Origin of the sequence: Egicoccus sp. AB-alg6-2 (assembly GCF_041821025.1) — a bacterium.
Taxonomy (GTDB): Bacteria; Actinomycetota; Nitriliruptoria; order Nitriliruptorales; family Nitriliruptoraceae; genus Egicoccus.
This window is the reverse complement of record NZ_JBGUAY010000006.1, coordinates 230,687-288,173: the sequence shown is the minus strand read 5'-3', so window position 1 is coordinate 288,173 and position 57,487 is coordinate 230,687. Positions and strand designations below refer to the sequence as shown.

The following is a 57,487-nucleotide window of genomic DNA, read 5'->3' as shown; positions in this document are numbered from 1 at the left end:
ACTGCGCGCCGAACTCGCCCGCCTCGGCGTCCGCGAGACGCCCCACGCCTGGCCGGACGCCGCCGCGGCGACGCCGGCCGAGGAGGCGGAGGACGGCGGGCTCCGACTCGTCGTCCGCCCGCTGCTGCTCGACCGCGGCAGCATGCTGACCGGGGCGAGCGAGCTGTTGGCGACGGCCCGTACACCCGTGGTCGACCTCAACACGGCGGACGCCGCGTCGTCGGGCATCACGGACGGCGACGAGGTCGAGCTGTCCGGCGCCGGGAACACCCTGCGCCTGGTGGCACGCGTCGGCCACGACGTGGTTCCCGGCGTCGCGGTCGTGCCGGCCAACTCCACCGACGTGCCGGCCGCCGCACTGCTCGGTGCCGACGGTGCGGGGGTCGTGACCGTGTCCGCGCTCGAACCCGCAGGGGATCCCGCATGACCGAGACCACGCAGGACCTGCCACTGTGGGCCCACCTGATCCGGGTGCTGGCGGTCTTCCTGTTCTTCCTCGTCGGCACGGCGCTGCTGACCTGGGGCGAGCGGCGCCTGCTGGGGCGCATGCAGTCGCGCCAGGGCCCCAACCGGGTCGGCCCGCTCGGCATCGGTCAGTTCCTGGTCGACGCCGTGAAGATGCTGTTCAAGGAAGACGTCACCCCGGGCATGGTCAGCAAGCCGCTGTTCCGCATCGCGCCGCTGATCGGGGTCGTCACCGGCCTGCTGTCGGTCGCCGTCATCCCCATCAGCGGCCCGATCACCATCGCCGGCCACACCTTCCCGTTGCAGGTCGCCGACCTCGGCGTCGGCATCCTGTGGGTGCTCGCGATCGGCTCGATCCACGTCTACGGCCTGTTCCTCGCCGGCTGGGCCTCGACCTCGCCCTACCCGCTGATCGGTGGCGTCCGCGCCAGCGCGCAGATGATCAGCTACGAGATCGCCCAGGGCCTCGCCGTCGCCAGCGTGTTCATCTACGTCGGGTCGCTGCGCGTCAGCGACATCGTGGCAGCGCAGTCCGGTGACGGCCTCGTGGCCGGCATGCCGGGCTGGTTCGTCGTTCCGCTGTTCCCGGCGTTCCTGGTGTTCCTCGTCGGGATGGTGGCCGAAGCCGGCCGCACCCCGTTCGACCTCGCCGAGGCCGAGGGCGAACTCGTCGGCGGGTTCGTGACCGAGTACTCCTCGATGCGCTTCGGCTTGTTCATGATCGCCGAGTTCATGGGCGCGATCGTGCAGTCCGCCATCATGGTCACGCTGTTCTTCGGTGGACCGAGCGGCCCGACGTTCGGTCTCGAGGGCACGGCCGCCGGCCTCCTCGGCTTCGTGTGGTTCCTGCTCAAGACCGGCTTCTTCGTGTTCTTCTTCGTCCTGCTGCGCGGCGCGCTGCCGCGCTACCGCTACGACCGCCTGATGGCGCTCGGGTGGAAGGTGCTGATCCCGATCGCGCTGCTGTGGACGATGGTCACCGCCGCGTTCGTCCTGCTCGCCGAGCAGGGCGGCATCGGCCCGCAGGTCCGCATCGCCCTCGGGGTCGGCGCGGTGCTGATCCTCGCGTTGCTCGTGTTCGTCCGTCCCAAGGACGACGACACGTCCGGCGGGTCCGGTCCCGCAGACCGTGCCCGGCCCGTCGACACGCACGCCTCGCCGGTGAACCCGCCCGCGTCCTCGACCACCGGGAGGAACGGCTGATGCCCGCCCCCCTCGTCACCCTGCTGTTCTTCGTCGCGATCGTCGCGTTGCTGGCGATCTTTTTGACCCGGACCGCCTGGGGCCGCGGCTTCCTGGTGCCGCTGCGGGCGATGGTCCGCACGCCCGAGACGGCGCAGTACCCCGAACAGCCGCGTCCGGTCACGCCGCGCTTCCACGGGCGTCACCAGCTCAACCGCTACGCCGACGGACTCGAGAAGTGCATCGGCTGCGAGCTGTGCGCGTGGGCCTGCCCCGCGGACGCGATCTACGTCCAGGGCGCGGACAACACCCTCGAGGCGCGCTACTCGCCGGGGGAGCGCTTCGCCGAGGACTACCAGATCAACTACAACCGCTGCATCCTGTGCGGGCTGTGCATCGAGGCGTGCCCCACCCGGGCCCTGACGATGACCCACGACTACGAGTTCTCCGCCGACACCCGCAAGGGGCTGATCTGGACCAAGGAGAACCTGCTGGTCCCAACGCCCCCGGGAGCGGAGGACACGCCGCAGACGGACCGTGAGGTGCGCCGTCGCGGCTTCAACTACTACGGTGGCCTCGCGGTCACGCCGCCCAACCTCCACGGCGGTCGCTTCGAGCCCGCAGCGAACGCGCCTTCCGCGCGGGCCGGACAGGTCATCCCCTCGGGTGAGCTGCCCTCCACCAGCGAGGACCCGGTCGACTCGGCCATCGTCAGCCGTGCCAACACCACCAGGACGTCCCGCCGCGACGGCGACAACGCGCCGCAGCAGGGGAACACCGACCGACGAGGGGAACGCTAGATGTCCCTGCTCGCCCAGGCCGCCGCGGACGCGGCCACTGGTGCCGCCACGGCCGAAGTGGTCCTGTTCTGGATCTTCGCCGTGATCGCGCTCGGGGCCGCCATCGGCGTCGTCATGATGCGCAACATCGTGCACGGCGCGCTGATGCTGGTGCTCAACCTGCTCGCCGTCGCCGGTCTGTACCTCGGCCTCGAGTCGCCGTTCCTGTCGATCATCCAGGTGCTGGTCTACGCCGGCGCGATCATGGTGCTGTTCCTGTTCGTGGTCATGCTGCTCGGTGTCGACCGCGACGATTTGCTGCTCGCGACCGACGTCCGGTCGCGCATCGCCGCCGTCGTCGGCGGGGCCCTGCTCGCCGGGGCGTTGCTCTTCGGCTTCGTCGGGCCCTACACCGGTGAGGCATCCGTGTGTCCCGCCGACGGCGCGGCCGCCCAGCCCGCAGCCGGCGCGGACCAGGACGGCGTCCGCTGCGTCGGACTCGCCGAGGCCAAGGACGACGGGGACGAGGCCGGCGTCGCGTTCATCGGACGGTCGCTGTTCACCCGCTACACGCTGCCGTTCGAGCTGTCCGCCCTGCTGCTGACCGTCGCCACCATCGGCGCGGTGCTGCTCGCCCGGCGTCGCGACCTGGCCCCCGACGACGTCGAGGACGTGCCGGTCTCCGACGCCGACGCGTTGGCACGCGGCGACCACATCGCCGAGGAGGGCACCGACGTGACGGCCGACGAACTGCGCGAGGAGCGGGCCGTGTACGGCGAGAACGACGCGTCGCGCGGCTCCAACGTGCGCGACGACCGGGAGGGCTGAGTCGTGGAGATCGGCTACTACTTCGCCCTGTCGGCACTGCTGTTCTGTGTCGGGCTCGTCGGCGTGCTCGTCCGCCGCAACGCCATCGTGCTGTTCATGTGCATCGAGTTGATGCTCAACGCCGTCAACCTGACCCTCGCCGCCGCCGCTCGCATGTGGGGCGGACCCGACGGGCAGGTCTTCGTCTTCTTCGTCATCGTGGTCGCCGCGGCGGAGGTGGTGGTCGGCCTCGCGCTGATCGTCAACCTCTTCTTCCGGCGCGGCACGGTCGACGTCGACGTCCCCCAGCTGTTGAGGTACTGACGTGACGCTCCTGCTCGCAGCTGAGGGCCACGGCGCCGCCAACGAGGTCATCGAGGCCACGTCCGGCTTCGTCGGCCTCGCGTGGCTGATCCCGGCCGTGCCGCTCCTCGGCTTCGTCCTCGTCCTCGCCCTGACCCGGACCCTGCGCGAGACCGCGGCCTTCGTCGCGATCGGTGCGGCCGCCGTCAGCTTCCTGCTCTCGGTCGGTGTGGCGGCCCAGGTCTTCGCCGACCCGGCGACCTACGTGCGGCCGCTGGGCACGTTCATCGAGGCGGGTGCGTTCTCGGTCGCGTGGGACCTCTACATCGACCAGCTGACCACCGTGATGCTGCTGGTGGTGACCGGCGTCGGTCTGCTGGTCCACATCTACTCGCTGGGCTACATGCACGGCGACGCCCGCTACGAGCGGTTCTTCGCCTACCTCAACCTGTTCCTGTTCTCGATGCTGGTGCTGGTGCTCGGTGCCAACCTCGTGACGTTGTTCGTCGGCTGGGAGCTGGTCGGGCTGTCCAGCTACCTGCTCATCGGCTTCTGGTTCGAGAAGGCCGAGTACGCGTCGGCCGCCAAGAAGGCGTTCATCACCAACCGGGTCGGTGACGTCTCGTTCATGGTGGCGATGTTCCTCACCTTCGCGATCTTCGGCACCCTGGACTTCCTCGAGGTGCTGCCCAACGCCGAGACGCTCGCCAGCGGCACGGCCCTCGCCCTGGTCCTGCTCTTCCTCGGTGGCGCGGCGGCGAAGTCGGCCCAGATCCCGCTGTACGTCTGGCTGCCCGACGCCATGGCCGGCCCGACCCCGGTCTCGGCCCTGATCCACGCCGCCACGATGGTCACCGCGGGCGTCTACCTGACGGTCCGCCTGTCGCCGATCCTGGTCCAGTCCGTCACCGGCATGGAGGTCATCGCCTACATCGGTGTGGCCACGGTCCTGCTGGGCGCCCTGATCGCGCTGCGCCAGGACGACATCAAGAAGATCCTGGCGTACTCCACGGTGTCCCAGCTCGGCTACATGTTCGTGGGCGTCGGTGTCGGCGCGTTCCGCGAGGGCATCTTCCACCTCGTCACCCACGCGTTCTTCAAGGGCCTGCTGTTCCTCGCCGCCGGCTCGGTCATGCACGCCATGGCCAACCGCACCGACGCCTGGGGGATGGGTGGCCTGCGCAAGGCGATGCCGATCACGTTCTGGACCTCGGCGGTCGGCTGGCTCGCGATCGCCGGGATCTTCCCGTTCTCGGGCTTCTTCTCGAAGGACCAGATCCTGACCGAGGCCTACATGCACGGCTACTTCGGGATCTGGCTGCTCGGCCTGCTCGGGGCCGTCCTGACCGCCTTCTACATGTCGCGCTGGTTCTTCCTGATCTTCCTCGGCAAGCCCCGCTTCGGCAGCGACGTCCACCCGCACGAGTCCCCGGCCTCGATGACCGCGCCGCTGATCGTGCTCGGCGTGCTCAGCGCAGCCGGCGGCCTGCTCAACGTCCAGCACCACGGCTGGCTCTACAACTTCCTCGAACCGGCCGTCGCCGACGTGTCCGGCGTCGGTTACGAGGCCGCCGGCGGGATCCCCGAACTCGGCCTGATCGGCGCGGCCCTGCTGGCCGGCCTGATCGGCATCGGCCTCGCCTACACCGTCTACGTCCGCGGCGACCTCTCGCGTGGGCGCATGCTCGAGCCGATCCGGGGGACCACCGCCGAGGTGCTCGAGCGCAAGTTCTACGTCGACGAGCTGTACTCGTTGGTGTTCGTCCGCATCGGGGGTCGCCTCGCCGACGCCATGGTGTGGGTCGACACCCGCCTCGTCGACGGGCTCGTCAACGGTGCTGGCGCCACGTCACTCGCCCTCGGGCGGGTCACGCGACGCGCGCAGACGGGACTCGTCCGCGGCTACGTCGCCAGCCTCGTGCTGGGGATGCTGGCCCTGGTCGGGTTCCTCGTGTACTCGGTGAGGTAGACGATGGCATTCGGACCGATCACCCTGACCGTGGCGTTGCCGCTCTTCGGCGCGCTGGTCCTCGCCTTCGTCGCCGACGACCCCCGGGTCGTGCGGATCGTCGGACTCGTCGCGTCGGTGGCGACCTTCGTCGCGTCGCTGCTGATCCTGGTCGACTTCGACCTCGCCAACCCGGCGTTGCAGCTCGAGGAGCGGATGAGCTGGATCCCGTCGCTCGGGGCGGACTTCGCCCTGGCCGTCGACGGGGTCAGTCTCGCGCTGATCCTGCTGACCACGTTTCTCGTGCCGCTGATCCTGCTCGCCTCGTTCGACAGCGTGAAGGACAACCTCAAGGGCTACGTGGTCGCGTTCCTCGCGCTCGAGGCCGCCGTGCTCGGCGTCTTCGCGGCGACCGACCTGCTGCTGTTCGCCGTCTTCTTCGAGCTCACCCTGATCCCGATGTACTTCATCATCGGGATCTGGGGCGGCGCCAAGCGCAAGTACGCGGCCGTGAAGTTCTTCCTCTACACCACGCTGGGCGGCCTGCTCATGCTGGTGGCGATCCTGTACCTGTTCTCGCAGGCCGGGTCGTTCGACTACGAGGCCATCCGCGGGCTGACGCTGAGCACGACCGAGCAGCACTGGCTGTTCGCCGCGTTCCTGCTCGCCTTCGCGATCAAGGTGCCGATCTTCCCGGTCCACACCTGGCTGCCGGACGCCCACACCGAAGCACCGACGGGCGGCTCGGTGTTCCTGGCCGGCGTGCTGTTGAAGATGGGCACGTTCGGGCTCATCCGCTACGCGCTGCCGCTGTTCCCCGAGGCGACCATCTCCTGGGCGCCGGCCCTGCTGGTGATCTCGGTGATCGGCATCCTGTACGGCTCGGTCGTCGCCCTGATGCAGTCCGACATCAAGCGGCTCATCGCCTACTCGTCGGTGGCGCACATGGGCTTCGTGGTCCTGGGCACCTTCGCGCTCAACGCCACGGCCACCACCGCCTCGGTGGTGCAGATGGTCAACCACGGCCTGTCGACCGGCGCGCTGTTCCTGCTGATCGGCTTCCTCTACGAACGGCGGCACACGCGCCAGATCGCCGCGTTCGGTGGGCTCGCCAAGCGCGTGCCGATCATGGCCGGCCTGTGGCTGCTGGTGTCGATGTCCTCGCTCGCCCTGCCCGGGCTCAACGGATTCGTCGGCGAGTTCCCGATCCTGCTCGGCACGTTCCAGACCGCCCGGTGGGCCGGCGTCCTGGCCGCGTTCGGCGCCGTGCTCGCGGCGCTCTACCTGCTCTGGGCCTACCAGCGCATGTTCCACGGCCCGCTCGTCGGCGCCGACAACGAGCACACCACCGACCTCAAGCTGCGCGAGATCGGCGTGCTCGCCCCCATCGTCGTCCTGATCGTCGCCATCGGCCTCTACCCCCGTCCGCTGTTCGAGCTCGTCGAGCCGTCGGTCGAGCGGGTCCTGACCGAGGTCGGCGTCGACGTGCCGGCGGTCGAACCGGCCGCCGCCGACACGACCGATCAGTAGGAGCGTGTCCGTGTTCCTCGCCCAGTCCTCCATCGACGGGATCCAGGTCGCCTGGTCCAGCTTCGCGCCGGAGCTGGCGGTCGTCGCTGCCGCGATGGTCCTGCTCCTGCTGGCGGTCGCCGGCTCCTCCCGTCTGCTGGTCGGCATCCTCACCGGACTGCCGGCCGTCGCCGCCGGCGTCTGGCTCGTCAGCACCGGATTGGTGCTCCCGGGCGCCATCGCCATCGCGCTGGGTGCGGCCGCGCCCGCCCTCGTGATCGCCTTCCCCGGCCGTCCCTCCCTGACCCAGGCGTGGGGCGCGGGGCTGACGCTGTTCGCCGCGCTGCTGCTCACCTTCTGGCAGTACGCCGAGGTGCTCGCCCCGCAGGGCGGTCTCATCGCGCCGCAGGCAGCCCTCGAGGGTGCGCTCGCCAACGACGGCATCGCGTTCTTCACGCGGATCACGGTGTACCTCGCCGCCCTGCTGGTGATCCCGATCGGCTACGGCTACCTGCGCGACCGCCAGATCGGACGTGCCGAGGTCGAGCCGCTGATGCTGCTCTGCGTCGCCGGGATGGCGTTCCTGGGCAGCGCCAACGACCTCATCACGCTGTTCGTCAGCCTCGAGGTGCTGTCGATGGCGCTGTACGTGCTGACCGGGCTGGCCCGCCGTGACCGGCGGTCGCAGGAGAGCTCGCTCAAGTACTTCGTGCTCGGTTCGGTCGCCTCGGCGATCCTGCTCTACGGCATGGCGCTGCTGTACACCGCGACCGGCTCGGTCGAACTCGGGGCCATCGGCGCCGGCCTCGGCCTGGTCACGACGCCGCGCGTCGTCGCCGTGCTCGGCCTCGCGCTGGTCACCGTCGGCGTCGGGTTCAAGGTCGCGCTGGCGCCGTTCCACCTGTGGACGCCCGACGTCTACCAGGGCGCCCCGACCAACGTCACGGCGTTCATGGCGGCGGCGGTGAAGGCGGCCGGGTTCGCGGCGCTGTTGCGCCTGTACATCGTCGCGTTCCCCAACCTCGAGGCGTTGTGGGTGCCGGTGCTGTCGGTCCTGGCGGCCCTGTCGATGCTGTACGGCGCCTGGGTCGCGATCGTGCAGCACGACGTCAAGCGCATGCTCGCCTACTCCTCGGTCACCCACGCCGGCTACGCCACGATCGGCGTGGTCAGCAACTCCGACGCCGGCGTCTCCTCCACGCTGTGGTACCTGCTGACCTACGCGGTCGCGACGCTGGGCGCGTTCGGGTGCGTGGTGGCGATCGAACGCGTCCGTCGCGGCGAGGTGACCCTGGTCGACCTGCGCGGCCTCGGGCGCACCTCACCGATGCTCGCCGGCATCTTCACGCTGTGTCTGCTGTCGCTGGCCGGGGTTCCGGCCACCGCGGGCTTCATCGGCAAGCTGGTCGTGTTCCAGGCCGGCGTGGCCGCCGGGCACACCTGGCTGGTCGTCGTCGGGGTGGTCAGCAGCGTCATCGCGGCGTTCTTCTACCTGCGCCTGGCCGGGATGATGTTCCTCGAGGACGCCGACGAACGCCGTGGCCTGCCGCTGGTCACCACCGGCCTGTCCGCCGGGGTGTCGGTCGCCGCGACCCTCGTGCTGTTCCTCGGCATCCAGCCGCAACTGCTGCTGCAACTGGCCGACCACGCCGCGGCAGTGGTGCGGTGACGGCCGACCTCCACGCCGGCCAGCCGCGTGCCGCGCGGCTGTCGATCCCTGCCCCGGTGCTCGACGAGCTCGAGGCCAACGGCCTGCCCGTCGCGCTGGTGCTCGACGGGGTCGAACAGCGCCTGCACGAGCAGGTGAGCTCCAACCACGCGTTCGTCGACGAGGTCGCGCGCTACCTCATCAGCGCCGGCGGCAAGCGGTTCCGCCCGCTGATGGTGGCGCTCACCGGCTACCTGGGACCGCGCCCCCCCGCGGCCGCCGGGACCGGGAACGCCGGCGACACCCTGTCGGCCCTCGTGGACGCCGGCACGATCGTCGAACTGGTGCACCTCGCCACGCTGTACCACGACGACGTCATCGACGAGGCACCCGCACGGCGCGGCACGCCGTCGGCGAACTCACGGTGGGACAACACCGTCGCCATCCTGACCGGCGACTACCTGTTCGCCTGCGCCTCGGACCTGTCCGCCGACCTCGGTGTCGAGGTGACCCGCATCATGGCGCGGACCCTCGCGCGGCTGTGCGAGGGACAGATCCGCGAGGTGCAGGGATCGATGGGCGCCCTGCCCGACGTGCCGCAGCTCGAGCCGACGCTGGAGCACTACCTCGAGGTGATCTCGGGCAAGACCGCCTCGCTGATCGAGACCTCCTGCCGCTACGGCGCCCTGCTCTCCGGCGCGTCGCCCGCCGAGGTCGACGCCGCCGCGCGCTACGGCTGGCACGTCGGGATGGCCTTCCAGCTCTCCGACGACATCCTCGACGTCGCGTCCGACACCGAGGAATCCGGCAAGACCCCCGGCACCGACCTGCGCGAGGGTGTGCACACCCTGCCGGTGCTCTACGCCCTCGCCGACGACCCCGGCGGCGAGTTCGCCGCCCTGCTCGACGGCGACCTCGGTGACGTCGAGCTCGCCCGGGCCCTGGCGCTGCTGCGCGACAGCGACGCGCTCGGGCGCTCACGTGACCACGCGGCCCGCTACGTCGAGCAGGCGGTCGCCGAACTCGAGGTCTTCGGGGACCGGCCGGTCGTCACGGCGCTGACCCGCCTGGCCGAGTACGCCCTCGACCGGGTCGGGTGAGTCGTGTCGGCAGCTCGGCTTCCGTGCGCTGCCTCGATGCCGGCTGCCACGGGCCGGTGACGGCCGCGTCGGGCGCCGGGCTCGCCGACGTGCTCGGTCCCGGCTGGGCCGAGGCGCTGGCACCGGTGCACGACCGCATCCGCGCCATGGGGGACTTCCTGCGGGCCGAACAGGCGGCCGGCCGACGGTTCCTGCCCCGCGGCGAGCGGGTGTTCGCCGCCTTCCAGCAACCCTTCGATGCGGTGCGCGTCCTGCTCGTGGGCCAGGACCCCTATCCGACCCCGGGACACGCCATCGGCCTGTGCTTCTCGGTCGCCGCCGACGTCCGGCCGCTGCCGGCCTCGCTGCGCAACGTCTTCACCGAGTACCGCGCCGACCTCGGCCTTCCGGAACCGACCACCGGTGACCTCTCGCCGTGGGTCGGGCAGGGGGTGCTGCTGCTCAACCGCTGCCTGACCGTCGCACCCGGTGCCCCGGGATCGCACCGCGGCAAGGGCTGGGAGCACGTGACGGACGCGGCCATCGACGCGCTCGTCGCCCGGGGAGGCCCGCTGGTCGCGATCCTGTGGGGCCGTGACGCGCGGTCGCTGGCGCGGCGCCTCGGGACGGTGCCGCGGATCGAGTCGGCGCACCCGAGCCCGCTGTCCGCCCGGGCCGGGTTCTTCGGCTCGCGCCCCTTCAGCCGGGCCAACGCCCTGCTCGAGGAGCAGGGGGCGCCCCCGGTCGACTGGCGCCTGCCGTGAGCCTGCGACTGCGGGCCGGCCGCCTCGACGACCTCGACGACATCCGGACGGTCTGTGTCCGCACCGGCGACGTCGGCCGGGACGCCACGGGCACGTTGCCCGACGTCGGCGTCCTGCCCGACCTGTACGCCGAGCCCTATCTGCGGCTCGAACCGGACCTGGTCACCGTCGTCGAGGACGAGGCCGCCGGGCGGGTCGTCGGCTACGTGCTCGGCACCGCGGACACCGAGACGTTCGTGGCGGCGTGGCGCGCGCGCTGGCTGCCCGTCGTCGCCGCCCGTCACCCCCCGCCCGTGCCCGACCCGAGCGGCGCCTACGAACAGCACGTGGCGCGGCTGCACCGACCCGAACACCTGCTCTCGGCCTGGGCGGCGACCCACCCCGCCCACCTGCACGTCGACCTGCTGCCGTCCGCGCAGGGGCGCGGGCTCGGGCGTGCGCTGATCGAGCAGTTCTGCGTGGGCGCCGCCAGGGCCGGCGCAACGGGCGTCCACCTCGTCGTCGACGCCCGCAACACCGCGGCGTTGGCCTTCTACGGCCGGGTCGGCTTCGAGGAGCTGGGTCGACCGCGGGGGTCGGTCGTGTTCGGCAGGCGCCTCCAGCACGCCCCGACCCGCCCGTTGGGGCGGTGTCCGGCCGGTTGCTAGCATCCCGGGCCCGCGACCCGTCGCCGGGTCACGGTGCGCGCGCCCCATCCGGTCCGAGCACCACGTGGCGGGATCCGGCCCGCGAGCCGATGGATACCCTCGACAGGAGGACCGGGGTGAGTTTCACCGAGCAGTACGGGGCCTTCGCGATCCTGGTGATCGTGGGCTGCGTCCTGTATGCCGTCATCATGCTGGGCAACCGGCTGATGCGCCCCAGCGTCCCGACCCCGCTCAAGCTCACGACCTACGAATGTGGGATCGAAGCCGTGGGGACGGGATGGTCCCAGATGAACATCCGCTACTACGTGTTCGCGTTCCTGTTCGTCATCTTCGACGTCGAGGCGATCTTCTTGTTCCCCTGGGCCGTGGTCATCGGTGACCTCGATGGCAACACGACCCCCTCGGCGTTGTACGCCCTCGTGGCGATGTTCCTGTTCATCGGGACGCTCCTCGAAGGCCTGATGTACGCCTGGAAGAAGGGGGTGCTCAAGTGGGAGTAGTCGACCAGTTCGAACTGCCCAAGCCGATCAAGTACGTCTTCAACTGGGGCCGCAAGTACTCGCTGTGGTGCTTCAACTTCGGTCTCGCCTGCTGCGCGATCGAGTTCATCGCCGCATCGGGGTCCCGCCACGACTTCATCCGTCTCGGCGTCATCCCGTTCGCCCACGCGCCCCGACAGGCCGACCTGCTGGTCGTGTCGGGCACGCTGACCGACAAGATGGCACCGGCCCTGCGTCGCCTCTACGAGGAGATGCCCGAGCCCAAGTACGTGATCTCGTTCGGCTCCTGCGCCAACTGCGGCGGGCCCTACTGGGACAGTTACTCGGTGACCAAGGGCGTCGACCAGATCCTGCCCGTCGACGTCTACGTGCCCGGCTGCCCGCCGCGGCCCGAGGCCCTGCTCGACGGCATCGTCGCGCTGCAGAACCGGATCCAGGGCGAGAGCCTCAAGGACCGCATGGCGCAGCGCCGTCGTGATCCGATCGTCGTCCCGCACGACGGACCGGACGTCGCCCCCGAACTCCTGACCGCGGAGGGCTAGGAACACCGTGTCGGACGTCCTCGCGCGCAGAGACCAGGCGCTCTCCCCAGAGGAGACCGCCGAGCTCATCCGGGCCAAGGTGGGCGATGCCGCCGTGCTCGGCAGCACCGTCGAGTACGGCACGTTCACCCTCCACGTCGACAACGAGCACTTCGCCGCGGTCGCCCGTGCCTGCCGCGACGAGCGCGTCCTGGCCTACGACTTCTTCGACTGCCTGTTCGGCGTCGACGCCCGCGACGAGGGTTTCGACGTCGTCGCGATCCTGTACTCGACCTCCACCGGGAACCGGGTCGCCCTGCGCACCCGGTGCCCCGGTGGCCGCGAAGCCCCCACCTGTCCCTCGCTGACCGACGTCTACCGCGGTGCCAACTGGCACGAGCGCGAGGCGTGGGACATGTTCGGCATCGAGTTCCCCGACCACCCGGCGCTCGAGCCGCGCATCTTCACCATCGAGACCTTCGAGGGCTGGCCGCTGCGCAAGGACTTCCCGCTGGCCACCCGCGTCGCCAAGCCGTGGCCGGGGGTCAAGGAACCGGCCGAGCTCGACGAGGACGGCAACGTCCTCGAGCGGGTGCCCCAGCTCGGCGACGCCCCCGGTCCCTACGAGCTCGACAAGGCGATGGCCGAACAGGCCAAGCTCGCCAACCCGCAGGCCGCGCTCGACCCCGCCACCCGCGAGGGCGAGGAGATCGAGGACGCGCTCGGCACCGGGGCCGAACAGGCACCCGACAGCGGCGCGGTGCTGGCCGGCGACGTCGAGCACGCCCAGGAACAGCACGAGGACGTCAAGTCCGAGGCCCGCGAGAAGGCCGAGGAGAAGCGCAAGGCGGCCGCCGAGGCCCGCGCCCGCAAGGCGGCCGAGCGTGCCGCCGGCGACGACGCCGAGCTGGCGGCGTCCGCCGGCGGAGCGGTGGAGCCCGGCGAGGACCAGTTCCCCGAGGAAGCGACCGCCGAGGCCACCGGCGAGGGCGGCTGGGGCAACGAGTCCGACGGCCCCGGTGCGCCGCCGGTCGGCGCCGAGGCGCCGGCCGACCGCGACGCCGACGAGCCGACGGCGCCGGGGGACGAGTCGACCCCGGGCGAGCCGGCCGGGGCCGAGGGCGACCCGACCGATCCGACCGAGACCTCGAACGCGCCGGCGACGGCGGCGGGCAGCCCCGGCACCCCCGTGGCACCGGGGGACGAGATGCCCGGCGGCGAGCACGTCGACGAACGCGCGGACGACGACGCGCCCTACCAGGGCACGGCCGGCCAGAGCGACGACCTCGACGAACGCGAGGGCGGCGACACGCCCGACTCGGACGGGGAGGAGCGGTCATGAGCGTCAGCGACCTCAGCGCGCGGCAGATCCACCATCCCGCGACCGCCCCCGGCGAGAACCTCAACCTCGAGATCGTCGGTGACGGTGCGTTCACCACCGCCGACATGACCCTGTCCGTCGGTCCCGCACATCCGGCCACGCACGGGGTGCTGCGCGTCGTGCTCGAGATGGACGGCGAGCGGGTCAAGTCCGCCCACCCCGTCATCGGCTACATGCACCGCGGCTTCGAGAAGCTGGCCGAGCACCGTGACTTCCGCCAGAACATGGCCCTGGTCAACCGCCACGACTGGCTGTCGGGCATGACCAACGAGATCGGCCTGGCGCTGACGGTCGAGCGCATGCTCGAGATGGAGGTGCCCGAACGCGCGCAGTGGATCCGGATGCTCGGCGCCGAGTGGAACCGCATCCTCAACCACCTGCTGTTCGTGGGCTCCTACGGCCTGGAACTCGGCGCCATCACGCCGATGTTCTACGCCACCCGCGAGCGTGAGCGGATCCAGTACCTGCTCGAGTCCGCGACCGGTGGCCGCCTCCACTACACCTACAACCAGCCCGGCGGGGTCAAGATCGACCTGCCGAAGGGCTTCCTGCACCAGTCGGTCGACCTCGTCGCCTCGATGCACCAGCGCGTCCAGGACCTCGAGGACCTGCTGCTCGGCAACGAGATCTTCATCGCGCGCACCAAGGGCGTGGGACCGCTGCCGACCGAGGTCGCGCTGTCGTACGGCGTGTCCGGCCCGACGCTGCAGGCCACCGGCATCCCCGAGGACGTCCGCGTCTCCGAGCCCTACCTCAAGTACGACCAGGTCGAGGTGCCCGTCCCCGTCGGTGAGAACGGCGACAGCTGGGACCGGTTCTACTGCCTGCTCGGGCGCATGAAGGCGTCGCTGTACATCATCGAGCAGATCCACGACCTCATCCCCGGCGGGCCCGTCAACGTCAAGCTGCCGAAGATGGTCAAGGCGCCCGAAGGCGCGACCTACGTGCGCGTCGAGAACCCGCTCGGCTCGCTGGGGTACTGGCTCGAGTCCGACGGCGGCCGCACCCCGTGGCGGCTGAAGATGCGCACGGCGTCGTTCTCCAACGTCCAGGCGCTGCCGTATCTGCTGGAAGGGACGCTGGTGCCCGACGCCATCTCCGTCCTCGGGTCCGTCTTCTTCGTGGTGGGGGACGTCGACCGATGATGGATTCGCTCCTGGTGACGTCGACGGGGCTGGTGGCGCAGACCGCCGGCCTGCTCGACACCGACACGTTCGCGCTGTCGGTCGCGCTCAAGGTCGCGCTCGTCCTCGGCCTGTTCTTCGTCGTGCCGCTCGTCGTCGGCTACATGGAGCACAAGGCCATGGCCCGGCTCCAGCACCGACGCGGCCCGATGTTCGCCGGTCCGGCCGGCTCGTTGCAGCTGGTCGCCGACGGCATCAAGTTCCTCCAGAAGGAGGACCTGATCCCGCGGGCCGCGGACAAGTGGGTCTTCGCCATTGCGCCGGGCATGGCGCTCGTGCCGGCGATGCTCATCTTCTTCGTGCTGCCGCTGGCGCCGGGACTGTGGGCCGCCGACCTCGAGCTCGGGCTCTTCTACGCGCTGGCCATCACCTCCATCTCCGTGCTCGGCGTGATGATGGGTGGCTGGGCGAGCGCGAACAAGTTCTCGCTGATCGGTGGCCTGCGCGCCGCCGCCCAGCTGATCGCCTACGAGCTGCCGCTGATCCTCGCCGCGATCGCCGTCGCCGTGCAGGCCGGGACGCTGTCGCTGGTCGGGATCGTCGAGTCGCAGGCCACGTTCACGCTGGCGGGCACCGACCTCAACCTGTGGTTCGTGTTCCCGCAGATCCTCGGGTTCGGCATCTTCTTCGTCGCGGCGCTCGCGGAACTCTCGCGTCCGCCGTTCGACATGCCCATCGCCGACTCCGAGCTCGTGTTCGGCTACATGACCGAGTACACGGGCATCAAGTTCGCGATGTACCTGCTCACCGAGTACGCGGGCATGGTGTCGATGTCGGCGCTGATGGTGGTGCTCTACCTCGGTGGCTGGCAGATCCTGCCCGGGGTTCCGTTGCCGGGCTGCGAGGGCGCCGGCGGGTTGTTCGACTGCGGCGCGCTCGGGACCGTGATCGGCCTGGGCGTGACCATGGGCAAGATCCTGCTGCTGACCTTCGTGATGGTGTGGCTGCGCGTCGCCTACCCGCGTCTGCGCGAGGACCAGCTGCAGCGGATGTCGTGGCTCGTGCTCGTCCCGCTGTCGCTGCTCAACCTCGCGGTGGTCGCAGTCGCCAAGGTGGTGTTCTAGATGGCAACGACCTCGCTCCCGGGCGTCGGCCTGCTCAAGGGCCTCGGCGTCACGCTGAAGCACCTGTTCAAGACGCCGGCGACACAGCTGTACCCGCACGAGCGGCCGGACCTGCCGCCGCGCACCCGCGGCGTGATCGCCCTCATGGACGAGAACTGCACCGTCTGCATGCTGTGCAGCCGCGAGTGCCCGGACTGGTGCATCTACATCGACTCCCACAAGGAGACGGTGCCGCCGGCCAAGGAGGGCGGACGCGCCCGCACCCGCAACGTGCTGGACCGCTTCGCGATCGACTTCGCGCTCTGCATGTACTGCGGCATCTGTGTCGAGGTGTGCCCGTTCGACGCGCTGTTCTGGTCGCCGGAGTTCGAGTACGCCGAGTATCAGATGGACCGGCTGCTGCACGAGAAGGGCAAGCTGCGCGAGTGGATGGACACGGTCCCGCCGCCGCCCGCCCTCGATGCGGGCGCCGTGATCCCGGCCGAGGTCTCCGACGCGATCGCCAAGGCCGAGAAGGAACTCGAGCAGGCGGCGCAGCAGGCCGAGCAGGCCGCCCAGCAGGCGGAGCAGGCGAAGGCCGCGACGGCTCCGGCGGCGGGCAAGGCGCGCGCGGACGAGCCCAAGGTCGAGGCCGGCGAGATCGACCAGGAGACCTACGACGCGCTGATCGCCGAGGGCAAGTCCGAGCGGATCGCGCGGTCGAAGGCCAAGGCCGCCTACGTCAAGAAGCAGAAGGCGAAGCTTCGCGAGGAGCAGGCCGCGGCGCCGGCCGCCGACGCCGAGGCCGAGACCGCGGCGGCCGGCACCGCCGAGGCCCCGGCCGCCGCGCCCAAGCCCGCCGAGGTCCACGTCGAGGCGGGACAGATCGACCAGGAGACCTACGACGCGCTGATCGCCGAGGGCAAGCCCGAGCGCATGGCCCGGGCGAAGGCCAAGGCGGCCTGGGTCAAGAAGGAGAAGGCACGCCTGCGCGAGGAGGCGGCCTCCGGCGGCGACGCCTCGCAGGTCGACACCCCTCCCGCCGAGCCCGTCGATCGCACCGGCGAACCCGAGGACGCCGCCGGCCCCGCGGCCGAGGCGCCCCAGCCGGCCCCGGTCGAGACGGCCGACCCAGCCGAAGCGGCTGAGCCGGCTGCGCCGCAGAAGAAGCTCGGTGACATCCACGTCGAGGGTGCTGGCGAGATCGACCAGGAGACCTACGACGCGCTGATCGCCGAGGGAAAGTCGGAGCGGATCGCGCGCTCCAAGGCGAAGGCCGCGTGGGTCAAGAAGAAGAAGCAGGAGCAGCTCGATGCAGGAGACGATGCATGACGGGACATGACGTCGTCTTCGTCCTCGTCGGACTGGTGACCGCAGGTGCGTCGATCCTGACCGTCACCTCCAAGAACCTGGTCCACGCCGCCCTGCACCTGGCGGTGACGCTGGCCGGCATCGCCGGGGTCTTCCTGGTGCTGCACGCCGACTTCCTCGCCCTGGTGCAGCTGATCGTCTACGTCGGCGCCGTGACCGTGCTGTTCCTGTTCGGTCTCATGCTCACGCGCGCACCGATCGGTCGCGAGGCACTGGACAGCCAGAACCGTGGCCTCGGCATCGCCGTGGCCGGCGGGTTGTTCGTCACGCTGTCCACGCTGATCGTTCTGGCCTACGGCGGCCAGACCGGCGCGACGCCCGAGCGCGTGCCCACCGAGGCCATCGGCACGGTGATCTTCTCGCACTGGGTCCTGCCCTTCGAGGCGCTGTCGATGCTGCTGCTGGCGGCACTGATCGGTGCGATCCTGCTGGCCCGCCGCGAGGCCGGCGACTCCGGCGAGACCCTCGACCAGGCGATCATCGACTTCGGGGACGCGCCGTCGACCGAGCAGGGCCGCGCGAGCACCCCCCCGGGCGAGCTCGAGGCTGGCACCGCCGAGGCGGGCACCGGCACGCGGGGAGGCGAGCCGCGATGAGTCCTCTCGGCCCACTGCTGCTCGCGACGTTGCTGTTCTGCGTCGGCGTCTACGGCATCATCGCCCGCCGTAACGCCGTGCTGGTGCTGATGAGCGTCGAGTTGATGCTCAACGCGGTCAACATCAACCTGGTCGCGTTCCAGAACCTGCTGTGGCCCCTCAGCGAGGACGCGGCGGTCAGCGGCCAGATGTTCGCCCTGTTCATCATCGCCGTCGCGGCCGCCGAGGTCGGCGTCGGGCTCGCCATCATCTTCAACATGTTCCGCAACCGTGCGTCGGTGAACGTCGACGACGTCGACCTGATGCGCTGGTAGGGAGCGAATCTTCGTGGAAGCACTTCTGGACTACGCGTGGGTGGTCGTCGCCCTGCCGCTGGCGGCTGCCGTGCTCACGGCCGCCTTCGGTCGGCTCATGCCCCTGCGTGGCAGCGAGTTCGGTATCGCCTTCATCGGCATCGCCTGGCTCCTCTCGCTCGCCATCGCCTGGCACACCTTCACCAACGGCACCATCGAGCCGGTCGAACACTTCCTGCTGTGGGCGCCGCTCGGGGACGGCTTCGTGCTGGAGCTGGGCATGCTCGTCGACGGGCTGACGTCGATGATGTTCGTGCTCGTCACGACCGTGTCGCTGCTGGTGCACATCTACTCGCGTGAGTACATGGCCCACGAGCCGCGCTTCACGTACTTCTTCGCGATGCTGGGCCTGTTCACGTTCTCGATGCTGGTCCTGGTGATCGCCAACAACACGGTGCAGGCGCTGGTCGGCTGGGAACTGGTCGGCGTGTGCTCGTTCCTGCTGATCGGCTTCTACTGGGAGGAGAAGTCGAACCAGGACGCGGCCAACAAGGCGTTCCTCGTCACCAAGTTCGGCGACGTGGGGCTCATCGTCGGCGTCATCGTGCTCTCGGTCCCGATGTTCGCACTGGTCGAGGACGGCCGCGCCTTCAACATCCTGCTGCTCAACGAAGCGGCCGCAGCCGGCGAGATCGGTACGGGCCCGATCGTGCTGGGCATGTTGCTGATCTTCCTGGCCTGCATCTCCAAGTCGGGCCAGATGCCGCTGCACGTGTGGCTGCCCGACGCCATGGCGGGTCCGACCCCCGTGTCCGCCCTCATCCACGCGGCCACGATGGTCACCGCCGGCGTGTTCCTGCTGGCCCGCCTGTACCCGGTGCTCGCCCAGTCGATCACCGTGATGACGGTGGTCGCGGTGGTCGGCGTGATCACGCTGTTCTTCGGGGGCCTGGTCGCCCTCGTGCAGGACGACATCAAGAAGGTGCTGGCGTACTCGACCGTGTCCCAGCTCGGCTACATGGTCGCCGCGCTCGGCGTCGGTGGCTACACCGCCGGCATCTTCCACCTGTTCACCCACGGCTTCTTCAAGGCGCTGTTGTTCCTCGGCTCGGGGTCACTCATCCACGCCGTGCACAGCAACAACATGTCCGACATGGGCGGCATGCGGAAGTACATGCCGCACACGTTCTGGACCTTCATCGTGGGCTCGCTGGCGCTTGCCGGGTTCCCGATGACGGCCGGGTTCTTCTCGAAGGACGAGATCCTGGTCTCGGGCCAGATCTGGTCCGGAAACGGCTACGTCACCGGTGACCTCGTGTTCTGGGTCGGTCTCGCCGCCGCCTTCGTGACCACCTTCTACATGGCGCGTGCCTGCTTCCTGATCTTCGGTGGCGAGTTCCGCGGCGGCCACGACACCCACGGCGACCCCGACGTGCGGCACCAGGCAGCGCAGGCCGGCGGGCTCGACCCCGAGTCCGCCGGTCATGAGCAGGCCGAGCGTGCGGCCGAGCTCGCGTCCGTCGGCGCACACGACGGCGGACCGGACGACGCACACGGCGACGGGCACGGTTCCGGCTCGCACGCGGTCGCCCACGGTTCCGGCTCGCACGACGTCGCCCACGGCGCCGGTTCGCACGACGCCCACGACACCGACGACCACGGGCACGGCGCGCACCACGAGCCGCACGAGTCCGGACTGCAGATGGTGGTTCCGCTGGTGATCCTGGCGGTCCTTTCGCTGACGGTCGGGCTGATCGGTTCGCCGCTGTGGACCGCCGAGAACAGCTTCGAGACCTGGACCGCGACGCCCATCCTCGAGCACGCGACCTATCCCTTCGTCGAGGGTGGCGGGTACGGCGCCGAGACCGACGACCACGGCGAGGAGGCGTCGGGCCTGCGCGGTGGCGGCGTGCTCGCGGCCGGGCCGACGGTGCTGGCCGCCGAGGAGGGCGCGCACCCCGAGATCCTGCACGGCCCCCCGAGCTGGCACTTCGACGTCCTGGCACTGGCACTGGTGGCCTTCCTCGCCGCCGTCGCCCTGGCCTGGCGGTTCTACGGCCGCGGGCAGCCCGACGAGGACCCGACCTTCAAGATGGGTGCGCTGTCACGGGTGCTGGTGGCGAAGTACGGCCTCGACACCTTCGGTTACCGCTACGTCGTGGTGCCGGTGCGCGACCGCCTCGCCGGCTGGGCCACCTACACCAGCAACGAGGTCATCGACCGCATCGTCGCCGGGGCCGGGACCGCCACCAAGCGGGTCGCGACCTCGACCTACCAGGTGGTCGACCAGCGCGTCATCGACGGTGGTGTGAACGGCGCCGCCTTCAGTGCCGCCTGGTGGAGCGACCGCCTCAAGCGACTGCAGTCCGGTGACGTGCAGCGCTACGCCGGCGCGATCGTGGCCGGGACCATCGTGCTGGTGCTGGCCTTCGCGGCCGCACGCTGACGGTGACAGACGACCCAGGGCCGCTCGCGGCCGCGACAACCAGAACACGGTGACGGCACCGGCTCGCGCCGGCGCCGCTCTCGCCCCTGAAGGGGCGAGCAGGAGGGAACGAGAAGATGGACCCGCAGACCGCAGGATGGGCCCTGATCATCGCCCTGTTCCTGCCCCTCGTCGGGGCCGGACTGCTGGCGTTGATGCCCGCCCGGCTGGACCGCGAGATCCGATGGGCCGCGGTGGGCATCACCGCTGTCGCCTTCGCCGTGGTGGCCGCGATCACCGCAGCGTTCGACTTCGGCGCGTCCGGGCAGCTGCAGTTCCAGACCGACGTCGCGTGGATCTCGGCGATCAACGCCAACTTCCACATCGCGTTGGACGGCATCAGCCTGCCGCTGTTCTTCCTGACCTACCTGCTGCCGCTGCTGTGCGCGATCTACACCACCAAGATCCTGCCGTCGCCCGGCCGCCCCAAGGCGTTCCTCGCCCTGATGCTGCTGCTGCAGACCGGCATGGCCGGCACGTTCGTCGCCTTCGACCTGATCCTGTTCTTCGTGTTCTGGGAACTGGTCCTGGTCCCGATGTTCTTCATGATCGGCATGTGGGGTGGCCCGCGGCGTGACTACGCCAGCGTCAAGTTCTTCCTCTACACGTTGTTCGGGTCGATCTTCATGCTGGTCGCGTTCCTGGCGATCTACTTCCAGGCCGGCGCGCAGACCTGGGACATCCAGGCCCTGTCGGCCGCCGGTGGCGTCGGCGGTGCCACCTTCCAGACCTGGGCGTTCCTGGGCATCTTCCTCGGCCTGGCCATCAAGGTCCCGATGTGGCCGTTCCACACCTGGCTTCCCGACGCCCACACCGAGGCGCCGACGGTCGGCTCCGTGCTGTTGGCCGGCGTGCTGCTGAAGATGGGTACCTACGGCTTCATCCGGATCGCGCTGCCGATCCTGCCCGACGGTGCCATGCGGTTCGCGCCGATCATCGGGGTGCTCGCGGTCATCGGCATCATCTACGGCTCGCTGTGCTGCCTGGCCCAGACCGACGTCAAGCGCCTCATCGCATTCTCCTCGGTCGGCCACATGGGGTTCGTGATGCTGGGCATCGCGGCCATGAACGAGGCCGGCATCCAGGCGGCGCTGTTCGGCAACATCGCCCACGGCGTGGTCACCGGCATGCTGTTCTTCCTCGCCGGCTCGCTGCACGAGCGCTACCACACCCGCGAGATCGCCGAGATCGGCGGCGGGATGTTCACCAAGATCCCGCGCTACGGCGTGCTGTTCACCTACGTGGCGGTCGCCTCGCTCGGGCTGCCCGGCCTGGCCGGCTTCTGGGGCGAGTTCGCGGCGATGTGGGCCGCGATCAACCCCGGCGGCGGGCTCGCGGACACCTACCAGGGCCTCTACCTCGGCCTGGTGGTGTTCGCCGCCATCGGCACCGTGCTGACCGCCGGCTACTTCCTGTGGCTGCTCCAGCGCGTCAACCTCGGCCGCCCCTCGGCGAAGTGGGCCGACGAGCCCCTGCAGGACGTCATGACGGTCGAGTGGGTCTCCTGGGTGCCGCTGCTCCTGCTCATCCTCGCGCTCGGGATCTTCCCGCGGCTGCTGTTCGGCGTCCAGGACGCCGCCGTCAGCAACCTCATGGGCTGGGTGCTGAGCTAGACCCGCCAGAGCACCGACACGCCGGACCCGGCACCGAACACCGAACCAGACGGGAACGAAGACCATGGCCATCGACTTCTTCGCGATCGCACCAGAGATCGCGCTGACGGTCACGGCACTCATCGTGCTGGCGGCCGACCTCGCCCTCCGCGGCGAGGCCAAGCAGCTGGTCAATCCCGTGGCCGCGCTCGGCACCATCGTCGCGATCGGCTTCACCGTCGCGCTCTGGGGCCAGGACCGCACCACCTTCGGCGAGATGTTCGTCGTCAACGACTTCGCGGTCGTGTTCAAGCTGCTGTTCCTCGGCAGCCTGCTGGCCATCCTCGGCATCAGCTGGCGTTTCTTCGCCGAGGGTCGCTACTTCCAGGGCGAGTACTACTTCCTGCTGCTGACCTCGTTCATCGGCATGCTGCTGATGCCGTCGTCGCGGGACCTGCTGCTGCTGTTCATCGCCCTCGAAACGGTGTCGATCCCCGCCTTCGTGATGGCCGGGCTGCGCAAGCGCGACCTGTACTCCTCCGAGGCGGCGCTGAAGTTCTTCCTCATCGGCGTGCTCTCGGTGGCGCTGATGCTGTTCGGCATGTCGATGGTCTACGGCTTCACCGGGACCACCGCGCTCGAGGGCATCGCGCTCGCGATCGGCGACGACGCGACCACCACACCGCTGCTGCTCGCCTCGGTGATGCTGATCATCGTCGGCTTCGCCTTCAAGATCTCGGCGGTGCCGTTCCACTTCTGGGCCCCTGACACCTACGCCGGCGCGCCGATCCCCGTCGCCGCGATGCTGGCGGTGGCGTCCAAGGCCGCCGGGTTCGCCGGGCTCATGGCGATCACGTTCATCGCCTTCGAGCCCCTGGCCGACGTCTGGGCGCCGGTGCTGGGCGTGCTCGCCATCCTCACCATGACGATCGGCAACCTGGTCGCCATGCAGCAGCGCGACCTGATCCGCCTGCTCGCCTACTCCTCGGTGGCCCAGGCCGGCTACATGCTGATCCCGTTCGGGCTCGCCCGCTCGGGCGCGACCGAGGTGAACGAGGCGGCGGTCCAGGCGGTCGTGTTCTACCTCGTCGCCTACGCCGTGATGAACATCGGCGCCTTCGGGGTCGCGGTGGCCGTCAACCGGCGGACGGGCCTGCGCTCCATCGCCGACTTCGCCGGCCTGGGCCAGAAGAGCCCGCTGATGGCGCTGGCGATGACGGTGTTCCTGCTCAGCCTCGGTGGGGCACCGCCGACCGTCGGGCTGTGGGCGAAGTTCGCGATCATCGAGGCGGCGCTGGTCGAGGTCAGCGTCTTCGGGATCGTGCTGATGGTCTTCCTGGCCATCAACTCGGTCATCGCCTTCTTCTACTACCTGCGCATCGTCAAGACGATGTGGATGGACACCGCCCGCGAGGGCCTGCCCGTGTTGCAGCCCGGCTTCCAGCTGTCGCTCGTCGTGCTGGTGCTCATGGCCGGCACCCTGCTGCTCGGCGTCCTACCGGGCCTGGTGACGGACTACTCCTCGCTCAGCGGGATCCTCGCGGCCAACTGACCCGGCGGGCCGCCGGCGGCGCCGGAGGCGGCCACGGTGGCGGGCCTGCGCCGGCGCGACGCAGATTCCTCGCGGGGCCATTGTCCGACCCGAGGTGGCCCGCTCGTCGGCGTGCGTACCCTCGAGTTCCGGGTTCACGCGACGAGATGGGTGAGATGTTCAAGAGCGCGAAGACGTTCGTCCTGCTGGCGGCGATGTCGGGGCTGCTGCTGCTGATCGGCGCGATGTTCGACGGCGGTGGCGGCGGCTTCCTCACGATCATGATGATCGTCGCCATCGGCATGAACTTCTTCGGCTACTTCTACTCGGACAAGCTCGCCATCAAGATGGCGCGCGCGCAGCCGATGGACGAGGCCCGCTACCCCGACGTCTACGCGATCGTCCGCGACCTCGCCCGGCGCGCCGGCCAGCCGATGCCGCGGCTGTACATCTCGCCTTCGCCGCAGCTCAACGCCTTCGCGACCGGCCGCAACCCCAGTCACGCCGCCGTGTGCATCAACGAGGGGTTGTACCGGGCGCTCGACCGCGACGAGCTCGAGGGCGTCATCGGTCACGAGCTGCAGCACGTCTACAACCGCGACATCCTGATCGGCTCGGTCGCCGCGATGATCGGTACGGCGATCAGCTATCTCGCGCTGATGCTGCGCTGGCTGCCCATCATGGGAAACAGCAACGACCGTGGCGGTATGAATCCCATCGCGGCGATCGCGGCGTCCATCATCGCGCCGATCGTCGCCATGGTCATCCAGGCGTCGATCACCCGCTCGCGCGAGTCGCTGGCCGACCACACCGGCGCGGAGCTGACCGGCAAACCGCTGGCGCTGGCCAGCGCGCTGGCGAAGCTCGAGCGTGGGGCCAACGACCCACGGATGCACCGGGCCGGCGCCACGAAGGCCGAGACCAACCCCGCCATGCAGCACCTGTTCATCGCCGCTCCGTTCGGCGGACGCGCCGCGATGAAGATGTTCTCCACGCACCCGCCGATCCCCGAGCGCATCGCGGCGCTCGAGGAACAGGCCCGTCGCATGGGGCAGCTCGGTCCCGGACCGCGCCGCTGAGCGCTCAGGCCGCGCCAGCGGAGCCGGCGGAGTCGGCGGAGTCGCCGGCTCCCTCGCGCTGGATCCAGTTGGTGAGCAGCATGACCAGCACGACCACCAGCACGATTCCGAATCCGGTCAACCAGCGCCCACCGCGCTCGTACGCGCCGCCGAGCAGATAGCCGGCACCGACCGTGGTGGTGAAGCCGGCCACGGCACCGACGAAGTCGGCCGCCAGGTAGCGGCGGGCGGAGACCTCCGAGGCGCCGGCAGCGGCCGCGAGCACGGTCGGCGGCAACGTGGCGATGCGGCCCAGGATCGCGATGGTCGGGCCGCGCTTGGCGAGGATCCCGTCGGCGAGGGCGAGCTTGTCCGCCGGCACGGCGCGGTGCAGCCACGCCGGTCCCTCGCCGGTGCGCAGCGCGTCGCGGTAGAGCCGGCCGAGCGCGAAGAAGGCCCAGACGGCCACCACGAAGAAGGGCAGCACGACCAACCACATCTGCAGGATCGTCGGGTCGTCGGCCACTCGGGCCCGTCCACCTCCCAGCAGCAGCAGTTCCTTGCCGGGCCGCAGGGCGAGCAGCAGGAGGAACCGCTCGCCGAGCATCACCGGGATCAACGGCAGCATCGCGATGGGAACCACGACCCGCAACGCCGCGATCCCCAGCAGCAGGCGCCGGAGCACGGCCCGGTCGGACGGCGTTTCGGCGATCGGCGTCGAGCTCACGAGGTCGTCCGTTTCGTCGTCGTCGAACCGGTTCGGCGCCGTCGCGGTCGGGGCTGGCAGGTCTCGCACGCGTAGGCCCAGCGGCCGGCGATCTCCCAGCGGCGCACCTCGGTGTCACAGCGTGGACAGCGCTCGGAGCGGTAGACGTGGGTGGCCTGTTCACGGGTGAGCTTCGCGCGGGCGATGCCCACCTCGGCCGGGTCGACCGTCACGATGCGGTTGGAACGCACGCCGTATCGCAACCAGGCCTGCAGGGTGGACCACATCTGCAGCCACTGCTCGCGCGACACCGCGTTCGCCGGGACCTCGGGGTGCAGCCCGTGCACGAACAGCAGTTCGGCGCGGAACACGTTGCCGACCCCGGCCAGGACCGACTGGTCCATCAGCGCCTGGCCGATCCCGACGCGCCGGCGCTGCAGGGCGGCGAAGGCCCGGTCGGGATCGGCGTCGGCGCGGAGCGGGTCCGGTCCGAGGCGCCGGGTGACACGGGCGACCTCGTCGGCGTGGAGCAGCTCGCAGGCGATCGCGCCGATGAGGTCGAGGCACACCTCGCCGCCGACGACGCGGTAGCGCACAGTGTCGCGAGGCGTCGGAGCCGGCAGATCGTGCCGGTGGAACGCGCCGTACAGGCCGAGGTGGACGTGGACGACGCGGTCGCCCTCGTAGCGGTGGAAGAGGTGCTTGCCGTAGGCGTCGGCACCGACGAACCGGCCGCCGTCGAGCAGCGCGGCGCCCGCGGCGAAGCGACCCTGTGGCGAGCTCACCGCCACCCGCTGTCCACCGAGCCAGGCCGCGTGGTCGCGCGCCAGCCGGTGCAGGGTGTGACCTTCGGGCACGTGGAGACCTCGCGGGGCGGCGTGCCCGCGTCGACGGGTTCGGCGCGGGCCGCGGAGGGTACGGCGACCGAGGCGCCTGCCCACGCCCGGCGGGCGCTCCGCGTCGCTCCGCGTCGCTTCGAGGAGTGGCGCGACCGGTGACTAGCGAAGAGCGAGCGCGGCCCGCAGTTGTCCGGCGGCGGCGTCCATGTCCGCGGCATCGCCCGGCGCCGGCACCCACGGCAGCACCAGGCCGTCCTCGGCATACCGGGGGACGACGTGCAGGTGGAGGTGGAACACGGTCTGGAACGCGGCGGCGCCGCTGGACTGAATCAGGTTGACGCCGGCGGCGCCGAGTTCGTCGACGGCCGCCGCGGCCACCTGCTGCGCCGCGGTGGCGACCTCGGCGAGGTCGGCCGGGGCGACGTCGTGGATGTCGCGCGCGTGGGCGCGCGGCACCACGAGCGTGTGACCGCGCGTCGCCGGATTGAGATCGAGGAAGGCGACGGTGCGCTCGGTCTCGTGGACGATCCGCGCCGGCGCGTCGCCGGCCACGATGGCGCAGAAGATGCAGTCGCTCATGCCAACTCCTCGCTGTGAATGGACGGGGACGGGAGGTGGGCGCCGCGCAACAGCCACACCGCCGCGACCACGTACCAGAGGTCGGCGGTGGTGTTGAAGACCCGCTGGGCGGTTCCGGCGCCGAGTCCCAGCAGTCCGACCTGGTTGATCACGAACACCGCGACCGCGGCTCCGCCCAGCGCGAACGACCATGCCGCCAGCGTCGGCAGTGCGTGCCGCACGCGCCAACCGACCAGGAGCGGTGCGACGACCAGCAGCCCGTAGCCGAGGGTGGCGAGGACCCCGTGGCCGGTGTCGGTCCAGGTCGCGCCCGCGCCCGGGCAGCCGGCGGTGCAGGGGAACGCCACGATCGACCCCGTCGCGATCCCGGAGCCGACGATGGCGGCGGGACCCAACGGCGAGGCACCGGGCAGGCGCCGGTGCAACAGCAGCCCGAAGGCGACCAGCGCCACCGCGCTGGCGAGCAGACCGGACACGAGGAGCGTCCGGGGCAGCCACGAGGCGCCGTGGTCGAACAGCTCGCTGATGGCCTGCTCGGCCGGGTCGTAGCCGACCTCGACGAGCCCGGCGACGGCCCACGAGGTGACGTACCAGGCCAGTGCCGCGACGGCGGCGACCGCGACCAGGCGTTCCCGGTGGGTCAGCGGGGACCCGCACCGCACGACGATGGGACTACTTGTAGTTGGTGAAGCGCAGCGGCGCGTCGTAGTCCTTGGACTTGACCATCGCCTGGATCTCCTGCAGGTCGTCGCGCTTCTTGCCGGCCACCCGGATGTGGTCACCCATGTTGGTGGGGGTGACCTTGAGCTTGGTGGCCTTGATGTCCTTGACGATCGTCTTGGCCAGGTCGGCCGGCAACGTGTTGATCAGCGTGACGTCGATACGGCTGCGCCCGCCCGACACGTCACGGGGCTCGCCGATGTCGAGGGCCTTGAGCGACACCTTGCGCTTGACGACCTTGTCGCGCAGCACCTCGAGGGCGGCCCGGACGCGGTCCTCCGACGCCGACTCGACCCGGATGCCCTCCTCGCCGGACCACTCGATGACGGTGTCGGTGTCCTTGAAGTCGAACCGGGTCCCGACCTCGCGGGCGGCCTGGTTGATGGCGTTGTCGACCTCCTGACGGTCGACGCCGGCCTCGATGTCGAAGCTGGACTCGGCCACGGTGGTCTCCTCGTGTCGAACGGGCCTGTGGACAGGCGACGAGCCTACTCCCGTCGCTGTCGCACCATGGGGCCACGGTCTGCCGTACCCGCTCCAGTGGAGGCGCGATGCCCGACCAACCACAGCTGGTGTCCGACGACCATGCCGCAACGGGGCAATCCGACGGCGCCGCCGCGCACCTCGCCAAGCGGGATCGACGACCTGCCGACACGATCTGGCGTGCCAACCCGCGCGAGCAGGGTCTGATCGGAGTCACCGACGCCATCGGCTGGTTCGGCCGCCGGGGCTGGAGCCTCAGCGTGCCCCTGATCGACAGTCAACCCTACGACCTCGTCGTCGACGATGGCGAACGACTCCATCGTGTCCAGGTGAAGACCACGACCTACCGCACCCGGTACGGCGTGTACGTGGTCTCGCTGGCGACACGGGGTGGCAACCAGAGCTTCCACACCTCGAAACCGTTCGACCACGCTGCCGTGGACCTCCTGTACGTCCTGGCCGAGGGCCGCTCGCGGTACCTCATCCCGAGCGGCGCCTTCCGCTCGCGTACGACACTGAATCTCGGGACGAGCATGGCCGCCTACCAGTTGTGAGGTGGGCGCATGCGGTCACGCAGCGGTGCGGTCGTCTTGCTGCCGGCTACGCACCTGCGTACCCTGCGCATCCGCCCGGTCCATCCGGGTGCCACGGTGGGATGTCCGAGTGGCCAAAGGATCGCGGCTGTAAACCGCGCGGCTATGCCTACGCAGGTTCGAATCCTGCTCCCACCACCCAGGTTCGGCTCGGCCAGCGCCTCGGCGCACGGACCGTTCGATCGGTTCGACGCCTCACGGGGCGCTGGCTAGGCTGCGCCCCCGCAAGCCCGCCCTGGTAGCTCAGTCGGCAGAGCGCTTCCATGGTAAGGAAGAGGTCCGCGGTTCGATTCCGCGCCAGGGCTCCGAGTCCATCCGGGCTCGTACGGACAGTGTGGTGCGGCTCCCGGGCCGCGCCCACCGTCGGACGCTTCGTCACGGCGGCGTAGCTCAGAGGTAGAGCAAGCGACTCATAATCGCTGTGTCGGTGGTTCGAGTCCACCCGCCGCTACGAGCCGACCATGGCCCTTCGGCTCGCCCAGGTGGTGACGTAGAAGGGCCAGTGGTCGTGTCCGGGACACGTCCCACCATCAACCGTCCAACAACGACGACACGCGACTGCGGGCCGGATCCGCCGGCCACCACGGTCACCACGAGGAGCGAACTCGATGGCCAAGGAGAAGTTCGAGCGGACCAAGCCGCACATGAATATCGGCACGATTGGTCACGTCGATCATGGGAAGACGACGTTGACGGCGGCGATCACGAATGTGTTGCACAAGCACAATCCGAATGTGCAGTCGATGGCGTTTGATGCGATCGACAAGGCGCCTGAGGAGCGTGAGCGTGGGATCACGATCAATGTGTCGCATGTGGAGTATGAGACCGATGCGCGTCACTATGCGCATGTGGATGCTCCCGGGCACGCCGATTATGTGAAGAACATGATCACGGGTGCGGCGCAGATGGATGGGGCGATCCTGGTGGTGTCGGCGGCGGATGGTCCGATGCCGCAGACGCGTGAGCATGTGTTGTTGGCGCGTCAGGTTGGGGTGCCCAAGTTGATCGTGGCGCTCAACAAGGTCGACATGGTCGATGATGAGGAGTTGCTCGAGCTGGTGGAGATGGAGGTGCGTGAGCTCCTCGATTCCTACGATTTCCCGGGTGATGACACGCCGGTGGTTCGGGTGTCGGCTCTGCGTGCGCTCGAGGGTGATGAGGCGTACGAGTCGGCGATCATGGAGTTGATGGGTGCGGTCGACGAGTTCTTCGTCGAGCCCGAGCGGGCGTTGGACAAGCCGTTCATCATGCCGATCGAGGATGTGTTTTCGATCACGGGTCGTGGCACGGTGGTCACGGGTCGGATCGAGGGTGGCAAGGTCAACGTGGGTGACACGATCGAGATCATCGGTCTCAAGGACACCACGTCGACGACGGTGACCGGTGTGGAGATGTTCCGCAAGTTGCTCGATGAGGGCATGGCGGGCGACAACGTGGGTGTGTTGTTGCGTGGGACCAAGAAGGAGGATGTGGAGCGGGGTCAGGTGCTCGCTGCGCCGGGTTCGATCACGCCGCACACCGATTTCGAGGCGCAGGTGTACATCCTGTCCAAGGAAGAGGGTGGCCGTCACACGCCGTTCTTCAACAACTATCGGCCGCAGTTCTATTTCCGGACCACGGATGTGACCGGTGCGGTCACGTTGCCTGATGGTGTGGAGATGGTGATGCCGGGTGACAACACCGAGATGACGGTGGAGTTGATCCAGCCGATCGCGATGGACGAGGGTCTGAAGTTCGCCATCCGTGAGGGTGGCCGCACCGTTGGTGCTGGCCGCGTCACCAAGATCCTCAAGTAGGTCTGTTCTTCCGCCGGTCTTCGGTGGTTACGCCAGTGGTTGCCTTCGGGAGCCGTACCCGCCCGCCCTCCATCGCTCCCTACGGCAGCCACCGGCTCCACCACCGAAGACCGGCTCCGCAACACCCACGACACGCATCGACGAAGATCAACGCCCTCCCTGAGCGCGGACGCGACCGCGGATGCCGAATGGGGGTGGAGGGCGTACGCTTGGCGGTGAGCGCGTTCGCGCACCGTCCCACTGCAGTAGTCGCCCTGTCCTCCGGCGTCGCTCGCACACGAGCGCCGAGGGGTTCGCCCGAGGCGCGTCCTCCCGACGCGGCCGCGACGGGGGAGGAGATCGAAGACCATGCCCAAGAACGACAACCGCCCCAAGGTGACGCTGGCTTGCACCGAGTGCAAGGAGCGCAACTACATCACCTCCAAGCACCGCGTGAACCAGCGTGAGCGCATCGAGCTGCGCAAGTTCTGCTCGCGCTGCCGCCAGCACCAGGTGCACCGCGAGACCCGTTGAGCCCAGGCGACGCAGGTCCGAACGACCCGCCGCCCCCGACACGGGGCAGCGGGTCGTCGGCGTTTCGGGGTCGTTCCCCCGAGGCCTCTAGGATGCGGCCCCGAGGCGAGCGACGAGGAGCCAATGGCGCTCAACACCGACAAGGTCGGGACCACCTACCCCGCCTACACCTACGAGGTGTCGCGCGAGAAGATCCGCGAGTACGCGTCCGCCCTCGGCGAACACGACCCGCGCTACTTCAGCGACGGCGACGACTGCGTCGCGCCACCCACGTTCGCCGCCGCCTTCACCATCACCAAGGGCGGCCAGGCGGTCTTCGCCGACCCCGAACTCGGTGCCCACTGGACCCTGGTCCACGGCTCGCAGGGCTACACCTACGGCGAGCGCCCGGTCCGGCCGGGCGACGTGCTCCGCTGCACACCACGCATCGCCGACATCACCATCCGCGGACGCAACGAGCTGCTCACCATCGAGGTGGACTGCCGCTTCGCCGACGACGATGCCCTGGCCGTGCGGTCCAAGGCCGTCATCGTCTTCCTCGGTTCTGCGCCGGCGGCTGACGCCGGCGGCGACGGTTCTGCCCCGGCGGCTGATGCCGGCGGCGACGGTTCTGCGCGAGCGGCGGAGCAGGGGGGTGCGGCATGAGTCGCTTCGAGGTCGGCACCGTGCTGCCGGAGGTCACCGAGCGCTCCCAGCTCACCACGTCGGTGGCCTACGCGGCCGCGTCCGGGGACCTCAACCCGCTGCACTACGACCCCGAGTTCGCCGGAAAGGTGAGTCCGACGGGCGGGATCATCGCCCACGGGATGTATGCGATGGGACTCGCGTCGCGTGTGCTGACCGCCTTCGCCGGTGGCCCCGAACACGTCGTCGAGATCAACGTCCGGTTCACCCGTCCGTGGCCGCTGCACACCTCGTCGACGTTCGGCGGGACCGTCACCAACGTCGATGGCGACCTCGCCACCGTGCAGCTGTGGGGCCGCAACGACAACGGTGACCAGATCCTCAAGGGGGTCGGCCGAATCCGCGCCTGAGGGCCGGGCCACGGTCCCGCGTCGTGCGCCGCGCCGCCCGTACCCGCGCGCACGACGGCGGGTCCGGTCGACACCAGTTGTCGCGAACGGGGGATGGGGGATACCCTGTCGACGCTGCCTCCGCGTGAGGCAGCGTTCCCTTGTCAGGGGCTGATGTCGTCCGCGACGCCGTCGAACCCGATGCGGGGACGGACGGGAGTAGCTCAATTTGGTAGAGCACCGGTCTCCAAAACCGGCGGTTGGGGGTTCAAGTCCCTCCTCCCGTGCGACGCGCTGACGCCCCTCGACGCGCCAGCGCACATCCCCCGGCCGACGTGCCGCGCCGCACCAAGGCGCGTCCGACGGCCCACCAAGGACGCGAACGAAGTCCGCTGTCACCCGCCGCGTCCCCCTCGCCCACCGCCACGCGGGCAGGAGTCCCACACATGAGTCGCGAATCGAAGCGCAACGCCGGTCGTGAGCAACGGCGCACCGCCGGTCAGGCCAGCGCCGCCGACGAGGCACCCCGCTCCGAGGGGCGCACACCGCCGGCGCAGTTCCTGCGCGAGGTGCGCAGCGAGCTGCGCAAGGTCGCCTGGCCCAACCGCAAGGAGGTCACCTCGTACACGATCGTCGTGCTCGTGGTGACCCTCGTCCTCGTGCTGCTGGTCTGGGGCATGGACTACATCTTCCGAAACGCCGTCATCAACACCCTGGGCTAAGAGGCAACCGTGTCCGACGACGCCACCATCCCCGACGCCGCCGAGCGCAGCGACGGCGAGCAGGACCTCGACCGCGAGCCGGTCCGTGAGGAACTGCCTCCCGTCGAGGCGCCCGACCGCCCGGCCGACGCCGAGCTGCGCTCGGCGTCCAACGCCGACAACCCGGCCAACGTCCCGGCCGCTGACGAGAGCCTGACCGTGGCCGACGACCTGCCCGGAATCGCCGAGCCCCTGGCTCCGCACGCCGACCTCGACGCGGTCGCCGAGGCGGTCGTGCCCATCGGCGACGAGTCCGTCGAGGACGAGGCCGGTGAGCTCGACGCCGTCGGCGCGACCGAGACCGCGCCCGGCACGACCGACGACGCCGCGGGTGCCGACGCGCCGGACTCGCTCGGCGCCGACGACCTCGACGACCTGCTCGGCATCGCCTCCGGCGGGGCGACAGACGAGGTGGACCCGGGTGGCGTGGCCGTCGACGCGGTCGACGTGCCGGCCGCCGAGCCCGCGGATCCGGCCACCGACGCACCGACCGGCGACGGAGACGCCGAGACGACCGAGGCGCCCGTCCGCCGCGGCCGTCCGCGCTCGCTCGAGGACGTGCGGGACAAGAAGGAACTCAACCGCCTGCTCGGTGACTGGTACGTCGTCCACACCTACGCCGGCTACGAGCAGCGCGTGAAGGACAACCTGCTCAGCCGTGTCGAGGCGCTCGAGGCCGAGGACCGCATCTACGAGGTGCACATCCCGACCGAAGAGGTCACCGAGTACAAGAAGGGCAAGAAGACCACGTCGCAGAAGAAGTTCCTGCCCGGCTACGTGCTGGTGCGTATGGAGATGGACGACGAGGTCTGGGGCATCGTCCGCCACACCCCGGCGGTCACCGGCTTCGTCGGCTCGCCGGGCACGCGCCCCGTGCCGCTGCCGCTGCGCGAGGTCGCCACGACGCTCAAGCTGCCCGACGAGTACGTCGAGGAGGTCGAGCCCGAGGAGGGCGCGGCCCCCGCGCAGCCCGAGAAGGTCGTCGCCGAGATCGACCTCGAGGTCGGCGAGACCGTCCGGGTCACCGGCGGGCCGTTTGCGGACTTCACCGGCACGATCGCCGAGATCAACCTCGACCAGGCCAAGCTCAAGGTGCTCGTGAGCGTCTTCGGTCGCGAGACGCCGCTCGAGCTGCCTTTCGACAACGTCGCCAAGCTGTAGCCGGGGCGACGCACACCAAACCGTCGGCGCGACCCGCGCCGCACGAACGACGTGGGAGGCCGTACGCGGCTGCCTGACCACGCGAGGAGAACAGAGAACATGGCGAAGAAGGTCGCAGGCTTCATCAAGCTGCAGATCCCGGCCGGTGCGGCCAACCCCGCCCCGCCCGTCGGCCCGGCGCTGGGTCAGCACTCCGTGAACATCATGGAGTTCTGCAAGGCGTTCAACGAGCGCACCCAGCAGATGCAGGGTGACATCGTCCCGGTGGAGATCACGGTCTACGAGGACCGCTCGTTCACCTTCATCATGAAGACCCCGCCCGCCGCCCAGCTGCTGATGAAGGCCGCCGGACTGCAGGGCGGGTCGGGCACGCCCAACACGGTCAAGGTCGGCAAGGTCACGCGTGACCAGGTCCGCGAGATCGCCGAGAAGAAGATGCCCGACCTCAACGCGATCGACATCGACGGCGCGATGAAGATCATCGAGGGCACCGCCCGCTCGATGGGTCTCAACGTCGAGGGCTGAACCGCCCACGAACACCACGGCCCTGCGGGGCGACCCTTCTACCGTGGGAGACGGATGCGATCCGTCGCCTGACCACGAGGAGTGCATGACGTCATGGCGAAGCGAGGAAAGAAGTACCGCGCGGCCCTCGACAAGATCGAGGCCGACCGGCTCTACGGCCCCAAGGCGGGCCTGGCGCTGCTCAAGGAGATCGACAGCGCCGCGTACGACAGCACCGTCGACTGCGCCTTCCGGCTCGGCATCGACCCGCGCAAGGCGGACCAGATGGTCCGCGGCGCCGTGTCGCTGCCGCACGGCATCGGCAAGTCGGTCCGCGTCGCGGTCGTCGCCGGCGGTGACAAGGCCGCCGAAGCCCGCGAGGCGGGGGCCGACCACGTCGGTGGCGACGAGCTCGTCGAGGAACTCGGTCAGGGCGACCTGCTCGACCAGATCGACTCGGTGATCGCCACGCCCGACATGATGGGCAAGCTCGGGCGGCTCGGAAAGGTGCTCGGCCCGCGCGGCCTGATGCCCAACCCGAAGTCGGGCACGGTGACGATGAACGTCGGCCAGGCGGTCAAGGAGATCAAGGCCGGCCGCATCGAGTACCGCTCGGACCGCAACGGCAACGTCCACACCATCCTGGGCAAGGCGTCGTTCACCACCGAGCAGCTGGTGGAGAACTACGCCGCGCTGCTCGACGAGATCATCCGTCAGCGTCCGTCGGCCGCCAAGGGCCGCTACCTGCAGACCGTCGCGGTCTCGACCTCGATGAGCCCGAGCGTCCCGCTCGACCCGGCCAAGTCGCGCGACCTGCTCGAGGACGACGACGCGTAGCCGACGCACCCCACCGGTCCGCTCGCATTCGCCAGGAGGCGAGCGGACCGGTACGCTGCCCACACTTCAAGCCGAAGACCGCCGGATGCCCGCGATGGGCCGAAGGTCACGGCGACGCCAGCACGACCGAGCGTCCCGTGCGTCCCGCGCAGGTGAGATATCCGCCAGCCGTCCCTGACGTGCCGGTCCCGATGTCCCCCCGCGCGGTGCGCAGGGGGATTCTTCGTTGTCGCCCGTCGCGCGACCACCTCGGACCCGACCGGACACCAGCGGCCGCTTCCATCCCCCCGACGGAGGAACCCGTGCCCCGTCCCGACAAGGTCGCCGTGGTCGACGAGGTCCGAGAGGGCCTGTCGAACTCCGCCGCGACCCTGCTGACCCACTACCGCGGCCTCAGTGTCACGGAGCTGGCCCAACTGCGCGTGAAGCTGCGCGAGGCCAACGCCGAGATGCGGGTCGCCAAGAACACCCTCGCCCGTCGCGCTGCGGCCGACGCCGGCATCGAGGGTCTCGAAGAGCTGCTCTCCGGTCCCACCGGCCTGGTGTTCTGCCAGGAGGACCCGGTCGGTCCGGCCAAGGCGCTGCGCGACTTCGCCAAGGACCACCCGGACCTGATCGTCCGCGGCGGCTACCTCGACGGCGCGGTGCTCTCCGACGTCGAGGCCGCGAAACTCGCCGAGCTCGACAGCCGCGAGGACCTGCTCGCCAAGTTCGTCGGCCTGATGTACGGCGCGCTCGCCAACACCGCGCGTCTGCTGCAGGCCCCGATCGAGAAGCAGGCCCGTCTCGTGCAGGCCCTGGTCGACGCCGGCGGTTACGCCGACGCCCCGGCCGATGCCGAGCCGGCGCCGGAAGCCGACGCTCCCGCCGAGGAGCCGGCCGCCGACGCCGCCACCAGCGAGGACGCGGTCGCCGACGACACGCCGGTGACCGAGGCGACCGAGGACGCTCCCGCGACCGAGGACGCCGCTGCCGAGGCCGACGGCGACGCCGAACAGGCCTGAGTTCGAACCGCCGGCCCCGCGCCGGGTGCACGCCCCCACACCAGACCACAGCAAGAGGAACCACCACCATGGCCAAGCTGACCACCGACGAGCTCATCGACGCCTTCAAGGAGCTCACGCTCATGGAGCTGAGCGAGCTCGTCAAGAAGTTCGAGGACACCTTCGAGGTCACCGCTGCTGCTCCGGTCGCCGTCGCGGCCGCGGGCGCGGGCGGTGGCGAGGTCGCCGCGGAGGAGGAGAAGGACTCCTTCGACGTCGTGCTGACCTCGGCCGGCGAGAAGAAGATCCAGGTCATCAAGGAGGTCCGCGGCCTCACCAACCTCGGCCTCAAGGAGGCCAAGGAGCTGGTCGAGAGCGCGCCCAAGCCGATCCTCGAAGGGGTCGACAAGGACGCCGCCAACGCCGCCAAGGAGAAGCTCGAGGCCGCCGGCGCCACCGTCGAACTGGCCTGAGTCGTTCCCTCGCCGGGCTCGCGCACCGCGCGGGCCCGCCGGGTCCACCGCCGCTGGGGAGCCCCGGCGGCGGTGGCGTTCCCGTCGCGTGCGTATCGCGCACGCGGTCCGGTGTTGACGGGACACGGCTGCCGGGCCTACACTGCCCGGCTGCCGTGTGCCATGCGTATTGCCCCGTTCACGTCCTGCGTTCGAGGCGTCGCCTGCTGACCGAGGTCCTCGCCATTTCCCACGTCGTCGCGCCGCGCATGCTGGCGTGGCCGACGTGTGCCCATGGTGGATCCCGTGTCCGTGGCGTCCCGTCCGACGACATGCGGTGCAACGTAGGTCCTACACCCGGGAAGGGGGCCGCCCGGCGCATCGCCGCCCGGTGCGCCCCGATGTAGCCCCACCACTCCGCTCGGACGGGCCGGCGCTCCGTCCGCCTCGCGGTCATGTTCGTGCCGTTACGCGCACTCGCGCCGTTCACCGGCGTCCCGTCCCGCCGGGACGCACCGACCACCACGCCAGGGAGGTCCCTGTTGGCTGGCACCGCCGTCAACTCGCGTCTCAGTTTCGCAAAGATCCGTGAGGCGCTGCCCATCGAGGAACTCGACCTCGTCGCCATTCAGCGACTGTCGTTCGAGTGGCTCATCGACCAGGGCCTGGGGGAGATCTTCGACGAGATCTCGCCCATCGAAGACAGCCAGGGCAAGATGGCGCTGTCCTTCCTCAACCACCGGTTCGAGGACCCCAAGTACTCCGTCGAGGAGTGCAAGGAGAAGGACTACACCTACGCCGCTCCGCTGTTCGTCACCGCCGAGTTCCTGAACAAGGAAGACGGCACGATCAAGTCCCAGACGGTCTTCATGGGGGACTTCCCCGTGATGAGCGACAAGGGCACGTTCATCATCAACGGCACCGAGCGTGTCGTCGTCTCCCAGCTGGTCCGCTCGCCGGGCGTGTACTTCGACGCCTCGGTCGACAAGACCACCGGTCGCGACGTGTTCGGCTGCAAGGTCATCCCGGCCCGCGGCGCGTGGCTGGAGTTCGAGGTCGACAAGCGCGACCTCGTCGCCGTGCGCGTGGACCGCAAGCGCAAGCAGCCCATCAGCGTCTTCTACCGCGCGCTGAAGGCTTTCGCCTGGAACGCCGAGGAGAGCCGCTACGAGCTCGCGCCGTCCGAGGTGCTGACCGCCGAGGTCCCCGACGACGAGATCCTCGAGTTCTTCGGCGGCGCGGAGTCGATCGCGCTCACGCTGGAGAAGGACAACACCGGCCGCACGCCGGCGCAGGCGCTCGAGGAGATCTACCGCAAGCTGCGTCCGGGCGAGCCGCCGAACGCCGAGCAGGCCGGCCAGCTGCTGCTGGGCATGTTCTTCCAGAACAAGAAGTACGACCTCGCCCGCGTCGGTCGCTACAAGATCTCCGGGCTCGAGGACGACGGCTTCGGCCACGTCAAGCACGGCAAGCTCACCGACGAGTTCGACGCCCTCGGCTTCGACCGTCGTGACGACCACGTCCTCACCCGCGAGGACTGCCTGGCCACGATGTCCTACCTCGTCAAGCTCCACGCCGGCGAGGACGGCTACGACACCGACGACATCGACCACTTCGGCAACCGCCGCCTGCGCAGCGTGGGCGAGCTCATCCAGAACCAGGTCCGTATCGGCCTGTCCCGGATGGAGCGCGTGGTCCGCGAGCGGATGACGACCCAGGACCTCGAGGCGATCACGCCCCAGACCCTGATCAACATCCGGCCGGTCGTGTCCGCCATCCGCGAGTTCTTCGGTACCTCGCAGCTGTCGCAGTTCATGGACCAGACCAACCCCCTGGCCGGCCTGACGCACAAGCGGCGTCTGTCCGCGCTCGGGCCGGGTGGTCTGTCGCGTGAGCGTGCCGGCTTCGAGGTCCGCGACGTCCACCCGTCGCACTACGGCCGCATGTGCCCGATCGAGACCCCTGAAGGCCCCAACATCGGCCTGATCGGCTCGCTCGCGTCCTACGCCCGCATCAACGAGTACGGGTTCGTCGAGACGCCCTACCGCAAGGTCGTCAAGGGCAAGGTCACCGACGAGATCGAGTACCTGACCGCCGACGAAGAGGACCGCTACGTCGTCGCGCAGGCCAACGCGCCGGTCGACGAGGGCAAGAAGAGCTTCGTCAACGACCTCGTGCTCGTGCGTGCCAAGGGCGGCGAGGTCCGCGAGGTCCCGCCGGCCAACGTCGACTACATGGACGTCTCGCCGCGTCAGACCGTCTCCATCTCGGCCGCACTGATCCCGTTCCTCGAGCACGACGACGCCAACCGCGCGCTCATGGGCGCCAACATGCAGCGGCAGGCCGTGCCGCTGCTGCGGGCCGAGTCGCCGTTCATCGGGACGGGCATCGAGGGCAAGTCCGCCAAGGACGCCGGCGACGTGGTCGTCGCCCGGCGGAGCGGTCAGGTCGTCGAGGTGGCGGCCGACCACGTGGTCGTGCGCACCGACGACGACGAGATCGACCGCTACTACCTGACCAAGTTCCAGCGCTCCAACCAGGGCTCGTGCATCAACCAGAAGCCGCTGGTCACCGAGGGACAGCGCATCGAGGCCGGCGAGACGCTGGCCGACGGTCCCTCGACCCAGAACGGTGAGCTGGCCCTGGGTCGCAACCTGCTGGTCGGGTTCATGTCCTGGGAGGGCTACAACTTCGAGGACGCGATCATCCTCTCCGAGCGGCTCGTCCGCGAGGACGTGCTGACCTCGATCCACATCGAGAAGCTCGAGGTCGACGCCCGCGAGACCAAGCTCGGTCCCGAGGAGATCACCCGCGACATCCCCAACGTCTCCGAAGAGGTGCTCGCCAACCTCGACGAAGAGGGGATCATCCGCATCGGCGCCGAGGTCCAGCCCGGCGACATCCTCGTCGGCAAGGTCACCCCGAAGGGTGAGACCGAGCTGACCCCCGAGGAGCGGCTGCTGCGGGCGATCTTCGGTGAGAAGGCCCGCGAGGTCCGCGACACCTCCCTGAAGGTGCCCCACGGTGACCGCGGCATCGTCATCGGCGTGCAGCGCTTCTCGCGCGCCGACGGCGACGAGCTGCCCCCCGGCGTCAACGACATGGTGCGGATCTACGTCGCCAAGAAGTCGAAGATCTCCGAGGGCGACAAGCTCGCCGGTCGTCACGGCAACAAGGGTGTCATCTCCAAGATCCTGCCCGTCGAGGACATGCCGTTCCTCGAGGACGGCACCCCGCTCGACATCGTGCTCAACCCGCTCGGCGTCCCGTCGCGCATGAACGTCGGCCAGGTGCTGGAGACCCACCTCGGGTGGGCCGCCGCCAACGGCTGGAAGTTCGAGACCGCGCCCGACTGGTTCGACCGGATCAACTGGGACAAGGAGCTCGCCGACGTCGACGGGCCCGTCCGCCTCGCCACCCCCGTCTTCGACGGCTGCAGCGAGGACGAGCTGATCGACCTGCTCGCCAACACCCGCACGACCGACGACGGGGTCCGCCTCGTCGGCGTCGACGGCAAGGCGACCGTCTTCGACGGCCGCAGCGGTCAGCAGCTCGATGCCCAGGTGACGGTCGGGTACATGTACGTGCTCAAGCTCCACCACCTGGTCGACGACAAGATCCACGCCCGCTCCACCGGCCCGTACTCGATGATCACCCAGCAGCCGCTGGGCGGGAAGGCGCAGTTCGGTGGCCAGCGGTTCGGCGAGATGGAGGTCTGGGCCCTCGAGGCCTATGGCGCCTCCTACGCCCTGCAGGAACTGCTGACCATCAAGTCCGACGACACCCTGGGCCGCGTCAAGGTCTACGAGGCGATCGTCAAGGGCGAGAACATCCCCGAACCGGGCATCCCCGAGTCCTTCAAGGTGCTCATCAAGGAGATGCAGGCGCTCGCGCTCAACGTCGAGGTGCTCAACGCGACCGGGCAGGAGATCGAGCTTCGGGAGTCCGAAGACGACGCCTTCCGGGCGGCCGAAGCGCTCGGCATCGACCTGTCCCGACCCGAGCGTCCGACGGCTGACGGGTAGTTGGTTTTCTCCGCTGGTGGGTGATGCCGAGTTCCGCCCGGGCCTCCGAGTGCTCGGTCCCTTCGGGACCTGCGCAAGTCGGCCCGGTTCGGAACATCGGTCACCACCCACCAGCTACCGCTCCGCTTCGGAGTCGGTTGACATCGATACGTAAGCGGTCCTGCGGGACCGCGCCCTGGTCGCCACTTCAGGCGTCGGGCTCTATGAAGTAGGGAGGACGTCCCACGATGCTGGACGTAAACCACTTCGATTCGCTCCGGATCTCGTTGGCGGAGGCGCCGCAGATCCGGATGTGGTCCAACGGTGAGGTCAAGAAGCCCGAGACCATCAACTACCGCACGCTCAAGCCGGAGAAGGACGGGCTCTTCTGCGAGAAGATCTTCGGTCCCACCCGGGACTGGGAGTGCTACTGCGGCAAGTACAAGCGCGTGCGCTTCAAGGGCATCATCTGCGAGCGCTGCGGCGTCGAGGTGACCCGCGCCAAGGTCCGGCGTGAGCGCATGGGCCACATCGAGCTCGCCGCTCCCGTGACCCACATCTGGTACCTCAAGGGTGTGCCGTCGCGTCTGGGCTACCTGCTCGACATGAGCCCGAAGGACCTCGAGAAGGTCATCTACTTCGCGGCCTACGTCATCACCTCCGTCGACGCCGACAAGCGCCACGACGCGCTGCCCGAGCTCGAGGAAGAGATCAAGGCCGAGAAGCTCGAGATCGAGAAGATGCTCGAGGTCGACCGCCAGGAGCTGCTCGCGCAGCTCGAGGCGACCCTGGCCGAACTCGAGGCCGAGGGCGCCAAGGCCGACGTGGTCAAGAAGGAACGCAAGGAGATCGAGAAGCAGCTCAAGACGGTCTCCGTCCGCGCGACCAACGAGATCGAGCACCTCGACAAGGTGCTGGACACCTTCAAGAAGCTCTCGGTCAAGCAGCTCATCCAGGAGGAGCTGGTCTACCGCGACATGCGCGACCGCTTCGGCGACTACTTCAGCGGCGGCATGGGGGCCGAGGCCGTCCGGGCACTGCTCGACGGACTCGACCTCGAAGCCGAGGCCGTGGAACTGCGCACCACCATCGCCGAGGGCAAGGGCCAGAAGAAGCAGCGCGCCACCAAGCGCCTCAAGGTCGTCGAGGCCCTGCGCAAGACGGCCAACAAGCCGCGCTCGATGGTGCTCGAGGCGATCCCGGTCATCCCGCCGGACCTGCGCCCGATGGTGCAGCTCGACGGTGGCCGGTTCGCGACCTCCGACCTCAACGACCTGTACCGCCGCGTGATCAACCGCAACAACCGGTTGAAGCGTCTGCTCGACCTCGGCGCGCCCGAGATCATCGTCAACAACGAGAAGCGGATGCTGCAGGAGGCCGTCGACGCACTGTTCGACAACGGCCGCCGTGGACGTCCGGTGACCGGACCGGGCAACCGTCCGCTCAAGTCGCTCTCGGACATGCTCAAGGGCAAGCAGGGCCGCTTCCGTCAGAACCTGCTCGGCAAGCGCGTCGACTACTCGGGCCGCTCGGTCATCGTCGTCGGCCCGCAGCTGCGCATGCACCAGTGCGGACTGCCGAAGCAGATGGCGCTGGAGCTGTTCAAGCCCTTCGTCATGAAGCGCCTCGTCGACCTCAACTACGCGCAGAACATCAAGAGCGCGAAGCGGATGGTCGAGCGGCAGCGTGCCCAGGTCTGGGACGTCCTCGAAGAGGTCATCGCCGACCACCCGGTGCTGCTCAACCGTGCGCCGACCCTGCACCGCCTCGGCATCCAGGCCTTCATGCCGACCCTGGTCGAGGGCAAGGCCATCCAGCTGCACCCGCTGGTGTGCACCGCCTTCAACGCCGACTTCGACGGTGACCAGATGGCGGTCCACCTGCCGCTGTCGGCCGAGGCCCAGTCCGAGGCCCGCATCCTGATGCTGGCCCCGCACAACATCCTGTCGCCGGCGACCGGTCGTCCGATCGCCTCGCCGACCCAGGACATGGTGCTCGGGATCTACTGGCTGACGTTCACCGAGGCGGACACCTCCGCCGACCGCGACCCGACCGGCCTGCCCGTCTTCAGCTCCATGGGCGAGGTCGAGCGTGCGCTCGACGACAAGGTGATCCACGTCAAGGACGCGATCGTGTTGCGCGTGCGCAACAAGGAGCTCGCGCCCGAGGACCGTCCGGCGGCCTACCGCGAGGACGACGAGGCGTGGGCCGAGATGCGCGACTCGGGTGACCCCGTGCGCATCATCACCACCGCCGGTCGGGCCATCTTCAACGAGGCACTGCCGGCCAACTACGCCTACGTCAACGAGACCGTGACCAAGGCCCGCGCCGGCGACATCATCAACCAGTGCACGGACCAGTTCCCGCGCTGGCAGGTCGTCGAGGTGCTCGACGCGATGAAGGACCTCGGCTACAAGAACGCCACCAAGGCGGGCGTGACCGTGGCCATCGCCGACGTCGAGACCCCCGCGATGAAGGCCGACGTCCTCGGCGAGTCCGAGGACCGTGCCGCCAAGATCGAGAAGCAGTTCAGCCGCGGTGTCATCACCGACAACGAGCGGCGCCAGGAACTGATCGAGATCTGGACCGAGGCCACCAGCCGGGTCGCGGACGCCATGGAGAAGAACTTCAAGGCGACCAACCCGTTCTTCATGATGGCCAACTCCGGCGCCCGAGGGAACATGACCCAGCTGCGGCAGATCGCCGCCATGCGTGGGCTCGTGGCAAACCCGAAGGGTGAGATCATCCCGCGGCCGATCAAGGCGAACTTCCGCGAGGGCCTGTCCGTGCTGGAGTACTTCATCTCCACGCACGGTGCCCGTAAGGGCCTGGCCGACACCGCACTGCGTACCGCCGACTCGGGCTACCTGACGCGCCGGCTGGTCGACGTCTCCCAGGACCTCATCATCCGCGAGGAGGACTGTGGGACCGACCGCGGTGTCGAGGCGGTCGTCGGCGAGCACGACTCGCAGACGCTCTACGGCCGGGTCATGGCGCGTGACGTCCTGGTCCCCGGTACCGACGAGGTGCTGCTCGGCGCCGGCACCTTGGTGATCGACACCGGTGTCCGTCGTCTGCGCTCCGCCCTGGTCAAGGGGATCCACCCCGACACCGGCGAGGAACTGCAGACCAAGGCGACCGACGAGGACCGCATCGTGCGCGTGCGCTCGGTGCTGACCTGCGAGACCGAGATCGGCGTCTGCCGTTCGTGCTACGGCGAACTGCTCGCCAACGGCGCGATGGTGGACATGGGCGAGGCGGTCGGCATCGTCGCCGCCCAGTCCATCGGTGAGCCGGGCACCCAGCTGACCATGCGTACGTTCCACACCGGTGGTGTGGCGTCGGCCGACGACATCACGCAGGGTCTTCCGCGTGTCGTCGAGCTGTTCGAGGCCCGCTCGCCGCGAGGCAAGGCCGAGATCGCCCGTATCGCCGGCAAGGTCGAGATCGAGGAGACCGACCGGGGTCGCATCCTGCGCATCCACGGTGCCCGCGACCAGGTCGACGAGCACGAACTGGTGCGCGGTGCGCGTCTGTTCCGCTCCGACGACGGCACGGTCGAGATCGCCGACGGCACCCACGTCGAGGTCGGCCAGCAGCTGACCTCGGGCGCCATCGACCCCCACGAGCTGCTCGAGGTCCTCGGGGTACGCACGTCGCAGCTGCACCTCGTCAAGGAGGTGCAGGACGTCTACCGCTCGCAGGGTGTGCCGATCCACGACAAGCACGTCGAGCTGATCGTGCGCCAGATGTTCCGCCGCGTGAACGTGGTGGACCCGGGCGACACGACCTTCCTGCCGGGCGACAACATCGACCGGGTGAAGTTCAAGAAGGAGAACGACCGCGTGCTGGCCGAAGGCGGGCAGCCCGCGGCCGGTCGCCAGATGCTGATGGGCATCACCAAGGCGTCGCTGGCCACGGATTCGTGGCTGTCGGCGGCCTCCTTCCAAGAGACCACCCGCGTGCTCACCGAAGCCGCCCTCGAGTCCGCCTCGGACCCGCTGGTCGGCCTCAAGGAGAACGTCATCATCGGCAAGCTCATCCCGGCCGGGACGGGGCTGCCGGAGTACGGCGCGATCGAGGTGGGCCACACCGAGATGCCCGAGCAGGCGCTGCCGGCCGACATCGCGGAGTTCCTCGCTTCGACCGAGTCCTACGAGGGCGACGGGTCGTGGGGCTTCGACGGCGGCTGGGGGTTCGAGGACTTCCCGGGCGACGCCGGCCAACAGCAGTAACGGAAGTCGCACGCACGTCGGAGGGCGCCCCGTAGGGGGCGCCCTCCCTTCGTTGGCCCCGGAGACTGCATTTGTGCGGGTTTCCGCGGGCGTAACCAGCGGCTGACCCGCACAAATACCGCTCGCTCGTCCTCATCGTTCCCGCAGCGGACGAACCGCTAGCGCGAGACGAGGACGTCGAGGTCAGAGGTGTCGCCGTCGACCAGGCGCGACAGGGCCATCTGACGTTCGGTCGTGATGGCGTTGCGGCCGCCGACGATGGCGCCGTCGTCGACGTGGTCGCGCAGAAGCCCCACGTGGGCGTCCCGTAGCGGCGACTCGACCGGGACCAGCAGACCGCCGAACGCCGCCGCCAGCGAGATCGCCGGAATGGTGTGCTCGGGATGGTCCGTCGAGGCGATCACCGCCGGCAACGGGCGCGGGAGCGCCAGCCCCGGGGCGACTGCCAGTGCCTCGGCCGCGGCCGGCGCGTCCGACGCACTGATCCGGCGCACCGTGACGCCGTCCCCGCTCAGTGCGAGCACGACGCGTAGGCCCGCCGACGCCGTGTCAGCGACCAGGACCACCTGCCGGATCTCGGGGTTGGCGTCCAGGAGGCGTTGCGCCTGGGCCGCGTCCTCCTGGTCGGCCACGAAGGTCAGTGGCGCCCCCAGCGCGACCGCCGCCGTGGCGGCCACCGCGGCAACCGGCGTTCCACGCGACGGCGCCCCGAGGGAGGCGACGAACAACTGCTCGGGCGGTTCGCCGCGTTCGCGCAGGACCTCGACGACCCGATCCTCCGCGGCTGCCGTCGTCGGCAACTCCTCGACCTCCGCGGCCCAGGCGCCACGCAGCGTGCCGAGGCAGTTGGGCGCCACCGGACCGACCGCGAGCGTGCGACCGGCGACCGTCAGGACCCGGTCCAGCGCCCGCCCGTCGGGGCCGGCGGTGCAGTCCTCGTCGACCAGGATGTGTGGGGCGCCGAGGTGACCGGCCAGCGTGGCCGCCGCGATGCGGAACGCGGGCTCGGCGTCATAGGGCGAGATCACCACCGTCATCGCGGACCGCGGTGTCGGATGGGTGGCGAACGCCACGGAGGCCGAGGTGCTGCGGCCGTCGCTGCCGCTCGCCCGTGGCAGCCTCGGGTGCAGGTGCACCAGTCCATCGAGGTCGCCGGAGCTCACCTCCTGGCAGGGGTGCGCGCGCGGGCTCATGATGCGGCAGGTGTTGTCGGGCGCGAAGGCGGGGTCCCAGCAGTCCTCGTCCTCGTCGCACAGGTGATCGAGGCCGGCGATGTGCCCGAGCTCGTGGCGGACCACGTTGGCCAGCTGCTCGGGACGCAGCCGGTCGCACAGCCCGAGGTCGACCTCGTTGACGTAGCGGGCGATCACCCCGTCACGCGCGACGGCCTCGCCGGGCCACATGTGGGCACGGGCGAGGTAGCGGCCGCCGCACGAGCGCCGGTCCATGAAGATGCGGTTGACGTTGTCCCGGCGTCGCTCGTCGACGCCGGCGTCCACCATCCGGGTCACGGTCGCCCCGAAGCGCGAGCCCGGCGTGTCGTTCCAGACCTCGACGGCCGCGCGGACCTCGTCGTCGCCGAAGCGTTCGATCACCTCGCGCTCGACGACGAACTGCAGCGGCACGGCGGAACTCGGCAGCACCCACAGGCCCGTCGAGCCGTCCGCCGCCACGAACGGGAAAGTCGCGAACCGCGCATCGCGCAGCGGCGGCGACGGCGTCCACCGCTCGGCCGCCGCGTAGGAGGCGACCGGGGTACGTGGGCCGCCGGCCAGCGGCGTGGCGACGACGAAGGCGAGGTGCGCCAGCGCGAACACCACGATCACGAGGGCCGCGAGCAGCCGGCGGCCACGCGACCGTGGGTCGCGGTCCGGACGCTCCAACGGGTGGTCGCTCATCAGGGTTGCAGGCTACGGGCCGGTGACATGCGGGAGGGTCGCGCCGTGGCGCGACCCTCCCAGACGATCATGCGGACGGCTGGCGTCCGCACGGTTCGCTCAGCTGTCACCCAGGGTGTCGTCTTCCATGGCGTCGTCACCCATCGGGTCGTCGCCCATGGTGTCGTCGCCGAGGCCGTCGTCGGTCAGGCCGTCATCGAGGAGCGGATCTTCCTGGGCCGGATCAAGACCCTCGCCGTCTTCGACCTGGCACGCGACGGCACCGAAGGCGAGCGCCGAGGCGCTGGCGGCGATGGTCAGCTTCTGCATCATGGTGCGCTTCATGGATCTCTCCTGTGGTCAGGGGCGGTGAAGCTTTGGTCCGAACAGGAAACACGACCCCGCACCGCCGCGACCATGGCGGACCGGCCGGGTTCGAGGTCGAAGGGTGGGTGGCCGGGCGGCCGTCCAAGACGCAGGAGACGCAAAGCGCGCCAGCGACGGGAACCCCCGCGTCCCCGCCGACGTTCTGACGCCCACCGCCGCCCACTTTCGGCCGGGAGCACGAGAACCGGCACGCTGGCGGCCGACGACACCACCTGCAGTCCCCATTTTCGGCGCGGGGCACGAAAATCGGCAGGCCGCGGGCGGACTGTGCCGCCAGTGGTCCCACTTTCGGCGCCCGGCACGAAAACCGGCACGCCGCGGGCCGACTGCGCCGCCAGTGGTCCCCTTTTCGGCGCCCGGCACGAAAACCGGCAGGCCGCGGGCCGACTGCGCCGCCAGTGGTCCCACTTTCGGCGCCCGGCACGAAAACCGGCACGCTGGCGGCCGACGACACCGTCTGCCGTCCCCATTTTCGGCGCGGGGCACGAGAACCGACCCCAAGCGGGCCGTCAGTTGGGGGAGGAGGGGCGGGTTGACACCTCCTGCGCCGGGCCGGTACCGTGCTGGTCCTCGTCGGGAAGGTCTCTTTCCGACGTGCGTCCGGGCGCTGTTTGCGCCGATCTCCTCTCGACGCGCAGATGCGCTGCCCCGGATGCAGTCACCACCAGCGGAACGCCCGGCCCCGTGGGCCGGACCGTCCGCCCCGGCGGCGGTGTCACCAACCGGGCCCGCGACGTGCGAACCAGCGCGTCGGCGCGGCCGACGACCGCGGACACCGCGCATCCCCCGACCCATCCCGACGACGACCGAGGCGAGCCATCCGCTCGCCGCCCGGTGCGCCGCGCGCAAGCGAATGCGCCCGGCCACGGAACGGAGAACCCCAGGCATGCCCACCATCCAGCAGCTGGTGCGCAAGGGCCGCACGTCCAAGGCGAAGAAGAACAAGACGCTGGCGCTCAAGGGATCGCCACAGCGTCGCGGCGTCTGCACGCGCGTCTACACCACCACCCCGAAGAAGCCGAACTCGGCACTCCGCAAGGTCTGCCGTGTTCGGCTGACCTCCGGCATCGAGGTCACGGCCTACATCCCGGGTGAGGGCCACAACCTGCAGGAGCACTCGATGGTGCTCGTGCGCGGCGGTCGTGTGAAGGACCTGCCGGGTGTCCGTTACAAGGTCATCCGCGGCACGCTCGACGCCGCCCCGGTGCGCGACCGCAAGCAGTCGCGGTCCCGCTACGGCGTGAAGAAGGAGGGCTGACATGCCTCGCAAGGGTTCCCCCGGCCGCCGCAAGATCACGCCGGACCCGAAGTACGGGTCGGTGCTGGTCACGCAGCTGACCAACCGCATCATGCGCGACGGCAAGCGCTCGGTCGCCGAGCGCATCGTCTACGACGCGCTCGCCAACATCGGCAACCGCACCCAGGGCGGCGACCCGATCTCCGTGCTCAAGCGCGCGATCGAGAACGTCAAGCCCCAGCTCGAGGTCAAGTCCCGCCGCGTCGGTGGTGCCACCTACCAGGTGCCCATCGAGGTCCGGCCGGCCCGCTCGACCACGCTGGCCCTGCGCTGGGTCGTGGGCTACGCCCGCATCCGCCGTGAGCACACCATGTCCGAGCGCCTCGCCGGCGAGCTGCTCGATGCCTCCAACGGCATCGGCGCCGCGGTCAAGCGCCGCGAGGACACCCACAAGATGGCCGAGGCCAACCGCGCCTTCGCCCACTACCGCTGGTGACGTGACGGGCCCACCCGCTGGGCCCGCCCGTCCCGACTCCCGCACCCACACGCACGCGCGACCGCCGTCCTCCGGGGCATCCCCGGGGGACGGCGACCCACGAGACGCAGCGATCCAACGACGAGATCAGGAAGCGACGACGATGGCCGTCAAGCGCACCGTGAAGCTCGAGAAGCTTCGCAACATCGGCATCATGGCGCACATCGATGCCGGGAAGACCACCACGACCGAACGCATCCTCTTCTACACCGGGAAGTCCTACAAGATCGGTGAGGTGCACGACGGCGCCGCCACCATGGACTGGATGGTGCAGGAGCAGGAGCGCGGCATCACCATCACGTCGGCCGCCACCACCTGCGCGTGGGGCGACACGACGATCAACATCATCGACACGCCGGGCCACGTCGACTTCACCGTCGAGGTGGAGCGTTCGCTGCGCGTGCTCGACGGTGCGGTCACCGTCTTCGACGGTGTGGCGGGTGTCGAGCCGCAGTCGGAGACCGTGTGGCGCCAGGCCGACAAGTACGGCGTGCCGCGCATCTGCTTCGTCAACAAGCTCGACCGCACCGGTGCCTCCTTCGAGTACTCGTTCAACTCGATCCAGGAGCGCCTGACCCCCAACGCCGTCCGGGCGCAGCTGCCCATCGGCCTCGAGGACCAGCTCGAGGGCGTCATCGACCTCGTCGAGATGCGCGGGATCGTCTGGAAGGGCGAGGACCTCGGCGCCTCCTTCGAGTACGTCGAGGTGCCCGCCGAACTCAAGGACGAGGCCGAGACCTACCGCGCCGAGCTGATGGAGAAGGTCGCCGAGACCGACGAGACCCTGCTCGAGGCGTTCTTCGACAACGGCGAACTCACCGTCGAACAGCTCAAGACCGGCCTGCGCAAGGCCACGATCAACAACCAGCTCGTGCCGGTCTTCTGTGGCTCGGCGTTCAAGAACAAGGGCGTGCAGCCCCTGCTCGACGCCGTCGTCGACTACCTGCCCTCGCCGCTCGAGGTGCCGCCGATCCGCGGCACCAACCCGAAGACGGGCGAGGAGATCATCCGCAAGCCCGCCGACGACGAGCCGTTCGCCGCACTCGCGTTCAAGGTCATGACCGACCCCTATGTCGGCACCCTGACCTTCGCCCGCGTCTACTCGGGCACGCTCGAGGCCGGCTCGCACGTCATCAACGTCACCAAGGGCTCCAAGCAGCGCGTCGGCCGCATCCTGCAGATGCACGCCAACCACCGCGAGGAGAACACCGCCTGCATGACCGGCGACATCGTCGCGCTGGTCGGCCTCAAGGACACGACCACCGGTGACACCGTCACCACGGCCGAGTCACAGGTGCTGCTCGAGTCGATGGAGTTCCCCGACCCCGTCATCGAGATCGCGGTCGAGCCCAAGACCAAGACCGACCAGGAGAAGCTCTCCACGGCGCTGCAGAAGCTCGCCGAGGAGGACCCGACCTTCCGCGTCAAGACCGACGAGGAGACCGGGCAGACCCTGATCGGCGGCATGGGTGAGCTCCACCTCGAGATCATCGTCGACCGGCTCCTGCGCGAGTTCAAGGTCGAGGCCAACGTCGGTCGCCCGCAGGTCGCCTACCGCGAGGCCGTGAAGAAGAAGGTCGAGAAGGTCGACCTCAAGTACGCCCGCCAGACCGGTGGTCGCGGTCAGTACGGCCACGTCGTCATCGACGTCGAGCCGTTGACCCCCGAGCTCAAGACCGAGCTCGGCATCGAGGAAGAGGACCACTACTTCTTCGAGAACAAGACCGTCGGCGGTTCCGTGCCCAAGGAGTACGTGGGCTCGGTCGACCAGGGCATCCAGGAGGCACTCGGTTCCGGCATCCTGGCCGGCTACCCGCTCGTCGACGTCAAGGTGACGTTGGTGGACGGCAGCTACCACGACGTCGACTCCTCCGAGATGGCGTTCAAGATCGCCGGCTCCATGGCCATCAAGGAGGCCTGCCGCAAGGCCGGCATCCAGCTCCTCGAGCCGGTCATGGACGTCGAGGTCACCACGCCCGACGACTTCATGGGTGACGTCATGGGTGACCTCTCCGGTCGCCGCGGCCTGATCCAGGGCTCCGGCCCGCGCGGTCACGCCACCGTCATCAACGCACGGGTCCCGCTGTCGGAGATGTTCGGGTACGCGACCGACGTCCGCTCGATGACCCAGGGCCGTGCCAGCTACACGATGCAGTTCGGCGCGTACGAGCCGGCCCCCAACAGCATCCAGGAAGAGATCGTCGCCAAGATCCGCGGCGAGTGACCCCGACCTGACGACCCGGTTTCGACCACGACACCCAGACGTCCCACCCGCCGGCATCCCCGGCTGCTACCACCAGGAGGGCCCACGATGGCCAAGGAGAAGTTCGAGCGGACCAAGCCGCACATGAATATCGGCACGATTGGTCACGTCGATCATGGGAAGACGACGTTGACGGCGGCGATCACGAATGTGTTGCACAAGCACAATCCGAATGTGCAGTCGATGGCGTTTGATGCGATCGACAAGGCGCCTGAGGAGCGTGAGCGTGGGATCACGATCAATGTGTCGCATGTGGAGTATGAGACCGATGCGCGTCACTATGCGCATGTGGATGCTCCCGGGCACGCCGATTATGTGAAGAACATGATCACGGGTGCGGCGCAGATGGATGGGGCGATCCTGGTGGTGTCGGCGGCGGATGGTCCGATGCCGCAGACGCGTGAGCATGTGTTGTTGGCGCGTCAGGTTGGGGTGCCCAAGTTGATCGTGGCGCTCAACAAGGTCGACATGGTCGATGATGAGGAGTTGCTCGAGCTGGTGGAGATGGAGGTGCGTGAGCTCCTCGATTCCTACGATTTCCCGGGTGATGACACGCCGGTGGTTCGGGTGTCGGCTCTGCGTGCGCTCGAGGGTGATGAGGCGTACGAGTCGGCGATCATGGAGTTGATGGGTGCGGTCGACGAGTTCTTCGTCGAGCCCGAGCGGGCGTTGGACAAGCCGTTCATCATGCCGATCGAGGATGTGTTTTCGATCACGGGTCGTGGCACGGTGGTCACGGGTCGGATCGAGGGTGGCAAGGTCAACGTGGGTGACACGATCGAGATCATCGGTCTCAAGGACACCACGTCGACGACGGTGACCGGTGTGGAGATGTTCCGCAAGTTGCTCGATGAGGGCATGGCGGGCGACAACGTGGGTGTGTTGTTGCGTGGGACCAAGAAGGAGGATGTGGAGCGGGGTCAGGTGCTCGCTGCGCCGGGTTCGATCACGCCGCACACCGATTTCGAGGCGCAGGTGTACATCCTGTCCAAGGAAGAGGGTGGCCGTCACACGCCGTTCTTCAACAACTATCGGCCGCAGTTCTATTTCCGGACCACGGATGTGACCGGTGCGGTCACGTTGCCTGATGGTGTGGAGATGGTGATGCCGGGTGACAACACCGAGATGACGGTGGAGTTGATCCAGCCGATCGCGATGGACGAGGGTCTGAAGTTCGCCATCCGTGAGGGTGGCCGCACCGTTGGTGCTGGCCGCGTCACCAAGATCCTCAAGTAAGAACTGGTACTTCCCGCCGGATCGCTCCGGGTGTCCTCCTTCGGGAGCCGTACCCGCCCGCCCTCCATGGCTCCCTACGGAGGACACCCTCCGCGATCCGGCTCGCAGACCAGACGCCCTCCTCGAGGGCAGTGACCGACGTACTTGACAAAGACCAGCCGAACCACCGGGTTGCTGGGCATCTCACGGCCTCGTGATTTCAGGTGGAGACGAAGAAGATGAGACATGGCTGCTGATCAGAAGATCCGGATTCGCCTGAAGGCGTACGACCACGAGGTCCTGGACCGTTCCGCGCGCGAGATCGTGGACACGGTCGAGGCGACCGGGGCGCACGTCACCGGGCCGGTCCCGTTGCCGACCGAGCGCAACGTGTGGGCGGTCATCCGCTCGCCCCACAAGTACAAGGACTCGCGCGAGCACTTCGAGATGCGCACCCACAAGCGCCTCATCGACATCCACCAGCCGACGCAGAAGACCATCGACAAGCTGATGGGCCTCTCGCTGCCGGCCGGCGTGGACATCGAGATCAAGCTCTAGGGCGTCACCGCCCGAGCACGAACATCGCCGTCCGCTACGGACTCGCTGCGACGCCGTTGCACACCACTCGCACGAGCCGCATGACGGCCAACTGGTAGGAGACGCCACTCATGGCTTCCAAGGGCATCTTGGGGACCAAGCTCGGCATGACCCAGGTATTCGACGAGGACAACAGGATCGTCCCCGTCACCGTGGTCCAGGCCGATCCCAACACCGTGACCCAGGTCAAGACGACCGAGACCGACGGCTACGTCGCGGTCCAGCTCGCCTATGGCACCCGCAAGCACACCAACAAGCCGATGGCCGGCCACCTCGCCAAGGCGAGCGTGGACAGCGCCCGCGTGCTCGCCGAGCTGCGCCTCACCAACGGCGACGAACTGCCCGAGGTCGGCACCAGCATCGGCGTCGACACCTTCGCCAAGGGTGACGTCATCGACGTGACCGGCACCAGCAAGGGCAAGGGCTACGCCGGTGTCATGAAGCGGCACAACTTCCGCGGCATGGGCGACGGTCACGGCGTCAAGAAGAAGAACCGCCACCCGGGCTCGGTCGGCAACGCCTCGACCCCGGGGCGCACCTTCAAGGGCCAGCGCATGGCGGGCCGCATGGGTGGCGAACGCGTCACCGTGCAAAACCTCGAGGTCGTGGACGTCGACACCGAGCACAACCTGATCCTGGTCAAGGGCGCGCTGCCCGGCTCGGACGGCGGGGTCGTGTTCATCAAGTCGGCGGTCAAGGCGCGGAAGGGCGGTGAGGCCTGATGGCTTCCGTAGACGTCAAGGACCTGCAGGGCAACAAGGTCGACACCATCGACCTGCCCGCCGAGTGGTTCGAGGGCGAGGTCAAGGTGCACGTGATGCACCAGGTCGTCACGGCCCAGCTCGCCGCCGCCCGTCAGGGCACCCACAAGACCAAGACCCGCGGTGAGGTCGCCGGTGGTGGCGCCAAGCCCTGGCGCCAGAAGGGCACCGGCCGCGCCCGTCAGGGCTCGATCCGCTCGCCGCAGTGGGTCGGCGGTGGTGTCGCCCACGGGCGTACCCCCAGCGACTGGTCGGTCCGGGTCAACAAGAAGCTCAAGCGCTCCGCGCTGCGTTCGGCACTGACCGACCGGGTCAACAACGACCTGCTCCACGTCGTGCGCGGACTGCAGTTCGACGCCCCGAAGACCAAGGACGCGCTCGCCGCGCTCGGCGCGCTCGGCCTGGCCGAGGGCAAGGTGCTCGTCGTGCTCGCCGACCGTCACCAGGCAACGCAGCTGTCGCTGCGCAACGTCGAGCGCATCCACACGCTCACGGTCGACCAGCTCAACACCTACGACGTGCTCAACAGCGACACCGTGGTGATCGACGAGGCGGCGATCGCGCTCATCGGCACCGGCCGGCTCGCGAGCACGAGCAGCGAGTCCACCGAGGAGGCAGAGGCATGAAGGACCCCCGCGACATCATCCTGCGCCCCGTGATCTCCGAGAAGACCTACGGCCTGCTCGACGAGAACAAGTACACCTTCATCGTGGACCCGCGCACCAACAAGACCGAGATCAAGCAGGCGATCGAGACCATCTTCGACGTCACGGTCCTGAGCGTGAACACGTTGAACCGGCCCGGCAAGAAGAAGCGCCGCGGCTGGATCGTCGGCAAGCGTCCCGACACCAAGCGCGCCATCGTGACGCTGGCGCCGGGTGACGAGATCGAACTCTTCGAGGCCGGGCTCTGAGCCCGTCCCGAGCGACCTCCAACGAGGTTTTCCAACATGGCCATTCGTAAGTTCAAGCCGACGTCGCCCGCACGACGCGGCGCTTCGGTGAGCGACTTCGGCACTGTCACGAAGTCGTCGCCCGAGCGTTCGCTGCTTGCGCCGCTGCCCAAGAAGGCCGGCCGTAACACCCACGGTCGCATCACCAGCCGCCACCGCGGCGGGGGGCACAAGCGCAAGTACCGTGTCATCGACTTCCGACGCAACAAGGACGGCGTACCCGCGACGGTCGCGGCGGTCGAGTACGACCCCAACCGCTCCGCGCGTATCGCCCTGCTGCACTACCACGACGGTGAGAAGCGCTACATCCTGGCGCCGAAGAACCTCGTGGTCGGTGCGCTGGTCGAGTCAGGCCCGGGTGCCGACATCAAGACCGGCAACGCCCTGCCGCTGGCCAACATCCCCGTCGGTACCACCGTGCACGCGGTGGAACTGCGACCGGGTGGTGGCGCCAAGATGGGTCGCTCGGCGGGCACCTCGATCCAGCTGCTCGCCAAGGAGGGCAAGATGGCCGCGCTGCGGCTGCCCTCCGGTGAGATCCGCCTGGTCGACGCCCGTTGCCGCGCATCGATCGGTGCGGTCGGCAACGAAGAGCACGAGCTGATCAACCACGGCAAGGCCGGCAAGACCCGTTGGCGCGGCGTGCGTCCCCAGACCCGCGGTGTCGCCATGAACCCGGTCGACCACCCCCTCGGTGGTGGTGAGGGCAAGACCTCCGGCGGCCGGCACCCGGTCGACCCGTGGGGCAACCCCGAGCGCCGTACCCGCAAGGGCAAGAAGGCATCCGACCAATACATCATCCGCCGTCGCGGCAAGAACCGGAGGCGCTGACCTATGCCCCGCAGCCTGAAGAAGGGTCCCTTCGTCGACGACCACCTCATGAAGAAGGTGGACGCACAGAACGAAGCGGGCGACAAGCGCGTCATCAAGACCTGGTCGCGTCGATCCACGATCTTCCCCGAGATGGTCGGCCACACGATCGCGGTGCACGACGGCCGCAAGCACGTGCCGGTCTTCATCTCGGAGTCCATGGTGGGCCACAAGCTGGGCGAATTCGCCCCGACCCGTGCCGTCAAGTGGGGCGGCGCTGGTGAGAAGCAGGCCGCCAAGAAGCGCCGGTAGGAGTCGTCGCCCTCGGGCGTGAAGGAATGAAGATGATCACCAAGGTCAAGGCGACCGCCAAGTACGTGCGGGTCTCGCCGTACAAGGTCCGCCAGCTGACGCCGCTCATCGTGGGCCAGCCGGTGCACGAGGCGCAGCGCATCCTGTCCTTCACGGACAAGGTCGCTGCCGCCGCGCCGCTGCTGAAGGTCCTCAATTCGGCGATCGCGAACGCCGAGAACAACGACGGCCTCGACGCCGAGGACCTCGTCGTGCACACCGCGTTCGCGGACGAGGGCCCGACCCTCAAGCGCTTCCAGCCGCGCGCCCTCGGTCGCGCCTATCGCATCCGCAAGCGGACGAGCCACATCACCGTCGTGGTGTCGCCCGCGGAGGAGAACTGACATGGGTCAGAAGGTCAACCCCTACGGCTTCCGCCTCGGTGTCACCACCGACTGGAAGTCCAAGTGGATCGCGGACAAGAAGGAATACGCCGCGTACCTCCACGAGGACGACCGGGTGCGCAAGTACGTCCGCCAGCGCGTGCGTCACGCCGGCATCAGCCGCATCGACATCACCCGTACCCGTGACAACGTCGAGGTCAGTGTCCAGGCGGCGCGTCCCGGCATCGTCATCGGTCGCCGCGGTGCCGAGGCCGACGCGATCCGGGCCGATCTCGAGAAGCTGACCTCCAAGAAGGTCAAGCTCAACATCATCGAGATCAAGAACCCCGAGCTCGACGCGCAGGTCGTGGCGTTCAACGTCGCCGAGCAGCTGCGCGGCCGCGTCTCGTTCCGTCGTGCCATGCGGCGCGCCGTGCAGTCGGCCATGAAGGCCGGTGCCAAGGGCATCCGCATCCAGGTCGCGGGTCGTCTCGGCGGCGCCGAGATGAGCCGGACCGAGTGGTACCGCGAGGGCCGCGTGCCGCTGCACACGCTGCGCGCCAAGGTCGACTACGGCTTCGACGAGGCTCGCACGACCTACGGCCGCATCGGCGTCAAGGTCTGGGTCTACACCGGTGAGCAGATCGGCTCCGGCGAAGAGGCCGAGGCACAGCGGGCCATGGACCGGGCCAAGGCCCTGGCCGAGGGCCGTCCCGTCGACGACCGTCCGGGTCGCCGCAAGTCGGCCCGCAAGGCCGCCAGCGTCGCCAAGAAGGTCACCGGCGTCGGCTCGCGCCAGCAGCCCACCAAGGCTCCTGCCGAGCAGACCCCCTCCGACACCTCCGACACCGCGGGCTCGCCCGCGACGCCGGGCGGCCCGGGGCACACCACCCCGGCCAGCGTGACCGAGGCCGGCGAGACGCCGAAGAGCGACGTCGAGCAGGCCACCACCGAGTCGCTGCCCCCGCAGTCGGGCCCGATGGCCGTCGACAGCATCACCGAAGCCGACGTCACCCCCGGTGACGAGACGGCACCGACCGACGCGGTCCCGGCCGGCTCGCCCGAGGGCGCCAACGCCGAGGCCGACACCGACAAGCCGTCCACGTCCGTCACCGACGTCGAGCAGGCCGGGGACACCCCGGCGCCGGCCGGGGACGACGAGGCCGGCAAGGAAGGGGAGAGCTGATGCTCGCTCCCAAGCGCGTCAAGCACCGCAAGCAGCACCGGCCGCGCCCGCTCAAGGGCCTGTCCAAGGGCCACACCCAGGTCTACGTGGGTGACTACGGCCTGATGGCGACCACGCCGGGCTGGATC

Annotated in this window: 54 protein-coding genes, 4 tRNA genes and 2 pseudogenes (2 of these 60 cut by a window edge); 53 read left to right on the top strand and 7 right to left on the bottom strand. The window is 69.3% G+C overall.

Annotation, left to right across the window (positions count from 1 at the left end):
* The 23 genes and pseudogenes from ACERMF_RS12865 to ACERMF_RS12755 form a co-directional block, all read left to right on the top strand.
* A protein-coding gene (locus tag ACERMF_RS12865; protein WP_373669500.1) for an NADH-quinone oxidoreductase subunit G crosses the window boundary here: on the top strand, positions 1-427 show its 3' portion. It extends 1,988 nt beyond the left edge of the window; only the last 427 of its 2,415 coding nucleotides appear in the window; its start codon lies beyond the left edge, outside the window; the stop codon is at positions 425-427.
* The gene (locus tag ACERMF_RS12860) at positions 424-1,668 is read left to right on the top strand and encodes an NADH-quinone oxidoreductase subunit H (protein ID WP_373669499.1); all 1,245 of its coding nucleotides are present in this window, start codon (positions 424-426) and stop codon (positions 1,666-1,668) included. Before ACERMF_RS12865 ends, ACERMF_RS12860 begins: the two co-directional genes overlap by 4 nt.
* A 110-nt stretch (positions 1,669-1,778) precedes the next feature.
* Positions 1,779-2,237 (top strand): annotated as a pseudogene (gene nuoI / locus ACERMF_RS12855) (NADH-quinone oxidoreductase subunit NuoI); the annotation flags it as partial.
* 210 nt (positions 2,238-2,447) lie between these two features.
* A complete protein-coding gene (locus tag ACERMF_RS12850) occupies positions 2,448-3,254 on the top strand; it encodes an NADH-quinone oxidoreductase subunit J (RefSeq protein ID WP_373669498.1) in 807 nt (268 codons plus the stop codon).
* 3 nt (positions 3,255-3,257) lie between these two features.
* Positions 3,258-3,557, top strand: a complete 300-nt coding sequence (nuoK, locus tag ACERMF_RS12845) for an NADH-quinone oxidoreductase subunit NuoK (RefSeq protein WP_373669497.1) — start codon at positions 3,258-3,260, stop codon at positions 3,555-3,557.
* 1 nt (position 3,558) lies between these two features.
* Entirely contained in the window at positions 3,559-5,505 is a 1,947-nt protein-coding gene (nuoL, locus tag ACERMF_RS12840; RefSeq protein ID WP_373669496.1) for an NADH-quinone oxidoreductase subunit L, read from the top strand.
* A 3-nt stretch (positions 5,506-5,508) separates the two neighbouring features.
* Positions 5,509-7,014 carry an NADH-quinone oxidoreductase subunit M gene (locus tag ACERMF_RS12835; RefSeq protein ID WP_373669495.1) on the top strand — a complete coding sequence of 502 codons (1,506 nt, stop codon included), beginning with the start codon at positions 5,509-5,511 and terminating at the stop codon, positions 7,012-7,014.
* Positions 7,015-7,024: 10 nt separating this feature from the next.
* Positions 7,025-8,662 (top strand): NADH-quinone oxidoreductase subunit N, encoded by a 1,638-nt coding sequence (locus ACERMF_RS12830; RefSeq protein ID WP_373669494.1) that lies wholly within the window; start codon positions 7,025-7,027, stop codon positions 8,660-8,662.
* Entirely contained in the window at positions 8,659-9,741 is a 1,083-nt protein-coding gene (locus tag ACERMF_RS12825; RefSeq protein WP_373669493.1) for a polyprenyl synthetase family protein, read from the top strand. The genes ACERMF_RS12830 and ACERMF_RS12825 overlap by 4 nt, the downstream gene beginning before the upstream one ends.
* 56 nt (positions 9,742-9,797) lie before the next feature.
* A complete protein-coding gene (locus tag ACERMF_RS12820; RefSeq protein WP_373669649.1) occupies positions 9,798-10,484 on the top strand; it encodes a uracil-DNA glycosylase in 687 nt (228 codons plus the stop codon).
* Positions 10,481-11,131: a GNAT family N-acetyltransferase gene (locus ACERMF_RS12815; protein WP_373669492.1), complete on the top strand. Its 651-nt coding sequence runs from the start codon at positions 10,481-10,483 to the stop codon at positions 11,129-11,131. The genes ACERMF_RS12820 and ACERMF_RS12815 overlap by 4 nt, the downstream gene beginning before the upstream one ends.
* Before the next feature lie 116 nt (positions 11,132-11,247).
* Positions 11,248-11,631 carry an NADH-quinone oxidoreductase subunit A gene (locus ACERMF_RS12810; RefSeq protein WP_373669490.1) on the top strand — a complete coding sequence of 128 codons (384 nt, stop codon included), beginning with the start codon at positions 11,248-11,250 and terminating at the stop codon, positions 11,629-11,631.
* Complete coding sequence (locus ACERMF_RS12805) at positions 11,601-12,173, top strand: NADH-quinone oxidoreductase subunit B (RefSeq protein ID WP_373669648.1); 573 nt, start codon at positions 11,601-11,603, stop codon at positions 12,171-12,173. Before ACERMF_RS12810 ends, ACERMF_RS12805 begins: the two co-directional genes overlap by 31 nt.
* A 7-nt stretch (positions 12,174-12,180) precedes the next feature.
* Entirely contained in the window at positions 12,181-13,494 is a 1,314-nt protein-coding gene (locus ACERMF_RS12800; protein WP_373669489.1) for an NADH-quinone oxidoreductase subunit C, read from the top strand.
* Positions 13,491-14,678, top strand: coding sequence for an NADH-quinone oxidoreductase subunit D (locus ACERMF_RS12795; protein ID WP_373669488.1), 1,188 nt, complete (start codon positions 13,491-13,493; stop codon positions 14,676-14,678). Before ACERMF_RS12800 ends, ACERMF_RS12795 begins: the two co-directional genes overlap by 4 nt.
* Positions 14,675-15,781 (top strand): NADH-quinone oxidoreductase subunit NuoH, encoded by a 1,107-nt coding sequence (gene nuoH, locus ACERMF_RS12790; RefSeq protein ID WP_373669487.1) that lies wholly within the window; start codon positions 14,675-14,677, stop codon positions 15,779-15,781. Before ACERMF_RS12795 ends, nuoH begins: the two co-directional genes overlap by 4 nt.
* Positions 15,782-17,092 carry an NADH-quinone oxidoreductase subunit I gene (locus ACERMF_RS12785; RefSeq protein ID WP_373669486.1) on the top strand — a complete coding sequence of 437 codons (1,311 nt, stop codon included), beginning with the start codon at positions 15,782-15,784 and terminating at the stop codon, positions 17,090-17,092.
* Positions 17,089-17,727: an NADH-quinone oxidoreductase subunit J gene (locus ACERMF_RS12780; protein ID WP_373669485.1), complete on the top strand. Its 639-nt coding sequence runs from the start codon at positions 17,089-17,091 to the stop codon at positions 17,725-17,727. The genes ACERMF_RS12785 and ACERMF_RS12780 overlap by 4 nt, the downstream gene beginning before the upstream one ends.
* Positions 17,724-18,041 (top strand): NADH-quinone oxidoreductase subunit NuoK, encoded by a 318-nt coding sequence (nuoK, locus tag ACERMF_RS12775; RefSeq protein WP_373669484.1) that lies wholly within the window; start codon positions 17,724-17,726, stop codon positions 18,039-18,041. Before ACERMF_RS12780 ends, nuoK (ACERMF_RS12775) begins: the two co-directional genes overlap by 4 nt.
* A 13-nt stretch (positions 18,042-18,054) precedes the next feature.
* On the top strand, positions 18,055-20,466 hold the full coding sequence (gene nuoL, locus ACERMF_RS12770; RefSeq protein WP_373669483.1) for an NADH-quinone oxidoreductase subunit L: 2,412 nt from the start codon (positions 18,055-18,057) through the stop codon (positions 20,464-20,466).
* A gap of 116 nt (positions 20,467-20,582) precedes the next feature.
* The gene (locus tag ACERMF_RS12765) at positions 20,583-22,118 is read left to right on the top strand and encodes a NuoM family protein (RefSeq protein ID WP_373669482.1); all 1,536 of its coding nucleotides are present in this window, start codon (positions 20,583-20,585) and stop codon (positions 22,116-22,118) included.
* A 64-nt stretch (positions 22,119-22,182) separates the two neighbouring features.
* Positions 22,183-23,649, top strand: coding sequence for an NADH-quinone oxidoreductase subunit N (locus ACERMF_RS12760; RefSeq protein ID WP_373669481.1), 1,467 nt, complete (start codon positions 22,183-22,185; stop codon positions 23,647-23,649).
* Positions 23,650-23,795: 146 nt separating this feature from the next.
* A complete protein-coding gene (locus tag ACERMF_RS12755; RefSeq protein ID WP_373669480.1) occupies positions 23,796-24,707 on the top strand; it encodes a M48 family metalloprotease in 912 nt (303 codons plus the stop codon).
* A 4-nt stretch (positions 24,708-24,711) separates the two neighbouring features.
* Here ACERMF_RS12755 and ACERMF_RS12750 read toward each other — a convergent pair whose 3' ends face one another.
* From ACERMF_RS12750 to ACERMF_RS12730, 5 genes are all read right to left on the bottom strand, one after another.
* On the bottom strand, positions 24,712-25,413 hold the full coding sequence (locus ACERMF_RS12750) for a DedA family protein (RefSeq protein ID WP_373669479.1): 702 nt from the start codon (positions 25,411-25,413) through the stop codon (positions 24,712-24,714).
* Complete coding sequence (locus tag ACERMF_RS12745) at positions 25,410-26,249, bottom strand: Fpg/Nei family DNA glycosylase (RefSeq protein WP_373669478.1); 840 nt, start codon at positions 26,247-26,249, stop codon at positions 25,410-25,412. The genes ACERMF_RS12750 and ACERMF_RS12745 overlap by 4 nt, the downstream gene beginning before the upstream one ends.
* 141 nt (positions 26,250-26,390) lie before the next feature.
* A complete protein-coding gene (locus tag ACERMF_RS12740; protein ID WP_373669477.1) occupies positions 26,391-26,810 on the bottom strand; it encodes an HIT family protein in 420 nt (139 codons plus the stop codon).
* Positions 26,807-27,472 carry a DUF998 domain-containing protein gene (locus ACERMF_RS12735; RefSeq protein ID WP_373669476.1) on the bottom strand — a complete coding sequence of 222 codons (666 nt, stop codon included), beginning with the start codon at positions 27,470-27,472 and terminating at the stop codon, positions 26,807-26,809. The genes ACERMF_RS12740 and ACERMF_RS12735 overlap by 4 nt, the downstream gene beginning before the upstream one ends.
* Positions 27,473-27,482: 10 nt before the next feature.
* Positions 27,483-27,974: a YajQ family cyclic di-GMP-binding protein gene (locus tag ACERMF_RS12730; RefSeq protein WP_373669475.1), complete on the bottom strand. Its 492-nt coding sequence runs from the start codon at positions 27,972-27,974 to the stop codon at positions 27,483-27,485.
* Positions 27,975-28,081: 107 nt separating this feature from the next.
* On the opposite strand from ACERMF_RS12730, the gene ACERMF_RS12725 reads away from it, so the two are divergent.
* The 17 genes and pseudogenes from ACERMF_RS12725 to ACERMF_RS12645 all read left to right on the top strand — a co-directional run bounded on the left by ACERMF_RS12725 (position 28,082) and on the right by ACERMF_RS12645 (position 44,865).
* Positions 28,082-28,567 (top strand): group I intron-associated PD-(D/E)XK endonuclease, encoded by a 486-nt coding sequence (locus ACERMF_RS12725; protein ID WP_373669474.1) that lies wholly within the window; start codon positions 28,082-28,084, stop codon positions 28,565-28,567.
* 95 nt (positions 28,568-28,662) lie between these two features.
* Positions 28,663-28,744: transfer RNA gene (locus ACERMF_RS12720), tRNA-Tyr, on the top strand.
* A gap of 94 nt (positions 28,745-28,838) precedes the next feature.
* Positions 28,839-28,911: transfer RNA gene (locus ACERMF_RS12715), tRNA-Thr, on the top strand.
* Between the two features lie 74 nt (positions 28,912-28,985).
* Positions 28,986-29,057, top strand: a tRNA-Met gene (locus ACERMF_RS12710).
* Between the two features lie 157 nt (positions 29,058-29,214).
* A complete protein-coding gene (tuf, locus tag ACERMF_RS12705; RefSeq protein WP_373669459.1) occupies positions 29,215-30,402 on the top strand; it encodes an elongation factor Tu in 1,188 nt (395 codons plus the stop codon).
* 348 nt (positions 30,403-30,750) lie between these two features.
* On the top strand, positions 30,751-30,915 hold the full coding sequence (gene rpmG, locus ACERMF_RS12700; RefSeq protein WP_373669473.1) for a 50S ribosomal protein L33: 165 nt from the start codon (positions 30,751-30,753) through the stop codon (positions 30,913-30,915).
* A 123-nt stretch (positions 30,916-31,038) separates the two neighbouring features.
* Positions 31,039-31,560 (top strand): MaoC family dehydratase N-terminal domain-containing protein, encoded by a 522-nt coding sequence (locus ACERMF_RS12695; protein ID WP_373669472.1) that lies wholly within the window; start codon positions 31,039-31,041, stop codon positions 31,558-31,560.
* Entirely contained in the window at positions 31,557-31,949 is a 393-nt protein-coding gene (locus ACERMF_RS12690; protein ID WP_373669471.1) for a MaoC/PaaZ C-terminal domain-containing protein, read from the top strand. Before ACERMF_RS12695 ends, ACERMF_RS12690 begins: the two co-directional genes overlap by 4 nt.
* Positions 31,950-32,141: 192 nt before the next feature.
* Positions 32,142-32,215, top strand: a tRNA-Trp gene (locus tag ACERMF_RS12685).
* 159 nt (positions 32,216-32,374) lie between these two features.
* Complete coding sequence (gene secE, locus ACERMF_RS12680) at positions 32,375-32,650, top strand: preprotein translocase subunit SecE (RefSeq protein ID WP_373669470.1); 276 nt, start codon at positions 32,375-32,377, stop codon at positions 32,648-32,650.
* Positions 32,651-32,659: 9 nt separating this feature from the next.
* Entirely contained in the window at positions 32,660-33,850 is a 1,191-nt protein-coding gene (gene nusG, locus ACERMF_RS12675) for a transcription termination/antitermination protein NusG (RefSeq protein ID WP_373669469.1), read from the top strand.
* Between the two features lie 99 nt (positions 33,851-33,949).
* Positions 33,950-34,375, top strand: a complete 426-nt coding sequence (gene rplK, locus ACERMF_RS12670; protein WP_373669468.1) for a 50S ribosomal protein L11 — start codon at positions 33,950-33,952, stop codon at positions 34,373-34,375.
* Positions 34,376-34,468: 93 nt separating this feature from the next.
* The gene (gene rplA, locus ACERMF_RS12665) at positions 34,469-35,191 is read left to right on the top strand and encodes a 50S ribosomal protein L1 (RefSeq protein ID WP_373669467.1); all 723 of its coding nucleotides are present in this window, start codon (positions 34,469-34,471) and stop codon (positions 35,189-35,191) included.
* 302 nt (positions 35,192-35,493) lie between these two features.
* A pseudogene (gene rplJ / locus ACERMF_RS12660) lies at positions 35,494-36,066 on the top strand (50S ribosomal protein L10); the annotation flags it as partial.
* A 197-nt stretch (positions 36,067-36,263) separates the two neighbouring features.
* The gene (gene rplL / locus ACERMF_RS12655; protein WP_373669466.1) at positions 36,264-36,647 is read left to right on the top strand and encodes a 50S ribosomal protein L7/L12; all 384 of its coding nucleotides are present in this window, start codon (positions 36,264-36,266) and stop codon (positions 36,645-36,647) included.
* Positions 36,648-37,168: 521 nt separating this feature from the next.
* Positions 37,169-40,651, top strand: coding sequence for a DNA-directed RNA polymerase subunit beta (locus tag ACERMF_RS12650; RefSeq protein ID WP_373669465.1), 3,483 nt, complete (start codon positions 37,169-37,171; stop codon positions 40,649-40,651).
* Between the two features lie 227 nt (positions 40,652-40,878).
* On the top strand, positions 40,879-44,865 hold the full coding sequence (locus tag ACERMF_RS12645) for a DNA-directed RNA polymerase subunit beta' (RefSeq protein WP_373669464.1): 3,987 nt from the start codon (positions 40,879-40,881) through the stop codon (positions 44,863-44,865).
* 158 nt (positions 44,866-45,023) lie between these two features.
* Here the strand turns inward: ACERMF_RS12645 and ACERMF_RS12640 are convergent, their stop codons facing one another.
* Both ACERMF_RS12640 and ACERMF_RS12635 read right to left on the bottom strand, forming a co-directional pair.
* Positions 45,024-46,763, bottom strand: coding sequence for a hypothetical protein (locus ACERMF_RS12640; RefSeq protein WP_373669463.1), 1,740 nt, complete (start codon positions 46,761-46,763; stop codon positions 45,024-45,026).
* Positions 46,764-46,862: 99 nt separating this feature from the next.
* Positions 46,863-47,087, bottom strand: coding sequence for a hypothetical protein (locus ACERMF_RS12635; RefSeq protein WP_373669462.1), 225 nt, complete (start codon positions 47,085-47,087; stop codon positions 46,863-46,865).
* A 928-nt stretch (positions 47,088-48,015) separates the two neighbouring features.
* Here ACERMF_RS12635 and rpsL point away from each other — a divergent pair.
* From rpsL to rplP, 13 genes are all read left to right on the top strand, one after another.
* Positions 48,016-48,387 carry a 30S ribosomal protein S12 gene (rpsL, locus tag ACERMF_RS12630; RefSeq protein WP_130648553.1) on the top strand — a complete coding sequence of 124 codons (372 nt, stop codon included), beginning with the start codon at positions 48,016-48,018 and terminating at the stop codon, positions 48,385-48,387.
* A 1-nt stretch (position 48,388) separates the two neighbouring features.
* Positions 48,389-48,862: a 30S ribosomal protein S7 gene (gene rpsG, locus ACERMF_RS12625; RefSeq protein WP_373669461.1), complete on the top strand. Its 474-nt coding sequence runs from the start codon at positions 48,389-48,391 to the stop codon at positions 48,860-48,862.
* A 142-nt stretch (positions 48,863-49,004) separates the two neighbouring features.
* Entirely contained in the window at positions 49,005-51,125 is a 2,121-nt protein-coding gene (gene fusA, locus ACERMF_RS12620; protein ID WP_373669460.1) for an elongation factor G, read from the top strand.
* A gap of 87 nt (positions 51,126-51,212) precedes the next feature.
* The gene (gene tuf, locus ACERMF_RS12615) at positions 51,213-52,400 is read left to right on the top strand and encodes an elongation factor Tu (protein WP_373669459.1); all 1,188 of its coding nucleotides are present in this window, start codon (positions 51,213-51,215) and stop codon (positions 52,398-52,400) included.
* Between the two features lie 225 nt (positions 52,401-52,625).
* Positions 52,626-52,937 carry a 30S ribosomal protein S10 gene (gene rpsJ, locus ACERMF_RS12610; protein ID WP_130648556.1) on the top strand — a complete coding sequence of 104 codons (312 nt, stop codon included), beginning with the start codon at positions 52,626-52,628 and terminating at the stop codon, positions 52,935-52,937.
* 110 nt (positions 52,938-53,047) lie between these two features.
* Complete coding sequence (gene rplC, locus ACERMF_RS12605; protein ID WP_373669458.1) at positions 53,048-53,698, top strand: 50S ribosomal protein L3; 651 nt, start codon at positions 53,048-53,050, stop codon at positions 53,696-53,698.
* The gene (gene rplD / locus ACERMF_RS12600; RefSeq protein WP_373669457.1) at positions 53,698-54,363 is read left to right on the top strand and encodes a 50S ribosomal protein L4; all 666 of its coding nucleotides are present in this window, start codon (positions 53,698-53,700) and stop codon (positions 54,361-54,363) included. The genes rplC and rplD overlap by 1 nt, the downstream gene beginning before the upstream one ends.
* Entirely contained in the window at positions 54,360-54,650 is a 291-nt protein-coding gene (gene rplW, locus ACERMF_RS12595; RefSeq protein ID WP_373669456.1) for a 50S ribosomal protein L23, read from the top strand. Before rplD ends, rplW begins: the two co-directional genes overlap by 4 nt.
* A 36-nt stretch (positions 54,651-54,686) precedes the next feature.
* On the top strand, positions 54,687-55,520 hold the full coding sequence (gene rplB / locus ACERMF_RS12590; protein WP_373669455.1) for a 50S ribosomal protein L2: 834 nt from the start codon (positions 54,687-54,689) through the stop codon (positions 55,518-55,520).
* Between the two features lie 3 nt (positions 55,521-55,523).
* Positions 55,524-55,811 carry a 30S ribosomal protein S19 gene (gene rpsS, locus ACERMF_RS12585; RefSeq protein WP_373669454.1) on the top strand — a complete coding sequence of 96 codons (288 nt, stop codon included), beginning with the start codon at positions 55,524-55,526 and terminating at the stop codon, positions 55,809-55,811.
* A gap of 32 nt (positions 55,812-55,843) precedes the next feature.
* Positions 55,844-56,194: a 50S ribosomal protein L22 gene (gene rplV / locus ACERMF_RS12580; RefSeq protein WP_373669453.1), complete on the top strand. Its 351-nt coding sequence runs from the start codon at positions 55,844-55,846 to the stop codon at positions 56,192-56,194.
* Position 56,195: 1 nt separating this feature from the next.
* On the top strand, positions 56,196-57,359 hold the full coding sequence (gene rpsC / locus ACERMF_RS12575) for a 30S ribosomal protein S3 (protein ID WP_373669452.1): 1,164 nt from the start codon (positions 56,196-56,198) through the stop codon (positions 57,357-57,359).
* Positions 57,359-57,487 carry the beginning of a 50S ribosomal protein L16 gene (rplP, locus tag ACERMF_RS12570; protein WP_373669451.1) on the top strand. 294 nt of this gene lie beyond the right edge of the window, so the window shows 129 of its 423 coding nt (coding positions 1-129); the start codon lies at positions 57,359-57,361; its stop codon lies beyond the right edge, outside the window. The genes rpsC and rplP overlap by 1 nt, the downstream gene beginning before the upstream one ends.

Coding starts and splice junctions, on each gene's coding strand:
- ACERMF_RS12860 (WP_373669499.1), top strand. CDS start 424: ATGACCGAGACCACGCAGGACCTGCCACTGTGGGCCCACCTGATCCGG.
- ACERMF_RS12850 (WP_373669498.1), top strand. CDS start 2,448: ATGTCCCTGCTCGCCCAGGCCGCCGCGGACGCGGCCACTGGTGCCGCC.
- ACERMF_RS12835 (WP_373669495.1), top strand. CDS start 5,509: ATGGCATTCGGACCGATCACCCTGACCGTGGCGTTGCCGCTCTTCGGC.
- ACERMF_RS12795 (WP_373669488.1), top strand. CDS start 13,491: ATGAGCGTCAGCGACCTCAGCGCGCGGCAGATCCACCATCCCGCGACC.
- nuoH (WP_373669487.1), top strand. CDS start 14,675: ATGATGGATTCGCTCCTGGTGACGTCGACGGGGCTGGTGGCGCAGACC.
- ACERMF_RS12785 (WP_373669486.1), top strand. CDS start 15,782: ATGGCAACGACCTCGCTCCCGGGCGTCGGCCTGCTCAAGGGCCTCGGC.
- ACERMF_RS12780 (WP_373669485.1), top strand. CDS start 17,089: ATGACGGGACATGACGTCGTCTTCGTCCTCGTCGGACTGGTGACCGCA.
- nuoK (WP_373669484.1), top strand. CDS start 17,724: ATGAGTCCTCTCGGCCCACTGCTGCTCGCGACGTTGCTGTTCTGCGTC.
- ACERMF_RS12765 (WP_373669482.1), top strand. CDS start 20,583: ATGGACCCGCAGACCGCAGGATGGGCCCTGATCATCGCCCTGTTCCTG.
- ACERMF_RS12760 (WP_373669481.1), top strand. CDS start 22,183: ATGGCCATCGACTTCTTCGCGATCGCACCAGAGATCGCGCTGACGGTC.
- ACERMF_RS12755 (WP_373669480.1), top strand. CDS start 23,796: ATGGGTGAGATGTTCAAGAGCGCGAAGACGTTCGTCCTGCTGGCGGCG.
- ACERMF_RS12740 (WP_373669477.1), bottom strand. CDS start 26,810: ATGAGCGACTGCATCTTCTGCGCCATCGTGGCCGGCGACGCGCCGGCG.
- ACERMF_RS12725 (WP_373669474.1), top strand. CDS start 28,082: ATGCCCGACCAACCACAGCTGGTGTCCGACGACCATGCCGCAACGGGG.
- tuf (WP_373669459.1), top strand. CDS start 29,215: ATGGCCAAGGAGAAGTTCGAGCGGACCAAGCCGCACATGAATATCGGC.
- rpmG (WP_373669473.1), top strand. CDS start 30,751: ATGCCCAAGAACGACAACCGCCCCAAGGTGACGCTGGCTTGCACCGAG.
- ACERMF_RS12695 (WP_373669472.1), top strand. CDS start 31,039: ATGGCGCTCAACACCGACAAGGTCGGGACCACCTACCCCGCCTACACC.
- ACERMF_RS12690 (WP_373669471.1), top strand. CDS start 31,557: ATGAGTCGCTTCGAGGTCGGCACCGTGCTGCCGGAGGTCACCGAGCGC.
- secE (WP_373669470.1), top strand. CDS start 32,375: ATGAGTCGCGAATCGAAGCGCAACGCCGGTCGTGAGCAACGGCGCACC.
- rplK (WP_373669468.1), top strand. CDS start 33,950: ATGGCGAAGAAGGTCGCAGGCTTCATCAAGCTGCAGATCCCGGCCGGT.
- rplA (WP_373669467.1), top strand. CDS start 34,469: ATGGCGAAGCGAGGAAAGAAGTACCGCGCGGCCCTCGACAAGATCGAG.
- rplL (WP_373669466.1), top strand. CDS start 36,264: ATGGCCAAGCTGACCACCGACGAGCTCATCGACGCCTTCAAGGAGCTC.
- ACERMF_RS12645 (WP_373669464.1), top strand. CDS start 40,879: ATGCTGGACGTAAACCACTTCGATTCGCTCCGGATCTCGTTGGCGGAG.
- ACERMF_RS12640 (WP_373669463.1), bottom strand. CDS start 46,763: ATGAGCGACCACCCGTTGGAGCGTCCGGACCGCGACCCACGGTCGCGT.
- ACERMF_RS12635 (WP_373669462.1), bottom strand. CDS start 47,087: ATGAAGCGCACCATGATGCAGAAGCTGACCATCGCCGCCAGCGCCTCG.
- rpsL (WP_130648553.1), top strand. CDS start 48,016: ATGCCCACCATCCAGCAGCTGGTGCGCAAGGGCCGCACGTCCAAGGCG.
- rpsG (WP_373669461.1), top strand. CDS start 48,389: ATGCCTCGCAAGGGTTCCCCCGGCCGCCGCAAGATCACGCCGGACCCG.
- fusA (WP_373669460.1), top strand. CDS start 49,005: ATGGCCGTCAAGCGCACCGTGAAGCTCGAGAAGCTTCGCAACATCGGC.
- tuf (WP_373669459.1), top strand. CDS start 51,213: ATGGCCAAGGAGAAGTTCGAGCGGACCAAGCCGCACATGAATATCGGC.
- rpsJ (WP_130648556.1), top strand. CDS start 52,626: ATGGCTGCTGATCAGAAGATCCGGATTCGCCTGAAGGCGTACGACCAC.
- rplC (WP_373669458.1), top strand. CDS start 53,048: ATGGCTTCCAAGGGCATCTTGGGGACCAAGCTCGGCATGACCCAGGTA.
- rplD (WP_373669457.1), top strand. CDS start 53,698: ATGGCTTCCGTAGACGTCAAGGACCTGCAGGGCAACAAGGTCGACACC.
- rplW (WP_373669456.1), top strand. CDS start 54,360: ATGAAGGACCCCCGCGACATCATCCTGCGCCCCGTGATCTCCGAGAAG.
- rplB (WP_373669455.1), top strand. CDS start 54,687: ATGGCCATTCGTAAGTTCAAGCCGACGTCGCCCGCACGACGCGGCGCT.
- rpsS (WP_373669454.1), top strand. CDS start 55,524: ATGCCCCGCAGCCTGAAGAAGGGTCCCTTCGTCGACGACCACCTCATG.
- rplV (WP_373669453.1), top strand. CDS start 55,844: ATGATCACCAAGGTCAAGGCGACCGCCAAGTACGTGCGGGTCTCGCCG.
- rpsC (WP_373669452.1), top strand. CDS start 56,196: ATGGGTCAGAAGGTCAACCCCTACGGCTTCCGCCTCGGTGTCACCACC.